We start from the raw sequence: 57,671 nt of genomic DNA, 5'->3' as shown, positions 1-57,671 counted from the left end.
GTTCAGCATTTAAGCCAGTTTGGGCGATTCCTAACGTGAAGACGATTGGGAAGATAATTGATGAGCCGTTAATACCAAACATCCACAAGATATTCCCTAAAGTTACAATAAATAAAAAACCTCCTAAACTGCCAGCAATGTTTGTTGCAGGCGTTAGTAATTGCATTATTGCTTCTGGGAAAATTGTATTTGTTGTCGATAAGACAATTAGATTGGCTCCATAAAAAATAATGATGTTAGTAAGTAGTGGCACCAACATATTGATGAAGGTTGCGACCATTGGTGGGACAGTATCTGGAAGTTTCAGCTTGATATTTTTTATTTCAAAAGTGCGATTCACCTCTACAACAAGCAAACCGATGATAATTGCAACGAAAAGGCCATTCGTACCTAAAAAATCTAGTGAAATCATTCCATCTTTCACAGGAGTGCAAACCGTTAGAAAAATGACTACTGCTATCATTCCGTTCATGGATGCATTGAATTTATATTCATGAGCAAGTGAGAAGGCAATACCAAAAACACTGATCAAACCGATGATACCCATCGTCAAATTATAAGGCGCAGTAATTACATCATAATTTGCTACTGCAAAATATTTCCAACCGGCCATGAATTGCATGAAGTAATTTGCTGTTTCTGGGTTGTAACGGTCAATATTTATAGGTGGATTGGCAAAAATCAGAAAAAAAGAACCGATAACAATAAAAGGCAGACTGAACATCATCCCACTGGATATAGCTTTCAAATGACGTTGATTTCCAATTTTAGCTGCTAATGGACTCAGTATTTCATTAAGCTTTATGACAAGTGCAGAATTTTCCATACTATTTCCTCCTATACTTGCCAAGGGTTGAAAGCAAAAGCACTTGGCACGACACGTTCTGGATCATATTTCTCAATTATTTTTTCATATTGTTCTTTGTAATTATTATCAATATCGGCTTGAGGAATTACTTTACTTGCTTCATATAAAAAATGTTCGGACCCTCGCCCCATTTCTTGCCCACGAGTGGTGTGTTTATCCAAAGCAATATCTGGTATTTCTGGAATATAGCCCATAGCGAAGCTCTTTATAACGATATTTTTGAGTAAATCGGATGAACGATCCTTTTCAGAATCACATAAGTAACGTATTGCATGGAAGAAATACATTGCACGGTCTGATTCATTATACTGGAATTCTCTACGCATCATGTTCAAATTATTAATCATGATGGCAGCTAAAGGATTACCCATTCCTACATCTTCTACACTAATTGCCAATAAGCGTCGCCATAATTTTTCTTCAAATTGTGGCGAGGTAATGTACATTTCATATGCAAACTCGCAAGCATCTTTTTCCTTTCCACGGCGAATCGATTTCTGTAGTGCAGAAATAACTTCATCTCCTCGCAGCCCGTTACGTGTGGTCATCTTTGCCCATGGATCTTGAATGAATTTACTTTCTGTCATGATATAATACTCCTAACTAAAAATTTGAGGTGGATCTTATGGATATTGAAATGCTTATTGACAAATATCAGTTGAACAATTCAGAAGCTGACGTCTTAAGATTTATGTGGAAAAATCGTCAGTCATTAAAAAACTTAGGTATTCGAGATGTTGCCAAAGTTTCTTATGTTTCTACTGCTACAATTATACAAATGGCTAAAAAAATTGGCTTTACAGGATATAGTGAATTAGTCTTTTCGTTAGGCAATCAACGGCACAGTATGACCTTGCCTAAAATCTTTTCAGACAAAGAAAAAGAGACATTTATTCGTCTGATGTCTGATTACCGAGATAGACGAATGATGATCCTTGGATCAGGATTTTCTCAAAATATAGCAAATTATTTTTCTGAAGCTCTTAATCTACATGGTTTTCGTGCGACTGCCAATAGTCATCTTGAATTCTTGAGAGAAAATGTTCAAAGCGATATCCTGCTTTTTATTATCTCAAATTCAGGGGATACGGTTCGTTTAGCTGAATTAGCTAAAGTTGCGAACGACCATCATATTGATTTGATTGCTTTTGTTGGTGAAAAGAATTCAAAGATAGGCAACTTGGCGACGTTAACAATCAGTACAGAAACATATACACCAAAAAGAATATCAGATTATCAACCCAATCTTTTTTTTGGAACAACATTAAATCAATTTGAAATCTTACTGAGTGAAGCATTATTAGCTATTTTTAGCTAGAAGAAAGATGTGGCCACTGTTTCTTCATTCATTAGTATAAATGGTTTCAAAACGAATGTAAGTGTTCTCTCGATATTAAAAACATGTTTTGAAATTTAAAAACTTGTTTAAAAATCATACTCTCAACTTTTAAATCAGCAAAGCTTCATTTTATTGTTCTCGCTAGTTTTAATCATTATTCGTATTTTAATTATAAGATTGGTGAAGTAGTTTGAAATAAAATAAGAGATTTTTATGTTAAAAAAGGAACCCTAAGTGCTATGTAAGTGAAATAAAAATATTTCTATACATTTTTTGTTCTAACTGTTCATTAAAATATTTATAAAAGAGCGATTGTTTTCTCTTTTTTGAATAAAAGAGAATCAATATAATTGATTGAGCAATTCTTGTCACTCTCAATAATTATTCAAAAAAATAAATTCACCCTTGATACCGGTTTCGTAGTATGCTAAACTGTGTCCATAAGTGATAGGGTGCTACTATTAAATTAGGCACGACCGAAGAAAGGGTTCTTTCTTTGGTCGTTTTTTATTGTTTGAAAACAACTCGATAGTTTCAGAAAAATAGTTCTTCTAATTTTGAAGAACTATGCGGAAAGGGGGCCAATCAATGTTTGTGGTAAAAAAACTGAATCATAATGCCGTTTTGATTGATGATGAAGGAGTAGAAAAAATAGCAATGGGGAAAGGTCTTGGGTTTTCAGCGGTAGTCAATCAGCCATTTGATCCAGTGTTTGCAGATAAAATTTTCACATTGGATTCAAAAGAAAAAACAAAGCGATTTAGTGAGATCGCTGCACAAATCCCGATAGAATTTATTGAGTTTACTGAAGAAATGATTCAACTGATTTCCACTAGGATCAGCTCTCCATTAGATTCCAATATCTATATTACATTGACAGATCATATGTATTTTGCCGTTCAAAGAAAAAGAGAAGACAGTCATGTAACTGCCATTATGCTGCCAGAAATGAAACTTCTTTATCCAACCGAATATGATACAGCTGTCGAGGTAGTTGAACGGATCAATCGCCAGTACCAAACGGAATTGGGTGCAAATGAGGTCGGATTTATCACGATGCACATTATAAATGCGGAATTAGGTGAGCTCAATAGCTTGAACAGTTTGAAAATATTAGAAATGACGACAACGATCTTGAGCTATTTAGAAAAATCTTATTTGGAAAACTTTGATAAAGAATCACTGATGTATCATCGCTTGATGATCCATATCAAGTTCTTGGTCAAGCGTTTGATTTATAACGAAGCCTCTCCAGAAGAAAATTTTGGCTTTTTTACGAAAACTTTTAAGAGCAGCAAAGCATACCAAGCAGCTTTAAAAATCAAGGAGATCATAGAAAATCAGTTTCAGCTGGCGGTTCAAGAGAATGAAGTTATTTATTTAGCCATTCATTTAGCACGAATCTATTAAATAAGTGAATCCGGGCGTAACTAGTTGGTAGGCGCAACCGAATGAAACATAGCAAACAAGCTATGCTCATTTGGTTGCGCTTTTTTAGCGGAAAAAGAAAGGAAGAATGAAATGGGAAAAGTAATTTTTAATTCGGATGATTTTGGTTACAGCTATGGTGTTAATTATGGCATTTTAGATGCCTACCAGCGAGGGATCCTCACCTCGACAACATTGATGGCAAACATGCCTGGTTTTGAACATGCAGTGAAACTAAAAAAGGAGGTGCCGGGTCTAGGAGTAGGGGTTCATTTGACCCTAACATGCGGAAAACCACTTTTGGAAAACGTTGATAGTCTAACAGAAGGTGGGCGATTTAGACCGTTGAAGTTTTATCAGCAACCATTTGCTATTGACCAAGATCAGCTCTATCAAGAATGGAATGCTCAGATTCAAAAAGTATATCGAGCGGGGATCTTGCCTACGCACTTAGACAGTCATCACCATACGCATTCTTTTGGCAGTAATCAGGAAGTAGTGATTGCTTTAGCCCAAAAATATGATTTACCCGTCAGAGGAAACTTTGAGAGAAGTGAAGAAGTACGGCATGTCGATTATTTTGAGCCGTATTTTGACGACGTGGGAGAAAAAGAGGTGAAGAAAAGACAAATCAGTATGTCTATTGAAGACTATTTGAAGGATTTGTATAAGAAGCTTCAAAAAGACCAAACGATCGAAGTCATGTGCCACACCGCTTATTTGGATCAGGAGTTATTAGAGGGATCGAGCTTCATTTATCCTCGCATGAAGCAGGTTGAATTTTTGATTCATTCGCCGTTTGCCCAGAAAGTAAAGAAAGATCCGTTGATTGAATTAACTACGTATAAAACAATTTAATATAGGAGGAATGTAATAATGACGAATTTTAAAGCAAATGTACAAAAGTTGGGGCGGGCAATGTTGTTGCCAGTTGCAGCAATGCCTCTAGCAGGATTGATCATGCGGCTATCAGCTGACGACATGTTGAATATTCCCGTTTTGGGAGCGGCCGGCAATGCAGTTTTCGGCAATTTGGATATCTTGTTTGCGATTGGGGTCGCAATTGGTTTTGCTAAAACCAAAGACAAAGGAATACCAGCACTTACTGGTTTCTTAGCAATAGCTACCTTGAAAAAAGGGTTGGAGATTATGAATCCAGCAGTAAGTATGGGGATTTTTGGGGGCATCATTTCCGGACTGATTGCCGCTTGGACTTATAACCGTTTTAAGGAACAAAAATTACCGATGGTTTTCTCTTATTTTGCGGGTGAAAAATTTCCTTTGACGATGGTCATGATTTTACAGACGATCTCAGCGGTTGTTTTCGGTTTGGTTTGGCCGATCATACAGATGGGTATCGACAATTTTGCCAAAATGCTGGTTGACATGGGGGCACTCGGTGTTGGGATTTTTATGTTTTTAAATCGATTGTTGATTCCCTTTGGCTTGCATCACGTTTTGAACACCTATGTATATTACGATTTAGGAAGCTATACTTCGCCTAGCGGGGAAGTTTTCCGAGGAGAAATGACACGCTTTATTAATGGCGATCCGCAGGCAGGATTGTTTTTATCAGGTTTTTTTGTGGTGATGATGTTTGGAATACCAGCTATCTGCTTAGCGATTTACAAAGCAGCGTATAAAGAAAACAAAGAGATGGTTAAAGGAATCATGGGAAGCGGTGCTGCCACCTCGTTTATTGCCAATATTACAGAGCCTGTTGAGTTCAGCTTTATGTTTCTCTCCCCCATGCTGTATGTGATCCATGCCTTTTTCGCTGGGCTAGCAGGGATCGTCTGTTATTTGTTTAATATACGAATTGGTTTCACTTTCGGAGCATGTATTGTAGATTATCTTATCAATTTCCGAATCGCGACAAATGCTATTCTGATCCTTCCAATCGGGCTCGTCTTTTTCGCCTTGTATTACTTTACCTTTTATTATTTGATTAAAGCGAGAAATATCCAGACATTGGGTCGAGAAACTGCGACAAAATTTGGGGAAGAAATATCCCCAGAGGAAACAGAGTTGGGATTGGCGAGCAAAAATTATGAATACATGGCAAAAAAAATGCTCCAAGCGTTTGGCGGAAAAACCAATATTTTGGATGCATACAGCTGCAACACACGCTTGCGTGTTGAAGTTGCTGATTCTTCAGTGGTAGAGGAACAAAGAATCAAGCAATTAGGCGTGAGCGGGATTATCAAGCCAACTGAAAAAAACTATCAAGTGATCATTGGGTTAGAAGTGACATATGTAATGGCTGAATTTGATAAATTATTGGAACAATAGAAAGGAAGAAAATAGGATGAAAAAACAAATCATTACCATCGCTGGAGGCGGAAGTACTTATACACCAGGAATTGTTCAGGCTATTTTAAATAATGCACAACGTTTACCGTTAGCTGAAATCCGTTTGTATGATATTGATGCAGAACGAAATGCAGATATGTACTTGATTATTCAGTTTATGCTGAAAAAAGAGGGCTTTTCAGATGTTCAGATCATTTCAACAGAAGATTCTAAGCATGCGTTTACTGGCTGTGACTTTGTATTCTCACAGATTCGTGTTGGCGGAATGAAAATGAGAGAAAAAGACGAAAAAATCCCCTTGAATCATGGGCTAGTTGGACAAGAAACTTGTGGATTAGGCGGTTTTGCGTACGGCATGCGTTCAATGAAAGGATTGCTAGAGATCGTCGGTTATGTGCAAGACTATGCACCTGAAGCATGGATCTTGAATTATACAAATCCAGAATCAATCGTCTCTGAAGCGGTTCGCAGAACATACCCAAATGCGAAAATGATCAATGCATGCGACATGACCATCTCGATCGAAGAAACGATTGCCGTCAACTATGGCTACAACCGTGAAAATTGGATACCGACATATTATGGGTTAAATCATTTTGGTTGGTATACCTCTATCTATGATAAAGAGCTAAAACGAGAAATCATGCCGGAAATTATTGAAAAGCTGACAACACAAGAAATGCAAGTTGCTGACTTTAATGCAGGAGATAAAACTTGGCAAGAAGCGTTTCAAATGATGTCAGTCATCACGAGAAATTTTCCAAACAATATCCCTAACAATTACTTAGAGTATTATTTGTATCCAGATATGGTTGTAGAGCACACAGACAAAAAATATACGAGAGCAAATATGGTGATGGATGGCCGTGAGAAAAATACCAAAGAAATGGCAGATAAAATCCGACGCGGAGAGAAAGAAGATGTCTTAAATTTTAACTTTGGTGAGCATGGGCAATACATTGTGGATATGGCGACATCTTTATTAAATGATGAACGGCGCCGATTTATGCTGATCGTGCCCAATCAAGGAGCGATTCCTAATCTGCGTTCGGATGCCGTAGTTGAGGTGCCTGCTTACGTGGGAGCAACGGGAGTGGAGCCGATTGCACTGAGAGAACCGATTTGTGATTTTCACAAGGGATTAATGGAGGCGCAAGTGGCTGCTGAAAAGCTCCTTGTTGATGCTTACTTTGAAGGGTCTTATCAAAAAGCATTGCAGGCATTCACATTGAATCAGACTGTTCCGAATGCGCGAGTGGCTAAAAAAATCTTAGATGAAATGATTGAGGCAAATAAAGAATATTGGCCTGAATTAAAGTAGAGGTGATAGAACGTGCTCTTTTTTAAAGAAAAAAAAGTGTTGAGAGCTGTGGCAAAAGGCCAAATTATTCCTTTGGCAGCTGTAAAAGACCAGGTGTTTTCCTCGAAAATGATGGGGGAGGGCTATGCAATCATCGGTCATGACGGTCATGTCCATTCTCCCGTTGAAGGAATGATCGAAAATATTTTTCCAACGTATCATGCAATAACAATTGGCAGTAAATCAGGAGAGAAAGTTTTGATCCATATGGGGATTGATACGGTTGAACTAAAAGGGGCACCTTTTTCTATTCACGTCACCACCGGTCAGAAAGTGGATTGTGGTACTTTATTAGCTGAGATGGATTTGCAACAACTGGTTGAAGCAAAAAAAGATGCAACTATCATCGTTGTTTCACCTGATCTTTCGAAAGGAAAACTGCTGAAAACAAATCAACAAGTATCGATACAAGACGATTGCTATCAATTTTAAAAACGCAAGAAAAGGCTGAGTTTTTCGCTCAGTCTTTTCTTAAGCGTATATTATAGGAGAAATGATGATATTCTTTTATTTTTTACCAGCGATAGGCTGGGGTGTCATGCCGCTTATTGCGAAGCTGACTCGAGCCAAACCAATTAATCAGTTAGTTGGAACGACAACTGCTGCTGTGTCAGTCAGCTTGTTATTTACTTTTTTTATAAAACCAGAATTTACAAATATTTCCGTCATGATCGCATTTATTTCTGGATGTTTTTGGGCGATTGGACAATACTTCCAATTTTACTCGTTTCAATTTTTACCGGTATCAGAAGCGATGCCTATTTCTAATGGTACTCAACTAATAGGGACAACCTTTGTTGCCGCCTTCTTTTTCCAAGAGTGGACAAATGTTTCCATGTGGCTGATTGGCAGTGGAGGAATATTGCTGATTGTACTTGGTATATGGCTGACGTCATGGAAAGAAAAACAGACATTAGAGAATCAAAAGCGGACAAACCGAAAAGCAGTTGCTTTTTTGTTGCTTTCCTCTGCGGCTTTAACCGTATATGTAGTTTTGCCGCAGGCATTTCAAGTAAGCGGCTCAGGTATATTATTTCCGCAAGCAATAGGTATGTGGAGTGCATCAGCTGTTTTTGCTTTTTCTAAACAAAGAGAAATTGATTGGCAGCAAATCAGAAAAAATATTAGTACGGGCATTGCATGGAGTATGGCGAACATTAGTCTATTTTTAATGATTCCAATACTAGGGGTAGCGAAGAGTTTCACTTTTTCACAATTTGCTGTTTTGATTTCCATGTATGGCGGATTGTTGGTTTTCAAGCAGAAGAAAAAGCGTAAAGAATTTCTTTTATTGAGTTTGGGGGGAGCTTGCATAATTGGAGGAATATTGCTGATTGGTTCCATCAAGTGATTTTGAAAAAGGATTGGCGAACAAGATTTTTCAGTGCTCTTCATCCGTCAAATGCTTTAAGAACAAAGATCACAATGCTATACTAGAATCAATAGTATTCGATTCCTTTGTATTGTAAACATGTATTTTATGTGAAAGCATTCTCAATACATCATTATGTATAAATAAAAATCAAGCGAACAACGGAGAAATAATTGATGACCAACCAACTAATCATAGAAGATCATCATTTCAAGAAAGGTGAGCTATCTAGCATAACGACGGCTTATATCGATCAGTACCCAGTCGTTTACATACTCTACAACCGAAATGAAAAGAAAAGGCCTGTTGCGTACATTGGTCAAACGGTTCAAGTGAACAAACGATTGAAGCAGCACTTGAATAACTCTAAGCGCAGAGAAATTAAAGAAGTCTTGCTGATTGGACATGAAAAATTCAATCAATCAGCGACCTACAATATCGAAACCAATTTGATCAATCACTTCATTGGGGATGAGCAGTTTCAGTTACAAAATGTCAGTCAAACAAGACAGGTGCAGATGCATCAGTATTATGAAAAAGAGTATTATGATGAAGTGGTCTTCCAAGAGTTATGGGAAGAATTGCAAAGGCGTCAATTGGCGAAGCACTCAATCGATACGATTCGCAACAAAGATGTATATAAATTATCCCCTTTTAAAGAACTGACGCCAGAACAGTTAGATATAAAACTTGAAATCATTGAGTACTGTAAACAAGCGATTCAGCAGGATGAGACACAAAAAGTCTTGATGATCGAAGGAGAAGCTGGAACGGGAAAGAGCGTCCTTTTGGCATCTCTCTATAACACCCTTCAAGACTATACAAAGTCAGAGCCTGTATTAAAAGGCACCGATAACTATTTGTTGGTCAACCATTCAGAAATGTTAAAAACCTATCATACAATGGCAGAAAGTTTGCCAAATTTAAAAAAGAATCATATGTTAAAGCCAACTTCCTTTATTAATAAAACAGATAATCAGAAGTTGCACCCAGACATCGTTATTGTGGATGAGGCCCATTTGCTTTTAACGAAGAAAGACAGCTATAACAGTTTTCACTATGAAAACCAACTAGAAGAGATTATCAAGCGAGCAAAAATCACGATTTGTATCTTTGATCCGAAGCAAGTATTGAAAATCAAAAGTTATTGGGATCAGGACAAATTGGATCAGTTTCAGAAAAGGTACAATGCTTCTCGCTTTCAGCTAAAAGATCAATTAAGAATGAAAAGTAGTCCACAAATTATTCAATGGATCGATGATATCGTAGAAAAACGTGTAACACCGATTCCAGAATCAACAGCATCTTTTGAGCTTCAGATTATGGAAACCCATGATGCGTTGAAGAATAAAATCTTTTCTCTCGATAAAAAGGAAGGTCTGTCACGGATCATCTCAACATTCGATTATGTTCATAAAAAAGACGGAGCTTCTTATCTTGTAGATCCTGGTGGGATCAACCTGCCATGGAATACGACCGACACGAAGCGAACATGGGCGGAGCGACCAGATACGATCAGTGAAGTCGGATCAATCTACACCGTTCAAGGGTTTGATTTAAACAATGTAGGAGTCGTCATTGGCCCTTCTGTTGATTACGATCCAGAGACCGACCGGCTTGTCATCGATATCGATAAATATGAGGACAAAGGGGCGTTTACGGGACGTGACGATATGAACCAAGAATTGACGAAGAAAGCCAAAGAAACGATCATCCTTAATTCATTGAATGTATTAATGAAACGAGCAATCAAAGGGCTTTACATCTATGCAATCAATCCCAATCTGCGCCAAAAACTCTTAACCCTACAAAACGAAAGGAGCCAGTCCTACCATGCAAAACCACCCCTCTTCAATGGAACGGATCAATAAATTCCGAGATGATCGCAATTGGCGACAATTCCATAATGAAAAAGATCTAGCTATTTCTATCTCCATCGAAGCCGCCGAATTGTTGGAGATTTTTCAATGGAAAACACCTGAAGAAGCCACTCAAGATTTCGAACATCTAAAAGAAGAAATTGCCGATGTTCTGATTTATTCCTATATGCTGGCAGACAATTTGGGTCTTGATATTGATGAGATCATCAAAGAAAAGCTGGAAAAAAACAACATGAAGTATCCGGTGAAAGAAAGTAAAGATTCGAAAAAGAAGTATAATGAATTGTAACAAAAAAGAAGCAAGGACGCTGCAAGTTCTTGCTTCTTTTTTTGATGGAATAGGAGCAACAACGGCTTTCTGAATTCATCAGTGATTGGTTACGAACGTCAAAAATCTGTCATAATTGAGAAAGTTGAAGATAACTTCAAATTGGTTACAATTTTTCGGAAATTTGAAGTTAACTTCAAATAAGCGCAATTTTTTATAAAAATGAAGTTAGACCCACTGTTTGCTCGAGCAAAAACAAGAGTATCCTATCCGAAAATGAAGGCAGGGTCATCGGGAAAAAATCGGCAACAATGAAGGTCATTTTCTATCAAAAAGATTTCTCCCCAAAAACCTAAAAAACCTATTGCCCCCCGAGCCCACTTACTGTATAGTAAACAAGAATATTTCATGAAAATAACCAAAAATAACTAATTAAAAAAACTTTGTTATTGAAAATTGCGATTAAACGATGCCGCAAACGGAATGTAAGAAGGAGAAAACAATGACGTATCTAACAAACAATCTTGTGAATTGCATGATCACTTTAGGGTTTATCTTCATCCATCTATCTTCAAATGTTATCTCATCCAGAAAACTAAACGTGCAATACATGAGCTCCTTTGCCGCTGGTGTAGGGATCTCCTATGCGATCGTTCATCTATTGCCCCATTTGGCTTATTTTCAAACGGTGTTGATCGATGAATTTGGCTGGGATTCGGGGATTTTTTATAGTCATGGGGTCTATGGCATCGTTTTGTTTGGCTTAGTCTTCAGTTACGTGATCTACAAAATCGATGAGCGGACGTTTATGGTGTTAGAAAAGAAAGACATCACCAGTGCCAAAAACGCCTTTTTTTGGTCGGATATCGCTTTTCATGTGATTTACAATATTATGATCGGCTATATCGTGATTGCCAATACGCTATCAGAGCGTTTTTACATTTTGACCTACTTTATTGCCTTTGGTTTGCACTTTCTCATGAACGATTGGCTGCTCTATCACCATCATGGTGCCCTCTATAACAAATATGGCCGCTTTGTGCTTTCCTTCAGTATTTTCGCGGGAGCTGCGTTCTCCCTCTTTGTTTCATTGCCCTACTATTTGGTGGTCATTATTGAAGCCTTGATCACCGGCGCTTTGCTGGTGAATATCATCAAATTTGAGTTACCCAATGAAGGAGAAGGCAGTATTCGTGGGCTATTGGTAGGCACGATCTGCTCCGGAATTTTATTTGTATTTGTCTAACGCGAAAAGGAGGACTGAATCATGGATGATTCGGTCCTCCTTTTTTTATAAATACGCAAAGTAATTACTATTTTCTGTTTCAATCGAACAAATCACAATATTTTTTTATTTTTTTGACCATTATTTACAATTTTGTTGCAATGTTCGCTTGCTTTTCCCAAAAACATTCTATAAAATGTAAGCGAATAGAAACCAAAAAAATAGGCACCTCGTATCTCTGCGCCAACAGATTTACGAGGCCCTGATCAGTCAGACCCCTAAGCAGGATGACCAATCAAGTTGCCATAGTTGATCGCCAAAGGCATCAACGTGTTTATTGTACCCGATTTCCTTGTCGATTTCTAGTAGATTTAGGCAGGTTTTTGGGCAAAAACCGTGGGATGCTGGACGCTTATTTTGCTATGCCAAAGGCATTGGACAATCTTGTCCAATGCCTTTTTTGTCGTTTGAAACGGTTCATGCGCAGGATCGTTTGCGGCAAATAACAGGTGTGAAGATCAGTTGAGGACAGTTGCATGGAAAATAGGCAGTCATAGTTGAGAAATCCAATGCCATGCGTTCTTACTGTGTTCATAGAAATAGCGTTCTGGCGATCAGCACTTCAATCCTAGGTTCTTGAAGGTGGCAAGCCTTGGTTTCTATTCACACTTCGAAAAGATACCTGAAAGCAATCTTTCAGCGTTCTTTTAAGGTTAAGGAGGAAGCTTATGAAGGATTCGTTAAAGAAATTTATGGAAGAAAAAATGCTGCCATGGGGAATGAAAATTGGCGGTGAAAAGCATCTGGTTGCCATCCGTGATGGACTTGTCACCACGATGCCTTTGATTATTATCGGTTCCATTTTTGTTATTTTATCTAACGTTCCATGGGAAGGCTTTAACCTATTTGTTACTAGTATTTTTGGCGGGGAATGGCGCAGCAAATTAGACTTTGTCGTTCAAGTGACCTTTGGTGTGATGGCGCTGTTCAATTCCTTTGCTATTGCGTATAGTTTAGCAACCACTTACCGCGTCAGCGGTTTATCTGCCGGCGTATTGGCAGCCTCGGTTTTTCTTTTAGTCACTCCGATTGAAGATGGCGGCATTCAAATGTCTTATCTTGGTAGCCGCGGGCTGATCGTAGCAATCATCACTAGTCTAATCACGGCGGAGATTTTCCGATTATTCGTACAAAAGAATATCGTGATTCGCATGCCAGAAAACGTTCCCCCGGCGGTCAGTCGCTCCCTTATTGCATTGATCCCCTCATTCTTTTGCCTCTCGCTTTTCTGGGTGATTCGTTTATTAGTGGAATCATTCGGCAATACGAATGTTCATGATCTGCTGTACAGTCTTGTGGGACAACCATTGTCGATCATTGGCGGAGGCTTTATAGGCGGACTGTTTGCCATCATGTTTACGTCATTGTTTTGGTCAGTGGGTATCCACGGTTGGGACTTGGTCTTGAGCGTCTTGCAGCCGACATGGATTCAAATGATCGATGAGAATCGAATCGCTTTTCAAAACGGCGAAACGATTCCGCATATCATCAATTATACCTTTATGAATACCTTTGTCTGGATTGGCGGTAGTGGGGTGATTTTGGGCTTGGCGATCTTGCTCTTAGTCAGAAGTAAAAGCAAGTATTTAAAAGAGTTGGGGAAACTCGGATTTCCATCAACGGTTTTCAATGTCAATGAACCCATCATGTTTGGGTTGCCCGTTGTCATGAATCCATTGATTTTGTTCCCATATATTCTGACGCCGGTCGTTTGCTATATCATCTCTTATACGACAGTTGCCATGGGGATCGTCCAACCTGCCGTCGTTTTGGTGCCCTGGTCGATGCCGCCAATCATCGGCGGTTATCTAGCCACAGGCGGACATATTTCGGGGGCAATCTTACAACTGGTGAATCTGACGGTTTCTATCGCCATCTATTATCCATTCTTCAAAATGCTGGATAATCGGACATTAGCCAGTGAACTCGGTTCAGAAAGTGGGGCGTAAAATGAAGACAAAACGATTATTGAATTGCACGGCAGCTGATTTTAAATTATTTGATAAAGACCAGCTATTAGAAAGTATCCGAGGAAGTGCGGGGCGGACGATCGTAGCAGAAAATGATGTCCAAATCGATCCGATGTCTAGAGGAATCACCAATGCTGAATTCGTCGCTGCATTTGGGGCGGATTTGATTTTGCTGAACCTATTTGATTGCGAAAACGGCGCTATCAAAGGATTACCGACAACGGATGACCCCATTCGCTTTTTGCAATGCTTAACGGGGCGGCCTATTGGGGTCAATCTTGAGCCTGTCGACGATTGTGCGGAGCAGATGGAACAGTTGACAACTATCGCCACAGGGCGTTTGGCAACAAAGAAAAACATGGCTCGCGCAGAAGCACTTGGATTTGATTTTATCTGTCTGACAGGAAATCCTTCCACTGGCGTTTCAAATAAAGAAATCACAGCGGCAATCAAACAAGCAAGAGCCATTTTCTCTGGGGTCATTATTGCTGGAAAAATGCACGGAGCTGGTGTCAATGAACCCGTGTTAGATGAAGAAATTGCGTCTGCGTTCATTCAAGCTGGAGCCGATGTTATTCTTGTACCCATTGCGGGCACGATTCCTGGTCTGAGTGAACAACACATGAGTGATCTAGTGGCCTTTATCCACCAAAAAGGAAAGTTGGTCATGGGCACCATTGGCACTACACAAGAAGGTGCAGATACAGGCACGATCCGTGTCTTGGCATTGACTAGCAAACGTGCCGGTTGCGACCTTCATCATATCGGAGATGCTGGTTTTTCTGGGACCGCTGATCCCGAGAACATCTTGCAACTATCCATCGCCATCAGAGGCAAGCGCCATACCTATCACCGAATGGCCGTCTCAGTGAATAGGTAGGTGGAACAAATGGGCACATGCCTATGAAAGGCAAGAAGTGTTAGAAGAATTTTTCGTTGAATGTTGAATAATGAAGCAAAACCGGAACAGAGAGTGAACTCTTTGTTTCGGTTTTTTTATAGTGAGTAGCATTGAAGTGTGGATAAAGTGTTTTTATAATAAATCTATCGGAGGTGCATATGTTTAAGATAGGTGAATTTTCAAAGCTCTCTCAAGTGAGTATCAGAATGTTACGTTACTATGATGAGATGGGCCTATTAAAGCCCGATAGGATTGATACGTTTACTGGTTATCGACTATATTCGGCTGCTCAATTTCGATTTATCACGACAAAGAGTTTAAAGAAAAAAATGTCGATGTTGAATTGTGTGTGCAAGTGAAAGCAGGCCTGCAGGTAGATTCCAAAGTATTTTCCATCTACGAAACGGAGGCAGTGCCAATTATGGCGTGCACGATGGTGTACGGTGCATTCTCCAACATAGCCAACGTCTATTTGTCCTTGGCTGAGTGGCTACAAGAACATCCTTATTACCAAATGGACGGACCAGACAGGCAAATCGTGCATCGCGGTCCTTGGAATGAGCAGGAAGAACGTAATTATTTGACTGAAATACAAATACCGCTCATAAAACGTTGAGTAACAGATTTTTTCTGTTTTTTCTTGACTCTCACACTGTGTCAGGCACTATTCTGAGAGCACAAAGAGAAAATGGAGGAAAGAAAATGACAGAATATAAACTACAACCGATCGGGATCATTCAAAACAATGAGGACGGATGCTTCCTCAAGCTTAAGAAAGAATATATTCCAGCTTTAGCAGGGATTGAAGAATTTAGTCATCTTCAATTAGTATGGTGGTTCAGTGATTTTGCGGATGCAAAGTATCGAATGATTTTGGATGCTGAGCAACCCTATAAATATGCGCCTGAAAAAATGGGAATATTTGCTACGAGATCACCCATTCGACCAAATCCAATTGCATTAAGTGTTGTTCAAGTGTTATCAGTCGATGTTGAGAAAGGAATTCTTTCTATTCCTTATATTGATGCAAACGACCAAACGCCGCTAATAGATATCAAACCTTACACACCAAGTTTAGATCGAGTAGAAGCGCCTAGAGTTCCTTCATGGTGCCATCATTGGCCGAACAGCTTGGAAGAATCTGCTGATTTTAATTGGGAAAATGAGTTTAATTTTTAGAGGATGAAAAAATAGAGGAATCAATCGGAAGATTATTGGCGCAACAATGAGTAGTTAAGAAATGTCGATGTTCGATTCAAGTAAAGAAAAAAAGTGGTTTGTTTTTAAGGGACATCATCCGCTATAATTGGGGTAAACATTAGGAAGAGCGAAAGGAGTATGCTACATGCTAACAGGCAACAAAGTCACTTTAATCCCTGCGGAAATCAAAGATAAAGAAGCGGTCTATCAATGGTGTTTTCACTCTGAAACCACAAAATATCATTCTGGACCACCTTCTTATCCTAATGCACCGATCACCACTGAAGCAGAGTTTTTTGAGGACTATCAAGAGTATTACTTTACTGGCGCCCAACCGCAAAATGGCAGAGGATTTTTGATTCTACATGCAGGTGAACCGATTGGCTTTATTAGCTACTCCTCATTTCATCTAAAAGACGGCATAGCAGAACTGGATATCTGGTTGAATCGGGAAATTCATTGCGGCAAAGGATTTAGCACCGATGCGATCGTCACCCTCGGTGATCATTTACATGAAACATTCGGCATTCAAAAATTGATGATGCGACCATCGAGAAAAAATATTGCTGCAGTCAAATCTTACGAAAAGGCTGGTTTTACGCAATCTTCCCAAGACCTTGCTGACTATTTGTTGGAAGAGTATCTTGATTTATATGCCGAAGGGGATTATGGGGCAGAAGAAACGGTGACATTGATCAAAACGTTTCCGTCAACTGCATTGAGCTGATCTATAACAGTCGGCTTCAAACGGTTAAAGGTTATTTCATGAAAACAGTCCATTTCACTTTGCAAGCAAGGGGAAATAGACTGTTTTTTTACCTTTTAGCAATTTAAGGTCATTCAAAATACTCGTTCTTCGCTCTGTCTTCTAACTTCGTTCGCACGCTAAATTCCTTTCTATGCAACAGTTATCGAAAAAATCGCATAAGCCCCCACCATTGCTATTCCAACATTTAGAACAAAACATAAAATAAACATAGTTTTTTTTCAAAATTCCGAGAAACAGCGAGAATGTTTGTGCTATAATGGTCGCTCACTGAAAAAATTCAACAGAATCTGGGAGGGTATAGCATGCAGGAATACATTACGATCCACAACGCCAGGCAGAACAATTTGAAGGGCTTTGACTTGAAGATTCCCAAAAGAAAAATCACGATTTTCACGGGTGTCTCTGGTTCAGGCAAGTCATCGATCGTCTTTGACACGATCGCACAAGAAGCTGGGCGACAGCTGAATGAGAACTTTTCGAAATTTGTCCGCAACTTTTTGCCAAAATATAGCCAGCCCGATGCGGATGCCATCGACAATCTTTCGATGGCGGTAGTAGTTGATCAAAGCCGTTTAGGCGGCAATTCCCGCTCCACATTAGGGACGATCACGGATATCAATCCCTTGCTCCGCTTGCTTTTTTCTCGTCTTGGTCAACCGTATTTAGGTCCTGCATGGAATTTCTCCTTCAATGATCCTCATGGGATGTGTCCCACTTGCGAAGGGATTGGGCGCATCGTCGGCTTAGATTTAGAAAAGGCACTGGATCTTGAAAAGTCCTTAAACGAAGGGGCGATCCTGCTTCCTGGCTATAAAGTCGGCTCTTGGCTGCTGAAGTCTTTCACCAATACGGGCTTTTTTGACAATGACAAGCCATTGAAAGAATATAGCGAAGAAGAAATGAACCGCTTTTTGTACGCCCAAGGAGAAAAAATCGATTCCTTGTATATGGAAGGGATGAGTTCCACCTATGAAGGCTTAGTCGCTCGTTTTAATCGCTCCAATATCAAAGGTGGCAATGAAAGATCCGCTGCTACCCAGAAGAAAATCGCTTCTTTCATGAATGAGCAGAAGTGTCCTGACTGTCAGGGAAAACGATTCAATCCACAAGTACTCGCGTGCAAAATCGCGGGCTATTCGATTGCGGACTTTTTGGCGATGCAAGTGGATGAACTATTGACGGTTCTTCAAGAAATCTCGGAGGAGAGTGTCCAACCACTGCTTCAAAACATCCAAGCGAGAATCACTGATCTAATCAATATCGGATTGGATTATGTTTCCTTAGACCGTGAAACAACGACCCTTTCTGGTGGGGAAAGTCAGCGGGTAAAAATGGTCAAACACTTGTCTTCTAGCTTGAACGATGTGATCTACATTTTTGATGAACCGAGTATTGGGCTGCATCCAAGGGATGTCCATCGATTGAATGAATTGTTAGTCAAACTACGGGACAAAGGGAACACTGTCATCGTAGTGGAGCATGATCCAGACGTCATTAAAGCAGCTGACCATATTATCGATGTTGGTCCTAAAGCTGGAAAAAATGGCGGCTATATTACCTACGAAGGAACCTTTGAAGGATTGCTGCGCTCAGATACACTGACTGGCAAAGCATTTGGACAGATGGTGGACTTTAAAGAAGCACCTCGCCAGAGTCATCAGGTTATCGAAACGAAAAAATCGACGCTGCATAACTTGAAAAATACAGCACTGCGGGTGCCATTAGGAGTATTTACAGTGGTGACCGGTGTCGCTGGTTCTGGAAAAAGCAGTTTGGTAAATGGGGTTTTTGCTAAAGAATACCCCGAAGCCATTACGATCGATCAATCAGCGGTGGCGGGAAATATCCGCTCCAATCCAGCGACCTATTCTGGGATCATGAATGACATTCGGAAGTTATTTTCCCAAGAAAACAAGGTCTCAGCAGGTCTTTTTTCCTACAATTCCGAAGGCGCCTGTGAAACGTGTAAGGGCCACGGGACCATCAAGATGGAGCTGTCCTTTATGGATTCCGTTGAGGTTTTGTGTCAGGCCTGCGGCGGCAAACGGTTTAAAGAAGAAGTCTACCAGTATCGCTTGAAAGGCAAGTCGATCGATGAAGTCCTTGCCATGAGCATCACAGAAGCGGTGGAATTCTTTGAGGAAAAAGCGATTCAAAGAAAACTAAAACAGATTTTGGCTGTGGGACTAGGATACATGACCCTTGGACAGCCATTGAATACTTTGTCTGGTGGTGAATGCCAGCGACTGAAGTTAGCAAAAGAATTAAGCAAAAAAGGCAATATCTACATTATGGATGAACCAACAACCGGATTGCACATGGCAGACATCAAGAGCATTTTGGCGATCATCGAACGACTAGTGGAAAAAGGCAACACGGTGATCGTGATCGAGCACAACCTTGAGGTCATGAAAGCAGCGGATTGGCTGATCGATGTCGGTGTTGATGGCGGGATTCGCGGTGGCGAAGTGTTGTACGAAGGGATTCCAGAAAAACTGATCGAGTGCCAGTCCTCGATTACTGCCCAGTATTTATTTTAATTTGAAAACCAAAAAAAGCCGCAAGCAGCTCTTTCATCGAGCGCTGCTTGCGGCTTTTTTTCTTTTTCCTCCAGCAAAAAAGAATATGATAAGTCTAAAAAGTGAATTTCTCCTCGTTATTTTTTTCATTTTTAGTAGGTTTTTTGATTAAAAATATATAAATTTGAGTATATAATTACCAAATAGTGTGCTATTTATGTAATAGTATAGAAAAGAATTTCTTGAAAAAAGGAGTGGGATGAATGAGAGAGTTGCAATTGGCCTTCATCAGCAACCGTACGACTGCGCGCTTGTTTCGGCTGCTGAGTACGATTGAGCGAGACCGTGTGTTCACGATTGGCGACTTAGCAGAGCGCAATCAGGTGACGCAACGAACGATTGCCAATGATATCAAATACATGAAAGAATATTTTGGGGACAGTATTGCCCTCGTTTCGGGCAATAGCGGGTTTGTTTTCGAAGAGAAAAAGCCAGCAGACTATCAAAAAAGAAAGCAAAGCTTGTTAAAAAATGAATGCTTATTTGAAATTATCGGGAATATTTTCCATGGCAAACTATCTAAGGTGGATGAGCTGGCACATCATTATCATTTTTCAGAGAGTACGTTTCGGCGTCTACTCAATCAGCGAAACCCTATTTTAAAAAGCTATGGCTTGCAGTGGGCATCTAATCCCTTAACGATTGAAGGAAGTGAAGCCAACTTGCGTAAGTTTTTCAAAGATTTTTATTACGAAGGTGTGGAAACGATCTATACGTTGGTTCCAGATCAAGCCTTTCATGACTTGATCTTAGGTCAATTGGAGGACAAGTTCGGCTATTATGAAATCGGATCTGGGGCGACTCCCGCAGCGTTTTACTACACATTTTATATTGCCATCAAGCGTGCGAGCCTCGGCTATCGTATCACTATGCCGAAAGAACTGGTTAGACAGGCGTATAAAGGGAACAGTTTTTCCAAGCTCTACGCACTGAAGGAAGGCATTGAAAAAATCTATCAGGTTCAGCTGCCCAAAGAAGAATTCGCTTGGATCTACTTAGTCACCTTGTGCAAGCGAACCTTGGATCAAGAAGAACGAGAGGAAAAGTTTTACCAACAATTTCATCAAGGCGAAGCCATCACAACTGTGACGGACTTGTTTCTTAAAAACCATGAGGTGCCCCAAGCACAAGCCAAAACGGTTGCGACATTTTTACGTTCTTTCTTTTTATCGAGAAAAATTAACCATGCGATTGCGCCGGTTTTGAACAAGGAAATGGATGATATCAAAGAGGTGATCATGCGTTCCAACAGTGAGAGTTACCAAAAGAACTTACAATTTCTTAAGGAGCAGAGCAAAAAACTCTCTTTGTCTACTGCTTACTTAGAAGACATCTGTGTCAGTTTAACGATTTATAGCGAGCTGATTTTCGATTATTATGCACCAGCAAAAACCATTTATTTCCTCTTAGAAGGGGATCATTTTGTGTGCCAGCATATCCAAACAAGAGCGATCCAGCGATTTGGCAGCAAGCATAAATTGACGTTTGTTCAACTGCAATATTTAACAAAACATACGCTTAATGCTGCCCATATCGATTTGATCGTGACCAATTACAATCGCTACCTCGTTGATTATAAAGTCAAAACAGATTACTTATTGTTGAAATCTCTCCCGGATGATCGCGATTGGGAACACCTCGAAAGGAAAATAAACCCCTATCAAAAACCGCTCTTTTAAACCAATTGCTGTGCTGTTCACGCGTTTAAATAGGTATGTTATTTATTCATCTATTTCAGGTGTTTATGAAAATAATGATTTTCCTTTGAGAAACGACCACGCTATTCTTAGTTTTGTAAGCAACACGCGTGTCATACTTACAAATAGTTTGTCCCAATAACCTTCGTTTTTGAGAATCCAGAACTCATATGTAGTTATTATTTTATGAAAACTTAATCTAACAACTTTCTCCAGACATTTGATTCATCAAAATGTCTTTTTTTGTCGTTCCCTCAAAAACGAAGAATATTGAGACAGCTTTGCGTGAAAAAGCAAGGAGCTATTCCCTAGCTTTCAGCTTTCTTAACGCAACAAAGACTTGAAGAAAGGAGGATATGATGAAATTACTTACATTGTTTTCTGCCGTATTACTACTGAGCAGCACGGGCGTCAACACGACGATGGCGTTCCAGCAAGTTGCTTATGCAGAAACAGAGTCACTTTCTGAAGGGACGCAACAATCTTCTGGGGAGGAAACCAATAATTCTGCTGATCAATCGGAAACGCAAGAGTCAACCGAGCAAAGCAGCGAGGAACAAACAACCTCATCGGAAGCCACCGATGATTCAACGACCGCTAGCCAAGAAGAAGTAGAAGAAACTGAAGCACTGCCCGAAGCAGAAACGCCAGACAGCTCAGAAGATGAAGAGGAGCCTGAATCTGAAAACGAGCAAGTCGAAGGGTTCGATGCAGATGCTGCAACCATCCAACTGACTGTAGCAAGTGAGGCGCAATTGCGGGCAATTTTACTTGGGGAATCCTTCACCGATGAAGAGGGCACGGAGTATCGTTACGAAGAAATCGCCAATGAGCAATCGCTAGTGCTTACTTTTGCCAGCAACTTGGCATTAACTGAGCCAATCAGTGGGATCCAACGGACGAATGTTACTTTTCGTAGTCAAGAGATGCCTGTGATCGTTTCACAGACGGCAGCCGAGAACCTGATGCAGTTTGTGGCACCCGTTCAACTGACTTGGCAAGGGGTGCAGCAACAAGGCATCCAGTCAGCGCAAGGGCTGGCTCAAACAACTGGGGCATCAACGATCACTTTTGAAGATACCCAACTGGAGCTGACCACTACCGCAGGTCGCGTGGTGAATAACAACCAAGCACATCTTCATTTCAAAGGAACCAATGTGGTGACGACAGCGACGTCTTCCATTCCAACCTTATTCACGGCGGAAAGGCTTTTGGTTGAAGGACAATTGACGATCAATCATCGCTCCTCAAATGCCACACCGATTTTTGAAATGAACCAAGTAGCAGTCGCTAGCCAAGCTGAAATTTCTGTCACTCGCAGTACCAACAGCAATACTGGCACCGTCTTTCACATGACGGGTACCGCAGCAAGCCTTGATTTTGGTCAAGGAAGTGTGACGACGATTCGCCAATCTGGTGCGATGGTCTCCTTGCCAAATGCCAATCAAGATAGCCGATTGACGTTAGTCACAGGGGCAACTCTGGATGTTGGTACAGGACAAGGACTTTCCGGGAACTCTACCAGTACGTTAGGAGAGATACGGTTACAAGCAGGTAGTCAGTTAAAGCTATCTGAATACGGGACGGTCAGCGGGACGCCTGCCATCAATGTCGGACGCCGCTTCGTCGTTGAAAATAGTACCGCAGACCAACCTACCATTATTGAAGGAACGCGGACGGGCACAACGACCGGGGCATTTATTCAACTTCGAAGTGCGAATTCTGCCATTGATTTGGGGGAGCACACACAAACCAAGATCTCGCAGCATGGATCGATGTTTACAGGCGTGGCGAGTTCCACGATCGTGATCCAAGACCACGTGAAAATGAACAATCAGCATAGCAACGGGTTTAATGGCAACATAGCCGTCGACAGTATTTCGATTGGTGATCAGGTGGAAATTGCCATCAGTGAACCTAGTAATGCCACTGTTGGTCAAGCGTATCGTACCTTTTTCGCAACGTCTTCGGTTCAAGTCGGCAGTCATACAACAATTGACGTACCGAGAACGCGAACGACCTCTTCAGCAAGTACATCGAATGTCGTCATCGGTTTAGCATCGAGCAACGGAAAAATCACCATTGGTGACTATTCAGAAATAGCTGTGAATCAGCGTGGGGCGTTTGTCAACGCAAGCTTGGCTCAGGTAACTTTAGGAAAATACGCGAAACTTACTGGTGTGTTAGGTCATGGCTTCACCGCTGGAACGATGGTCGATCAATTTGAGTTGCTTGAAGGGGCTGAAATCACGATTACTGAGCATTCAACGAGTGCATCAGTCAATGCATTTTCCGTGCAACGACGCTTCTTTCTAGGAGAAAAAGCGACGATCAATTATTCTCGCACGTCATCAGCCGCCAATCCTTTCATTGCATTGGGTTCAACGTCGACAGCTTCTCAATTTTTATCAGAAGCAAATGCAACCATCACCCTTAATCAAGTAGGACCATTGGTTACTGGTCGCAGCACAACAGATATCTATATAGGTGAAGCAAATACGATCAGCCTACAAACCGCACAAGGCTTTACCGGCGGTACCTCATCTGCTGCTTCTTCAACCATTCGCAGGTTGCATGTGGGCGATCACTCTGAGATCACCGTTTCTGGACGAAGCAATGCAAATGTTGATTTTTTCCGCTTTAGAGAAGAAATCAAACTCGGACGTGAAGCGAAAGTAACGGTCAATCATACTACGCGACAAGCAGCACGAGCGGTCTTTCGTTTAACCTTGGCGAACTCGAAATTTACGATGGAAGAAGCAAGTAAAGTCGAAGTTGATACGGGGGGACGATTTTTACAAGGAGTCGGAACGACGGATCTGCTATTTGGCGAAAATTCCTATACGAGAATCAACGCAGCGAGGGGAATGACAGGAAACACCACTGTTCGTTCCGTTACGCTGGGACAACATGCTGAAGTTCATTTGACAGAGCCAACAACGACGGCGATTCAAAATTCAGCAACAAGTCAAAACTACTCCAGAATCCAAGTGTCGCAAAGAGTGGAATTGCAAGACAATGCCACCATGACGTCAAGAAGAGATCGAACGACTTCAGATTCCCGCTTTATATGGTTGACGGCTAGTAATTCATTTGTTCGGATTGGCAAAGGAGCTACCCTTGACGTGGATCAATCTGGAGGAATCTTTAGAGTCACGACTTCCTCTAATTTCATTCTCAATGATGACGCGACCTTTAAAGGAGTTGCGAGAGGGCTAAATACGCAAGGAGGCGGAAACTGGTCATCTAGTCACTCGAATTCGTTCGCAAACATTACCGTTGGTAAACGAGCGGAATTTTCCCTTACTGATAACCGAACAGGCATGGGGACATCAGCAGAATTTATCAATCGACCACTAGTCAATGTGCGTAATTCATTTTCGGCAGAAGAAGACGCTACGGTTGCATTAGAAACCATAAGAAATAAATCTGAAGTTCTTTATTTCAGACTAGCCAATGCACGATTGAATATAAACAATGTGAATTTGTTTGAAATTAGTCACCCTACGACAAGAACTGGTCAAGCCAATGCGCAATTGCAGCGTTTGATTCGCTCCGCACAAAATACGGTTGCGAATGGTTTGCGAATCAATGTGGCGAGTCAAAAACTAGCAGTTTGGGAAAATGCTTCTTTAGAGGCACCAACGGAAGAATTTATCAATATTTCAGGAACGATGCGAATCAATCGAAATGGTGGCAATACCTTCCCCTATGGAGGCACAGGAAATGGCGAAGCACGTTCCAGATTGCTGAGTGGCGAACAATTCGATGGTTCCTTAGAAAGTCTTGAAACACAAACAGATATTTATCAAGTGATTGCGAAAAATAATTACAATAAAATTCGTTTTTCAGAACCAGAAGGCCTCGTTGCCCGAATTGATGCATTGAGTGATCAGTCGACTGAAATCACTGGTTCTATGTACGAGGATACCGATATCACAGTGATCTCCTATACCAATACTGACGGAGAACTCGTCGAATTAGACAAAAAATCTGAACGAATCGAATGGGGCGACTATCGTGATGAAAATCAGCTGTATCGCTATTTCCGTATTCCACTAAGAGAAAATGAACGATTGGAAACCGAGACAGAAGTGTCGATTTTCTTATCAAAACCGTCGATTGAGACCTATGTCGATGTGACCGCTCGTCAAACCGTGATTAAAGGTGTGAACTTTGAAGCATACAATATCACCTTAGATCGCTATAAAATTAATGAATTAAGCACGCAAGAAGAATTAGATGCTTTGATCCTTCAAGAAAGTCGTGCGCAAGCCGCAAACGTCTTGACGGAAGCGGATATGACGGAAGACTTTCGCATCGTAAAAACGGATCTTACACGAGAAGTGGACGAAGACGGCAGCTACTTCGCTGTTCTTGAGGTGGGGAATAAAGCGTACCAGCTGACAGTCGGTATCGATGTGACATCGAAACTGGAGCATATGCGGGTGACGATCCCAACCAAAATGGTCTTCGAATCCTTGTACAACACAGCGGAATCGAATCGTAATTTTGAAAGCCAAGCGTATGAGATCCGCAATCAATCACCACTTGCCGTGGATACCTACGTCAATCAACTGGCGATCGATGACAGTGCCAGTATTGTCTTATTAGAAGCGGTAGAAGATCCTCTCGACTATGCCGAAAGTGAAAGCGAAGAAGAAGACCCAACCCTGACCTATGACGATATCTCAACCCCGCTGTTGCGATTGAATCTAAAAACGGAAGAAACACAGATCCAACTCTATGAAGCGATGGAGGAACAACACCTGGTTCGCCTAGAAGAAAGAAGCCGCGTGCCGATTTCCTTAACGGGGGACTTCTATGGAGATTATCCCCAATGGATCGTTGATACAGAAGCCGATCAGGGTGGGTATTATGAAGACTTGCTTGTACCGAAGTATCGCATCGTCTTACGCTTTGTCCCACGAGACTAAAAAAGATCGTACCAAATGTGAAGGAGGTGAATCCATTGGAGCAAACGAATCAAACCGAAACGAAGGATCGACGGAAATGGATCTTGTGGTTGTTGCTATTGCTAGTACTTATCGGTGGGATCGGGTACTACTTTTACCAATCAAAAGCAGCAGTCCCTTTGATCAGTGCCGACCTGTTGCCAGAATCTGGCGATGCCACCGATCAGCGGGTTTCTGAACGAGCGCAGGAGATTGCGGATGCGAATTATTTCACGCTGCAAATCAATCCAGAAGCCATTTTTGAAGATGGTCAAAGCACGGGATCCATCGAGATCGTCAATCCAGGCACCAATGTGTACCCAATCGCCGTGGATATCTCTTTACTGTCGAGCGGGGAAGTCATCTATTCTTCCGGTGCGATCTATCCAAATCAATTTGTTGAAAATGTCGCCTTGGCGACACCGTTGGCCAAAGGGGAATATCCCGCAAAAGCCACGATCAATATTTACGACCCTGAAAGCAAAGAAAAACAAGGGGTCACTGAAGCTGAATTAACGATTATCGTTAAGAATTAAAAAAAGGAAAAGTGAGGAAATAAAAATGAAAAAATTTGTAGCAGCCATTCTAAGTACAGCAACGATCGCAGGAGTAATCGCAAGCGGCACCACCGCTTTTGCGACACAAACCATTGACGGACGTGAAGGCGATACGTCAGGAGATGTCCAAGTAAACGGGATCATCGGTGAATTCGATAATACAACACCTGGACCAAATCCCGATGATTTGAACCAATGGATCAATGTGACGATTCCAACGACTGCTTTGTTCTATACGACAGAAGAGTCAAGCCACAAAGAGATCGTTTCACCTAGCTACACTGTGACAAATAACTCAGCAGTTGGTGTGATCGCTTCTGTTGCGGGTGTCGATACACCATTGAATATGGATGAAGTAGACTTGTTAAACGTAAATGGTATCGAGTTGTTTGAAAACGGCACACCAACCGTAGCAGAAACAGAATTATTTACCCTTGAAGGCAACCAAGGTACGAATGTAGGAACATTTGCGTTCACTGGTGAAGCAACACCGACCGATGCATCAGAAGAATCAAATCCAAGTTTCAAATTGGTTTTGAGCTTTGCGCCGGATGTAGAGGAAGACTAAGAATTGAAATCCCAGTAAAGAAGGGATCTATCGTATGAAAAAACGAAAACGAATCGTTCTTTTCGTCGCTGTGTTACTGACTTTGACTGTCTGGGATCTATCGAAAACCAGCGTCGCAGAGGCGACGACAGGGCAAGTCTCTGTGACCGGTCGAATCGGTGAAACGGTGACGCAAGAGGAAGAAGCAGACGATGACAATAAGAAAACGATCGTAGCAGATGGTTCTCAAATCGGACAAGGAAAATTACCACAAACAGGTTCATCAAACACAAGCAGTTTGATCATTCTTGGGTATACACTCCTAGTACTGTTTGTCGTCGCAGTAACAAGAAAAAAGAAACACGGTGAAAGCGTCGCTCCTTAACTATAGGCATCGCTAGAAGCGTAAAGGAGAAACTGTGGGGAAAACTTGCAGTTTCTCTTTTTTTGATGAAAGATTTAACAAAAAATGACCAAAAGAAGAAACAGTACTTAGTGATACCACAAACGCTGCATAAGTGAGGTCAGTGATAGTTTTGAAAGAAGGATACAGAAGATGAAAATCAAGAAAGAAGCGTTTGAAAGAACCATCCTAAATAGTGAATACATCGGGTACTATACCCATCTGCTGAGTGCAGATAGTTGCCCGTATCACCAAGGAAAGCAACTCGATACCATGCGTTACTTACTAGAAAACGATCGTATAGAAGAAATAAAAGCCAATGCTCGCTATTTATTTCCTTTACGTAAATATAAATTACCCAGCAACCTGCAAAAAGAGTATCAATTATTGGAAGAATGTGTCTCCTTTATCTCAAGCTTAAACACCCATCTGCTGATTCCTCAAGCAGCCATTGAGCAAAGTCTGTCAATCAAGGCAGAAAATGGAGCAAAAGATCAAAAAGAGCATTACAAGCAGCTGGTCAGAGGATTGCTGGATATTCTGCATTGACACCTGTACCTGGGTGCTTTTTCAGCAGCTAGAAAAAATAGTGAATGAATAACTAGAAGAACAAGCTGAGCTTTAGGAAGAAAATAACGGGGCTTGTTCCCCTCAAAGAAAGGAGTAAAAAAGCATGACGGTATTTACTTCAAAAACAGAATACCTTGATGGATTTCAAAAGAAATTTGCGGAGTCACACCGCGCCAATGGCGCTTTAGCGGCGTATGTTGAAAAGCAATTGGCCCTCCTTGATGAATTGGTAGCAGCCATTTCACCAGAAACATTTTGGACGATCACCCCAGATATTCTGGGCATCGACGCCAAGCTGGTCTTAGTCACAGAAATGATGCGATTCGACGATTTTTCCGATAATGAGATCATTCGAATCGTTGAAAATGATTACCGCTTTTATCTAAAAGAACTGTGTGGTTACAATCTAGGAACAAAAGCGAAACATTCTCTGGTTTTCAATGTGAGATAAATCAAAGAGGGGAATGGTAGGAATCACTTCTAGCAAGATGAGTAGATAAGAAGTGATGACTATTTTTAATACTTTTGCAATTAGGGAAGGTGAGCGATTGAAATAGAAGGGGTGTATCGAAAAAAAAGTGAATAGACAAAAAGCATTCAGGAATTGACTTCTTGAATGCTTTTTGTCTATTCACCTATCAAAAAAAGGTCTTTTCTTTGATTTCTACTTTCTCTCATGTGAAATCACCGTTAAAACGATGCCGAATCAGCAAAAATTCTGCAAATAAAATTATTTGTGTTATATTTGAAGGGCATCTGTTCATTTTTTTAATAATCGTTTATTTTTGATCGCGTATAGTGAGAAAAATAAACGACGCGGTGGCTATTTTTTTCGCTTTAATTGATCAGCTGGGGCAGGTTTGTCCAAATAAAACCCTTGTTGAAGAAAAATCTCTTCTTCAAGCAGGTACTCATGGATATCCGAGGTTTCGACCCCTTCGACAATAAATTGGATTTTACGATTGCTGGCGATATTTCGCCAGAAGTCGATCAAAAAGAAAATCTCTTTTTGGGACAGGACTCGCAACGAGATAGGCGAAAACTTGATCACATCGATTTTATCCAGCATCGGTGCAATATTTGTCAGTGAATGAATGCCTGTCCCTACATCATCCAATGCGACAGAGAAGCGCATCTTTTTTATTTGGTTGATTTTGTTCATAAGAAAGGACTTGGGATCACAAGCGATAGAAGGTTCTGTATCGTCTTCGGTGATCTCAATCAAAATACGATCATGGTAGGGAGCTAAATCAGCTAACATCAAAAAGGTTTCTGGGTAGCTGAGTTGTTGCGGGTGGATATTGAGACTGATTTTTGTTTCTTCGTTCGGATGAAGCAAGCTGAAAATTTCATTTCGATACCACTGCAGTAAACGAGTATGTATTTTTTTGTATTTGATCACTTGCTGGAAGAAGGAAAGGGGAAACCTATTTCTTTCGGTACTTCTCAATAATAATTCGTAGCCAATCACTTTCTGACTATCTGCTTTCATTTGAAAGATAGGCTGGGCATCAAAATATAATTGGGGAAATATCGATAAGAGTTCTTGTTCTATTTTCTCAGACATTGGTTTCTGCTCCTTTCTGGGTCGCTTTATTTTTGGTTTCATGAAGTGCAGGAAAAAAAGCTTATTTCGTGCGCTGCATCGTTAAAGAATCGAGCCTTTCAAAATCATGGGCGAACGATTTTAAAGAAAAATCTATGAAAGAAAGAAGGAGTAGTGTGTTTGTCCATCTGATTTATGCTGCGATCTATTCTGTTTTAGTCGTGAGCTTGCTCATTTCGTATGATTTGTTTATCAAGAACTTCAAAGAATTGAATTTACGCCTGTCGTTTAAAATTCTTATTGGTATTGTTTTGTTTATTTCGCAAGTCTACTTTATTATATCATTTTCTTTGAACAGTATCGGTTATGTTGCGTATGAATATACGATTCCAATCTTTATTTATTATTTTGGCATTCTCAAAGAAAAAATTTATCTGGTTGGGTTAGTACCCGTCATTTTGCTGACCTTTTTTGCATTGATCAATAAATTTGAATGGGAAGCCATGCTCTTTATTATCGGATTAAATTACATCATTTTAATCGTTACGGGCTTATTAAAGAAAAGATTTTATGGACAACCAAATCACACGGCATTTTACCTATTTTCGATTTTCGATTTTCGTTACAGTTGTCTCGCCGATGCTCAACGCCTTGCTTTTTTATCGCCGCGAAATTAGCGTTTGGGATGTGGTGTCTTTAGGCATTGGATCTGTGGGGATCGTTTCTTTATGGAAGTATTATTTGCAGAATCAAAAAAATTTCCTGGAAAAAATCAACACAAAAATCATTGAACGCAATTATGATGAGTTGACCAAGGTGAAAAATTTCCGCAGTCTGAACGAGGATATTTCAAAGCTGGCGCTACCTGAGAAGGACCAGCTCGTCGTGGTGATGATGGATTTAGATCATTTTAAGCGCATCAATGATCACCATGGACATCAAATCGGCAATCAAGCCCTATCCTTCTTTTCGGAAAAACTGATGACGTTTCTCTACCAGAAAAGTCCTTCCCATTTAGTCGAAGTTTATCGATATGGCGGCGAAGAATTTTTAGTCCTATTTAAAGAGAATACTTCTGATGTTGTGAAAAAAATTATCGAAGAATTCCATTTGTTTTTAAGCAATGAACAGTTGAAATTAGAAACCGCCCAACTGACCCTTTACTTTTCGGCAGGGATTTCAGAAGCAGCCTCTGCGTTAGACATTTCAGAAACCTTTTACCAAGCAGATCAAGCATTGTACGAAGCCAAAAGGAAGGGCAGAAACCGCACGATTATTTTTTCTTGAGACGTTTGCTTTTCTAAAGAAGGTTTCGCAGTCTTTTCTCAAGTAGATCAGGTGTTGTAAAAAAGCAAAAGGAAAGACAAGGTCGTATGATTTTTTTAGACGAATATTTTTCAGAAGAAGTTTTAATAGAAAGACAAGGTTCGCAGGCTTCTTTGTCCAGCGTCGTAGCTTTTTCAAAAGGAAGAGAGGAAGCAATCTGGTAAGTATAACGGTTTACCGATTATCTTGAGAGGTTAATTGAAGGGAAAAAACAAGTAGAGTGCTTTTTAAGAAGTGGGAAGAAACCACTTCTTTTTTTGCACCAAGCATTGGGCAGTCGCGCTTGGCAGCATCGACTTGGTTTTCTGGCGTGTTTACAGTCTTTAAAAGCAATGGTATATTTATTTGATAAGTAAATAAAATTATTTTGTACCTGTGCGTAACGATTACTGACTAAGGAGACTTCCCTATGAAACCAATTCGACGAATACTGTACCAAAGTGTTTTGTACGTAGCTATTCCTTTGATCGTGAGTCTACTGATTGGCTACCTAGCCAAATGCTCACTCCTGATTCCTGCCTCCATTATTTATGGCGTTCTGTTGGTGTTTATGATCCCTTCCGACAGCTTTTTATCAAGCAGCGTGGACTACCAAACGAAACGTATGAATCCAAGTTTTCGTCCTCCGCCATTACAGAGAAGGATTGAAGGTGCGCCAGAGATGATCAATTTCCTCTTCGTTTTAACGGCACTGGTTTTGTGTTTGCTGCTCTTGTTGGTTGGGTAAAGGGAATTCATAGAAATCATGTACTAAGAAGAATGACAAAAAGAAAAGGAGAACAGCGATGAAATTACTCAAACAAATTAATTTGATGGATGATCAAAAAACAATAAAGAGATTGAATCTCGCGGCGATCCCTAGTTTTATTTTTTTCTATGTGTTCTTTACACTCTTTGTCTTAGGTGGTCATGGGTCAAATGCTGAAACTTCGTTTATTTTCGATCTTTTGCTCTTAATGGTTGCTTATTTTATTCTCATCATTATTCATGAATTGATCCATGGTGCCTTCTTCAAGCTTTTTGACCCTAAAGGGAAGGTAAAGTTTGGGTTCAAAAATGGGGTAGCGTATGCCACGAGTCCCCATTCCTTTTATTCAAAAGGGAAATTTGCCATCATTTTATTGGCGCCATTCCTTGGCATTTCTGTGGGTCTCTTTCTATTTTATTTATTTGGCTGGTTGACGGCATCTCTTTTCACCTTGATTGCTGCCGCACATGCCGCTTCTTGTGTGGGAGACTTTTACTTTCTTTTTCTGATTGTTAAAGCACCAGCGAACAGTTGTGTAGAAGATACTGAAGTGGGGTTGAATATTTATCAAGGAGAGTAGTTTATTTTTTTAATTGATCTTGGCAAAATCAAAGAGCAAGAAAATGTATGCTAGAAAATCTCTTACAAAAAAACAAACACCTCAAAAGTGTTTGTTTTTTTATAGGACTGTTTATAAAAAACGTATATAGCAAGAAGACTGTTCGGCTGACAAAAAGAAAACTTGTTTTAAACGACCGTTTTCACTAGCGCTTTACCGATACAACGGTAAGCTGCCAGCGACTTTATTGATACTCTTTTTCTTGCCTTTTAAACAAAGACCAAAATAAGCCAGTGTTTCTGTGGGAATTGTCTCAAGCGTCTGACGGTATTGCTCGTAAGAATTGGTGGTCTGAGCAACGTCGGAAAAATCAATGATGGTTACTTCTGGATCTTCTTGCTGACTGATCGATTCACGAATGGTCTGCAACTGTTCCTTGTTCGTTTTTAAGATAGGAATGGGAAAGTTGACAATGCCAAGGTGTTTTCTGCCTGTGGAATCGTAAATATCCTCTCCGATTCCTTCGGGAAACAATTTGCCTAAGGTTGCGCCTAAAATTGCTGCAGTATTTGCAACTAAGCCAATCGGTAATTGTTCATCGATAATCATGACACATTTTTCTTGGTTATTCATACGTTCTCACTCCATCTTCTTGGTAAATTGTTTGGTAAGCTTTCGGGGTGACCCCAATCAAGCTTTTAAAGATACGGGTAAAATGACTTTGGTCACTAAAACCTGTCAGAAAAGCGACTTCTGCAATTGCTTCTTGTGCTTCTAGTCTTTTCTTGGCAGCACTGATGCGCACCGTACTTAAATATTGAAACGGCGACAGCCCATACGCTTTGGTAAACTGCCGAATCAAGACGTACTGATTCATTCCAAGAACGTCACTTAATTCACTCAAGGACAATTTTTCGGCATAATGTTGATCGATATAGGCTTTTGCCGTTGCGGCTTTATTTGACACCGGGTCCGTTTGTTCGTGGGTGAAATCCGCATACTGAACAAGCAGGTCGTGAAGCAGACAAGTAAAGCGTTCTTGCTTTTCAAACTCATCACCGCGATCCGACAGCAGCAGCTGATGAACTGCATGAAATTCCTCTTTTTCTTTCACTTGGCGAATGACCGGTTCAGGAAAGTGGGGCGTCAATTGAGTGTTAAAAATTTTTTGTACTTGTACCGCCATGTTCTCCGGGGTTAAGTGGATATTACGGTAAACCAGCTTCTCCTCCGTGAGTTGCTGGCAGCGGTGGGCAGCCTTTGGCGGAATCAAAATCAAGTCGCCTGCTTCAACGATATAGCAGGTATTTTGACAGGTGAATTGACGCGTCCCAGCTTCCATCAAGCCAATCACATAATATTCGTGCCAATGGTTAGGAAACTCCTGCTGGATGCCGTTAAATAATAAAGCTTCTACACCAAGGGTGCTATCTTGAATGATTTTTCGTTCATTTCTCATCTGCATTCTCCTTTTTGTTACTATAACAAAAGTGGTTTTTGGTGAATAGAATGATATTGACTTTTGACTATTTTTCTTGATGGAAGACACTTGGTTGGGACTGAGAAAAGGGGCTGGAGAAGGTCGGAAAAGAGTGGATCAGGCTTGAAGAGAGAACAGCGGGTTATTTTGACGAATTTATGGAATGAATCACAGCAGATGGACCATGCGCCGTGAAAAAAATAATGATAAATCCTTGGCATTTGAAAGTTTTATTGATGGAAGTATGGTACCATTTGACTGCAGTAAAGTTTGTGACGGTGGCTATCTTTGAAAGGTGGTGGTGCTTATGAATGTAAGTACTAACTCTTCAGAAAGGAGAAGCCTTTTTGTCCACAGCGGAAGCAATCGGGCTAATGATCAGTTTTGGTACATTTACCGCCATGCTGATCTTTGGTATCCTAGCCGCAGTGAAAAATGACAAAAAAAAATAACCGTCAACTTTAACAGGGAAACGGTTATCTTTTAAGTTAAAAAACCTGTCGCCGTCTTAAATGGCGCTGCAGAGGGGTTGTGGCAACAACTCCTCTTTACATAGTTAGTATAGCAAGAAGAGAGTGATTTTTCAACTTTTAACAAGGATATTCTCAAACAAAATCGATAAGCGACATAGGCAAAACCTTATTCTCAATTGAAATAAGGTGTTCGATGTAGTCATATTGGAAAAGTGTTCGAACATCTAAAAACGAATGCAATGTTTAAGGAAAAGGGAAGCATTATTATCGAAACTAGCGGCTAATAAGTTCCAGATAAATTCTGGTACATTTATTGCCATACTGCTCTTTCGTATCCTAGCCACAGTGAAAAATGACAAAAAAATAACCGTCGACTTTAGTAGGGAAACGGTTATTTTTTTACTAATAAAACCTGTCGCCTTCTTAAAAGGTGCGAAAGAGGAGTTGTGGCAACAGGTTTCTTCTATACAGATCACTATCGATCATATTCGTGAATGCTAATCTACCAGTCGCTCGAGATCGTAGGAAAAACCGTTTTGCTTACTTAGTTCCTTGTAAAACAAGCCGCTTTTCTTTATTGTACGTTTCTGTGTGGCTAAATCTAAAGAAACTAAGCCGTAGCGGTTTTTATATGCATTGATCCATGACCAACAATCAATGAATGTCCATAGATGGTATCCTTTTATATTACAGCCATCTTGAATTGCTTTCCATAAATAGGCGAGATGGTCTTGGATAAATTCAATGCGATAGTCATCAATCACCTGTCCATTTTCATCCATGAACCGTTCTTCATTAGCAACACCCATACCGTTTTCTGAGATAAAGGATTCAATATTTCCGTAGTTATTTTTGATGTCCATACATAAATCATAAATTCCTTTTTCATAGATTTCCCATCCACGATATTCATTCATTCGACGGCCAGGCATAATATGCGGTTCAAAGAACCATTCTGGTAAGAATGGACTTTCTAGATTAACGGCAGAAGTTCTTGCTTTGACACGGCGTGGTTCATAGTAGTTTAGACCAAGTATCTGTGCGGTATTCTCTTCAATAATTTTTAGGTCTGTGTCATTGAAATCAACGGGTAATTGGTCATATTCCTCCAGCAACGAGACTAGTTTTTCTGGAAATACTCCTTTGACCATGGGATCTAAGAAACTACGAGTATAAAAAAGATCCGCAATTTCTGCTGCTTTTTTATCTGCTGAATTTTGGCTTCTTGGGAAAGTCGGACTCAAATTGAGAATTACTCCGATTTTGCTAGATAGCTGGTATTTTTTAAAAGTTTGAATGGCTTTTGCATGGGCTAATATGGTAAAGAACGCTGCTTGAGCACCACGCTTAAAATCAATGAGATTTGGATAGTGAAAATCTTCTAAATAAGAGCCCAAGATTGGCCCCAATGGTTCGTTAAAGGTGAACCAATGATAAACTAAGTCGCCAAACGCTAGAAAACAGGTATCAGCAAAATTTACATAAGCATCAACAACTTCACGTGATTCCCATCCCCCTTTATCTTGTAATTTTGCGGGCATATCAAAATGATAGAGATTCGCAAAAACTTTGATATTATTATTTTTCATTTCGGTAAAAAGATCTCGATAATAGGCTATCGCTTTCTCGTTTGGTTTACCAACCCCATCATTTGGAAACATTCGTGCCCATGAGATAGACACACGAAATGAATTGTGCCCCGTTTGTTTCATCAATTGAATATCTTCGTGGTAACGATGGATATGGTCTGTCGTAATACTAGGTCCAATTCGTTTATAAAAGCGATGAGGTTCTTCGTGAAACCACCGATCCCATACGGTCTCTGCTTTTCCTGTTTCTCCACGCCCTTCAGATTGTTCTGCTGACCAAGCGGAGCCCCACCAAAAGTCATCTGGAAATGTTAACTGAGTTTGTCTTGACATTATCGTTTCCTCCTGTTCGTTTTTAATAGTGTAACATTGCTTTTAGTATAAATAAATACTTTTTATTAAAAATATATATCTTTTCATGATAGGTATGTTTTTAGCTGTAAAAAGATAATTTTTTATGTTAAAGTATAAGTAATAGAGATGAGTATGAGGGAGTAAGTTATGAAGAAACAGCCAAAATATATGGAGGTTTATACGGAGGTAAAGAAAAAAATTGCCAATGGAACCTATCAAATCGGCGAAAAATTACCTACAGGCGATGAACTTGCGCATGAGTATCAAACAAGTAAGCTCACTGTGAAGAAAGGTATTGATATGCTAGTATCAGAGGGAGTTTTACGAACACGTAGTGGATTCGGAACGGAAGTTCTGCGCAGACCAATTGATAATTCGAAAGTGTTTGGACCAAATGAAGGTCTTTTTGATTTAGTAGGGGAAGAACATGTGACTTCTGAAATCCATACGTTCTCAATTGAGTTGCCATCGAATGAAGTGGCAGAAATTTTAGAAATAAATCAAAAAGAGTATGTCTATAATATTATTAGAAGTCGTTTTATTGATGAACAACCGTATTCTATTGAGCAAACGTTTATGCCACTTTCTGTTATACCGGGGTTAGAACCAAAGCATTTGAAACGTTCTGTATATGGCTACATTACAAATGAGCTTGGTCTAGAGATTAAATCTTCCCATATTTGGATCAAAGGTGATGTGGCAAATGACTTCGATGCGGAAATTCTTTCTGTAAAACCAGGCGAGTTTATGATAGAGGTAGACAAAGTGGTGTCATTGTCATCTGGTGTACCGTTTGAATATTCTCTTTCGAGACATTTATACAAAGATTTTATTTTTGAAGCAGTTTTTGTTGAGAAGTGAAGACCAACGAATTTCGTTGGTCTTTTTTTGACTTTTAAAAAAAGTATATAATTTTAAATAAAGATATTTACTTTTTTAAAAAGCTGGTGTATGATCATCCCATAAGCAATCGCTTACAACTAAAAAAGGAGACTGATCGGGATTATGAGTAAAAAAGATGCTATTTTTGAAAAGTTCGGAATAATAGCCACAAGGCTAGGGAACCAGATTCATCTTCGAACACTAAGGGATGCTTTCGCCACTTTTATGCCTTTTATGATGTTGGCGGGATTTGTTACATTGATCAACTATGTTATTTTAGAGCCAACAGGATTTATGGGAAATATCATTGATCCAGCAACATTAACGACGATTCAAGAAATCGGGACTTCCATCAGTAATGGAACGCTAAGTATAACGACGCTATTAGTTGTTGCGGCAGTTTCTTATCATATGTGTGTTAGCAGAAATTATACAAATCATATTGCTGCTGTTCTAGTCGCTATTTCAACGTTTATTGTTCTCACCCCTATGATGACGATGTTTACACCAGAAGGAAGTCAAGAAGCGTTGGAGGTAGGTGGGGTTATTCCTGTCACTCATACTGGTGCGTCAGGAATGTTCGTTGGAATTTTTGTGGGCTTAGCTGCTACGGAACTCTTTATTAAGTTATCAAATAACAAAAAGTTACAAATTCAGTTGTCAGGAAATATCCCACCAGCTGTGTTGAAGTCATTTAACGTCCTTATTCCAATCATGATTACCGTGACTACCTTCGCAATTGGTTTATTTGCTGTCAATCAATTATTCAATATGGATGTTAATTCGTTGATTACTACTCTAATCACTGGACCTTTAAGTAGGGTAACGACAGGCTTACCAGGGTTCCTCTTAATTACCTCAATTGCAAATCTATTTTTCGGGTTTGGAATTCATCAAGCAGTGATATCAGGTTCACTTCTCGATCCGTTCTTAATTCAAAATATGCAAGAGAATATGGCTGCTTATGCGAATAGGGAAGATATTCCACATATCATAAACATGGCATTTAAAGATACGTTTGCTGTTATGGGAGGATCAGGAAATACTATTGCTTTGCTAATTGCTATTTTTATCTTTAGTCGTCGTAAAGACTACAAAGACTTTGCAAAATTATCCGTAACTCCTGCACTATTTAATATCAGTGAACCGATCATTTTTGGTTTACCAATTGTTTTCAATATTAGTTTGATTATTCCATTTGTATTGGCGCCGATTTTTTCCCTAACAGTTGCATATTTTGCCACAGCTGTTGGTTTAATCAATCATGTTGTCGTGCAGATACCTTGGACCACTCCTCCTGTCATATCTGGATTTTTAGCAACTGGTGGCGATTGGCGAGCATCAGTCTTGCAAATTGCGATCATTGCTGTGAGTGTTTTTATCTATTTACCATTTTTACGTATCGATGAAAAAGTTACCTCAACAATAGGGAATGAAGAGGCAAATGATTGAGAAGAGGAAACTTCACAAGATTTTTTGAAGTCTTCTCAAACCAAAGGTAAGAGAAACAAATAAATTGAACAAATCTATATATCAAAAAGAGACCACATAGATACATGTGAGTCTCTTTTTTTTGTGGGAATATCGATCGGTGAACTTGTGAATAGAGGGAAAGAATTACCTGAAGAATTTTTTTATAAATCTATTGAGTTTCCATTCTATTTCTCACGGTTTTCGCTAACTTTTCAATAATGTACATTGCCGGTATCTGTGTTGTAATATCAGCTTCATTAATTTTTTCTAGCGAAATATTATAGGTTATTGCAATATCAGCTAATTTAGAAAGTGTTGAATTAGAGCTGCTGGTAATTCCTATTACTGAGCTTTCTGATAGATTCAAATGATTTAAATATTGAATGATTTCTGTGGTCTCGCCCGAAACGGATAAAGCGACGATACACATTTTTTTTGCTAACTCAGTGGATAGGTAATTAATAGGGTAATTACTAGGATCTTCAATGCGAATCGCCATGTTAAATAGTGACGAGAAATAAAGAGAACCATATTCAGCAACAACATTTGAGGAGCCTACGCCAATAAAAATAATCAGCTCTTTTTCCATCAATAAGTGAACTGCCTCATCAAATTTATCTTCAAAGAATTTGTCTTGTGTCCGTGCTAAAAAATTCAAGAGTTCACTCTCAAAATCAAGTGTTTTTACCTCTTTTTCTTCTTTAAGAGATTCGAGATACGCACTGAGGTAAATTTTAAATTCAGAAAAACCGGTACAGCGAAATTTTTTACAAAAGCGTAGTACGCTGGCAGTACTCGTATGACTTTTCTCAGCTAATTCACGAATACTCATGGAAGCAACTGCATTTACGTCTGAAATTATTGCTTTATATACTTCAATATCCGTTTCATTTAAGTCTGGTTGATAGTCAAGAAACAACATAGTAATCCCCTCCTGTTACAAATTGTAACAGGATTGTAACCGGTGTCAATCGTTTGCTTTTGTAACCGTTTACTTAAAGGCGGTATTTATGGAGATAAAAATAATCTATACTGACCATGTAGTTAAGTTAAAGGAGTGTTTCAGGATGGATAAAGGAATAAAAATTGCAACAATTGGCGGTGGATCAAGTTATACACCAGAATTAATAGAAGGATTTATTAAACGATATGCTGAATTACCGATTTCAGAATTATGGCTTGTGGATATTGAACAAGGAAGAGAGAAATTAGAAATTGTTGGGGAACTTGCTAAACGTATGGTAAAAAAAGCGGAACTTCCAATGAAAATTTATATGACTCTTGATCGTGAAGCGGCATTAAAGGATGCGGACTTCGTTACGACCCAATTTCGTGTAGGTCTTTTGGAAGCGCGAGCGAAAGACGAGAGAATCCCTTTAACATATGACACGATTGGACAAGAAACGAATGGTCCAGGAGGGCTTTTTAAAGGATTACGCACGATTCCCGTTATCTTAGAAATAGTGAAAGACATGGAGCGTCTTTGCCCAGAAGCATGGCTGATCAACTTTACTAATCCAGCTGGCATGGTGACAGAAGCTGTCTTACGCCATAGCAATATGCGTAGAGTAGTAGGTTTGTGTAATGGACCAATTGGAATAGAACGTGGCATTGCAGAAACATTAAAAGTACCCAAAGAAGAATTATATGTTGAATTTACTGGACTAAATCATATGGTTTTTGCGAAAAAGATTTATCATAAAGGGATTGATGTGACCCAAAAAGTACTTACATTGATGACGCAAGATGCTGGTGATGCAGTTGGTCTGAAAAACATTGCTGATTTAGAATGGGAACCAGATTTTTTCCGAACACTTAACATGATTCCCATCGGCTATTTAAGGTATTACTATCAAACAGCCACTATGTTGTCTGAGCAAAAACAATCAGCAGAAAAAGAAGGAACTCGTGCAGAAGTTGTGCAGAAAATCGAACATGAATTGTTTGAACTTTATAAAGATGAACATCTAGCAATCAAACCACCTCAATTATCAGAACGTGGGGGCGCTTATTATAGTGAAGCAGCATGTAATTTAATTAATTCCATCTATAATGACAAACGTGATATTCAAACGGTCAATACAAGAAATAATGGAGCCATCAGTGATATCGATTGTGATTCAGCGGTTGAAGTAAATTGTTTGATTACAAAACAAGGACCGATCCCTTTGACTACAGGTGAATTACCTATTCCTATCAAAGGGCTAGTTCAACAAATTAAGTCTTTTGAACGTATAGCGGCCCAAGCAGCTGTTACGGGAGACTATAACACTGCTTTATTAGCGATGACGATCAATCCCTTAGTTCCAAGTGATAGGACAGCAAAGCAACTACTTGATGAAATGCTTTTGGCACACAAAAAATATCTGCCGAATTTTTTTAAAGGAGAATGACAATGAATATAAAATACTATGTTGAGGCAAATTACCAGGAAGTCAGTAAGATCTGTGCAAAACTCATTTTAGATGTCTTGAAAGAAAAGCCAAATGGGTTATATTGCTTTGCAGGTGGTGATACACCCGTAGGAACGCTTAACATCATTGCAGAAGCAGCAATCAATAAAGAAATAGATTTATCCCAGGCAAAGTTTATTGAACTAGATGAATGGGTTGGAATCGATCCGAAAAATGAAGGCAGTTGTATATCCTATTTGAAAAGAAACTTATTCAATCGGGTTCCTATTGACCTAAAGCAACTTCACACATTTGATCCTTTAGCCAATGATTTAAATGAGGAATGCAAAAAAGCTGATAAATTTATCGAGGAGAATGGAGGATTAACACTGAGTTTGCTTGGGGTTGGAGTAAATGGTCACTTAGGTTTTAATGAGCCTGGTTCGTCCTTCGAAGATAAAGCTCATATAGTGAACTTAGACGAATCAACCCAAAGTGTTGGGAAAAAATATTTTTCAGACGAGAAAGTTGATCGTACGAAAGGAATTACGTTAGGGATAGGACAATTATTACAATCTGGAACAATGATCGTACAAGCTAGTGGAGCAAAAAAGAAATCTGCGATACAACAATTTCTAAGCGGTACGATTACAAAAGAGTGTCCTGTTACTTCTCTATGGTTGCACAAAGATCCTGTGTTGGTGGTTGATAAGGAAGTCGTGAACTAAAAGGAGGAAAAAAGATGCAGGTCATTGAGAACAAGGTATTGCCTATATTGCTGAAAATAGGCAATAGTAAACACTTAGTTGCTATAAGAAATGGGATTTCCATGACGATTCCTTTTACTATTGTTGGAAGTATCTTCCTAATCATTGGTAACTTTCCAATACAGTCATGGATGGATTTTGTGTCAAATTGGGGGCCGCAGTTGAATGCACCAGTCAATGTTACGTTCGGAATCCTTGGACTGATATCTGCAATTGGCATAGGCTATCATTTAGGAAAAGAGTTTGGTGTTGATGCTATTTCTAATTCGATGCTCACAACTATCGGCTTTCTTCTAGCAACATTAAACGATGACTGGACGATAAATTTGGCTAATTTTGGTGCTAGTGGTATGTTTACCGCGATCATTGTTGGGGTATTTGTCACTCATGCTTTTAAATGGTTTGTCACTCATAATATTGTAATAAAAATGCCAGAAGGTGTGCCGCCCACTGTAGCAACTTCTTTTGCAACGTTAATCCCAGGAGCATTTATTCTGACCGTTATATGGATCGTCAGAACTTTATTAGGGGTTGATATCAATGAAATCATTACTATTGTTTTCCAACCTTTAATGCAAGGGATGGGAACACTCCCAGGCATGCTGCTATACACACTTCTCGTTTGTTTGCTATGGATATGTGGAATCCACGGAGACAATGTTTTGTCTGGAATTGCGACCCCTGTTTTCCTAAGTTATCTTGCTGATAATACGGCAGCTTTTCAAAGTGGTGTAGAAGTTCCTCATGTTTTTGCCGATGGATTTTGGATTGTCTTTATGTGTTTAGGCGGAACTGGAGCAACACTAGGTCTAGTGTTAAATATGCTCCATTCCAGAAGTAAGATGTATAAGTCGATTGGACGATTATCATTGCCGTCAGCTATTTTTTGTATCAATGAACCGGTTATTTTTGGTTTGCCTATTGTGATGAATCCTGTAATGCTTATTCCCTTTATAGCAACGCCTATGGTCCTATGTATCGGTACGTATATCCTAATGAATATTGGTATAGTAGGACCGATTGTTATTCAAGTTCCATGGACTATTCCTCCTATTATTGGTCCTTATTTAGCTACTAATGGTAGTATTGGAGCAGCTGTTTGGTCTGTTGTATCAATTGCTATCTCATATTTTATTTATATGCCATTTTTCAAAATATTGGAAAAGCAGCAAGTAAAAAACGAAGCCGCAAAGACACAGGAAACGGAAACAACGATTCCTGTTAGTATAAGTGAGTAGATAGAAAAAGCTTATTTTCCATCATTCATTAAGATAAGTCTTTTAGGTATCAGAAAATAACTTTAAAAAAGTATATTGGAAAAATGACGATTGCTTTTAATGATTCTGATAGTTTCAATAATAAAACAACAAATAGCATCAGTATCTAAGCGAATCAGTAAATGATTCGCTTTTTTTTAATGTTGTATTTTTTATCCATTTGTTTCTATCAACAAAACCTTCTCGGATACTATATTGGATGTTATGGTAATCCTTGAAATCTCCTCTTCGGTCCATCGTTTAAAAAAAACGGAGTTTCAGTTGTACCGAGAAATGATGGCGATTTCATTTTGTGCAAGCTATAGTTTAGGTGGGGGTAGCAAATATGATTCATTTCAAATTGACGTATCTGTTTTCAGAACCAAATGTTGAGGCGTTTCTTGATTTGACGAAGTGGAGGGATGAGGAATTTTTGGCGGAGATTGCCAAAATCAATCAAATCACTGAACAGCGGTTGAATCAACGAATCATGATTCATGAGGGAGAAGTTTTGATTCCTTCACTGATTCAACGAAAATGGCCGGAAATTCTTTTCGATATCCAGAAGAATGCGTTGTTTTTTTCGGAAGAAGAGCGGCGGTCCATGATTTATCTTCTGACTTTTTCAGCAGTGAAAGATTTATCTGTCTATCAGTTTCAAGAGCTGTTCTATGTCAGTAAAAATACGATTTTGAAGGATGTAAAGGGGATCAGAGAGGAACTTGCAGCTTTCAAGATTCAACTATTGTACTCTCGAAAATATGGCTTTTATCTAGAGGGAGAGGAATATCAGATTCGCGCTCTTGCCTTTCGAAAGGTCAGCACGTTATCCAATACGAAAAACGGGAACTTGCTCTTATTTGAGGGAATCTATGAGCAGGATAAAACGATCTATGTTCAAATCAGAGATCGTTTGTCCGCAACACTGACTGATTTCAATCTGGTGATCGTTCCGAGTCGCTTCGAAGAAATGCTTTATTTTCTTAATTATCTATCCTTTCGGATGGCAGAAACGGCTGTTTCTTTAGCGGAGACAGAAATACCGCTGCTCCAGTCGCTGCATGTCCATCAAGTCAGTCAGCAGTTTTTAGCAGAATTTCCTGACATCAAAGATCGGAAAACAGAAGAACTTTATGTAACGATCCTGTTGAAAACGATTCTGCAAGGAGATATCGAAGATACTTCATTAGAGTTTTTATTGGAATGTGCCAGTAAGATCATTCATGAAATGGAACGGCTGGCAGCTATCGAGTTTGTGGACTATCGCACCCTTTTGATGAACACATTCTATCATCTTGTCCCAGCGTATTTTCGAATCCGCTACGGTTTTCCACTGGAGAATGTACTGATTGAAGAAATCAAGCTGCAATACAATGAGTTGTTTGAACTGACGAGACGAGCACTGGGTTCTTTAGAAGACCTAGTCGGCACGATCCCTGATGAAGAAATCGGTTATTTTACGATTTTGTTTGGTGGAGAAATCAGTAAACAAAAGGCCAAACGTGATTACTTCCAACTGAATGCATTAGTCGTTTGTCCCAGTGGCATCAGTTCATCCTTGATTTTGGAATCAGAGTTAAAGGAACTGTTTCCCCAGATCCATTTTTTGCCGGCTCGTTCGATCGAAGAGTACGAAAATGTTCGGTTTAATAAAGAGATTGATCTGATTTTTTCCAGTGCGCCGATCAAAACCAAACGACCCTGTTATGTGATCAATCCGATTATGACACCCATTGAGAAGGATGAACTGGTTAAAAACGTACAAGCGGCATTTTTCCCTTCAAAAACTGGCTTGCATTCCATTGACGATGTGTTAGAAGTGATTTTGCCCTATGTTGATTTAAAAGCAGGAATCAGTAAGCAAAAGCTGAGAAAAATTTTGCAAAGAAAAATCAATCGAGAATTGAATAGAAGGGAAGACCAACGTCCGATGTTATCAGATTTATTAACAGCAGAAACCATCCAATTTACCAAGGTGCCGCTGACTTGGCAAGAAGCCATTCGAGCAGCTGCTGCGCCATTAAAAAAGACCAATAAAATTGAGGAACAGTATATTACCGCCATGATCAATAAAGTGGTGGATCACGGTCCCTTTATCCATATTGGAAAAGGCATCGCTTTGCCTCATGCACGTCCAGAAGATGGGGTCAATGCCATCGGGATGTCGTTATTAAAAGTCAGAGAACCAGTGCTTTTGAATGATGATCCGCAACACCCCATTCACGTGTTTATATGTTTGGCGGCGGTTGACAATGAACTCCATCTAAAAGCGTTAGCGAGTTTAACTAAAATTTTGTCGAATAATGAAAAACTAACTGCGTTACTTTCCGCAACCAATGCGGATCAAATAATTGAAGTGATTAGAGAAGGAGAAGATGAAAAATGAAATTTGCAGCAGTGTGTGGGTCAGGATTAGGATCAAGTTTTATGGTGGAGATGAATATCAATTCTGTTTTAAATGAACTGGGTGTCTCAGGCGTGGAAGTGTCCCATTATGATTTAGGAAGTGCTGCACCCGATATGGCGGATGTTTTCTTTGTTGGCGGCGATTTAGCCGATAGTGCGCAGCATCTAGGTGAGATCGTAGTGTTAGACAGTATTATCGATCTCGATGAATTGAAGCAAAAGGTTCAAGCCGTTTGTCAGGAAAAAGGATTACTATAAAAAGGAGTAGACAGTCATGAACGAATTTTTAGATATTCTTGTTGATATCGCGAGTACCCCAGCGATCTTAGTTGCGCTGATCGCCGTTTTGGGGAATGTGCTGCAAAAAAAAGACATTGCCACGATCGTCAAAGGGGGGATCAAAACCTTTGTTGGGTTTCTCGTGGTCACTGCCGGGGCTGGGGTGATCGAAAGCTCTCTGGCGCCATTTGGGGAGATGTTCCAAGCAGCCTTTAACATGCAAGGGGTCGTACCGAATAACGAAGCGATCGTTGCGTTAGCGTTGACGACTTACGGCACCTATACCGCACTTATTATGTTAGCAGGAATGGCCTTCAATATTTTGATTGCCCGTATCACTCGCTTTAAATACATTTATTTGACTGGGCATGCCACGTTGTATATGGCGTGCATGATTGCGGTGATTTTGAGCGTTACTGGAATGAACACCTATAATCTAGTTTTATTTGGCGGCTTAGCGTTAGGGATCTGTAACACGATTTTTCCAGCGATCGCACAGCCGTTTACCCGAGAAATTACCAAAAATGATTCCGTCGCATTAGGGCATACGGGAAACTTCGGCTATGCATTGAGCGGGTTGATTGGGAAATACGTTGGCAATAAGGAAAAATCTACCGAAGACATCAATTTTCCGAAAGGCCTGTCTTTCTTGCGGGATTCTACTGTTAGTATCACGATTACGATGGCGGTTGTATACGTGATCGTAGCAATTTTTGCTGGGAGTGAATTTATTACGGAAAATCTTAGCAATGGCACGAACTCGATCATTTATTCGTTGCAGCAAGCAGGTTCGTTTGCCGCTGGTGTCTTTGTGATTTTAGCTGGTGTCCGTCTGATTTTGGCAGAAATCGTACCAGCCTTTAAAGGGATTTCTGAAAAGCTTGTTCCTAATGCGATTCCTGCATTGGATTGTCCAATCGTCTTTCCTTATGCGCCAAATGCTGTTCTGATTGGTTTTCTAACCAGTTTTGTCGGAGGGATCGTTAGTTTGATCATCATGGTCTTCACAGGAACAACCGTTATTATTCCAGGTGTCGTGCCCCATTTCTTCTGCGGCGCAACAGCAGGTGTTTACGGCAATGCAACGGGTGGTGTGCGAGGCGCTGTCATTGGTTCCTTTATTCATGGGATCATTATCAGCTTCATGCCGATCTTGTTGATGCCAGTCATGGGGGATCTTGGGTTCCAAGGATCAACTTTCTCTGATACCGACTATGGGGTTGCAGGGATCTTCCTAGGAAACCTAGCCAATATGGGCGGTCAAATCGCCATCTTCTCAGGGATAATTGCGGTAGTCGCGGTCTTGATCGGATTGACGATTTTCAAGAAAAACAGTCGGGCAAAATCTGTTTCTGAATAAATAGAGGATGGAGGGATAAATAGTGGCAATCAGTGAACAAAAATACCACGAGCTTGAAGAATTAGCGGCAAAGATTCGTTTAGATACCCTTTGCAGCATCAAGAAAATGGGACAAGGCCATCTGGGCGGCTCCTTTTCAATTGTTGAATTATTGGCCGTTTTGTACGGCAAACAGCTGCGAATCAATCCACAAGATCCACAGTGGGCGGATCGTGACCGACTCGTCTTGTCAAAAGGGCATGCTGGCGCCGCCCTGTATAGTGCATTAGCAAATACGGGCTATTTTGATCGGTCGTGGTTATGGACGATCAATGAGGGCGGCACGAGACTGCCTTCCCATCCGGATCGCTGGAAAACGCCGGGGGTTGATGCCACCACAGGTTCACTGGGGCAGGGAACTTCCATGGCTGCTGGGATCGCGACAGGCCTGCGCTTGGCAGGCAAGGACAATTTTGTTTATTTGATCGTTGGAGATGGTGAACTAAATGAAGGACAGTGCTGGGAAGCCTTCCAATACATTGCCCACTTTAAACTGAATCACTGTATCGTCATTATTGATGACAACAAAAAACAGCTAGATGGGCCAACCAAAGACATTCTTGATCCCTTTGATATCCAGCAGAAGATGACTGCTTTTGGCTTTTATACAGAAAAAGTTCCAGGGGCAGACATGCAAGCCATTGATGAGGCAATCGAGCGCTGCAAAGCAATCGAAGACCAAGCGGTTTGCATTGTCTTGGACAGCGTGAAAGGACAAGGCGTTCCTTTCTTTGAAGAACTAGATGCCAATCACTCCGTGAAGTTTACCACGGATGAGATCAATCAAGCGGCAGAAGCGGCAATCAAAGAATTGACCATAAAAATCGAAGGAGGACGCTAAGGCATGTTTACATTAAGCAAAACCACTGCTGCTGGTAAAGAGCTGCGAACTTGTGTCGTTGACACATTGGTGGAACTCATGGATGAAAATAACCAGCTAGTTGCGTTAGATGCCGACCTTGGTTCTGCCAGCGGCTGGACCACGATTGCCAACAAACATCCCCAACTCTTTATCAACATGGGGATCGCGGAAGCCAATATGGTTGGTGTCGCGGCTGGCTTGAGTTTAACTGGTTATACACCTTTTATCCACACCTTTGGGCCATTTGCAACGCGTCGGGTATTCGATCAGCTGTTTATTTCTGGCGGCTATGGCGACAATATGATCAATATTTACGGTTCTGATCCAGGGTTTGCAGTCGGGCACAACGGCGGCACCCATACGACATGGGAAGATGTGGCATTGATGCGAATGATTCCCCAGTCGATCGTCTGCGATGCAGCGGATGAAGTCCAAATGGCGTGGATCATAAACACTTTTAGCCAATTATCAGGCATTCATTACGTAAGAGGCAATCGGAAAGCGGTTCCGATGATTTATGAAAAAGGCTCGACCTTTGAACTAGGAAAAGGCAATATTTTAAGACCAGGCGATGAACTGTTGTTGATTGCTAGCGGACAATTGGTTTCTGAAACACTGCAAGTGGCAGAAGAATTAGCAGAAAAAGGAATCAGCTGCGAAGTGATCGACATGTTTACCATCAAACCAATCGATAAAGAATTGATCCTCCGCGAAGTTCAGGGGAAACGGCAAGTAATCACCATCGAAAATCATTCTATTACCGGTGGACTAGGAAGTGCCGTCGCCGAAGTGCTTGCTGAAACAGGCAGTGCTGTCCCCTTAAAACGTATTGGTGTCAATGAACGGTTCGGTCAAGTCGGCACACCCGATTTCTTGCAAAAAGAATATGGCTTAGATGCTGCTTCAATAAAGCAGCAAATAGTCGAAGGGAAGGTCAGGGGATAGAAAAAAGAAGCATCAACGAATCAATAGTTGATGTTTCCTTTTCATTCCTTTCAGATCTTGTAAAAAAAGCGTCAAACAGCGTGTCAGTCCTGCTGTTTGACGCTTTTTTATGAACTAAGACAAAAACCAGCGCCGTAAGTTTTCTGCTTCGGTTAATGGAAAATAGAACAGCTTACTTTCGGTGAGAGTATCTTCGGTTTTGATGGTCAGCTGTGACTTGCCAAGCCCTCTTTTGTGCTGCCAATGCGTGGTGGTGACAGTGAAATCTTGGATTTTATTTTTCTTCAGATAAGCGGTCACCTTCGTAAGACCGCGGATCGTTTGGCACAACAATACGTGGTTATCTAAAAATTGATAGCCTTGTATTTTGCCTCGCCAGATGCTTGATAACACGAAGGAGCCAAAGAACACGAAGAAAATCAGCGCTAACCACCAGAAAAAGAAGGCAGAGATTCCTACAGCAAGCAGTCCGATCAGCAGCGGCCAACGGCAGAAGTACCAAAAGTTGGGTCGTGGATTTTTCACTAGAGCGGTTTGTTGAAACGACCATTCGGGTAAAAAGCGGGTCAATGTTTCGGTCAGCTGCGCCTCTTTCAAAATGGGGAACAGATAGACTGTATCATCGCTTTCTGACGAACTGCCAGCAGCCAGCAGTAATTTGACGGAGCTTAGATGAAAGATTCTTCGATAAAGGTTTTGTTCGACACTCAGCCCTTGGATCCTAGCGAGGGGAATCGTTTGGTGTCGTTTAGAAAACAAGCCCTGCGTGATCAGCAGCTGTTGTTGGTTCGTTTCCACCGTAAAGCCATAATAACGGAAAAGATTTCTGGCGATCGCAAGGAAGAAAAACAAAATCAGTAGCCCGAGTAGAATTGCAGCACCTAATAAAAGACCAAGTTGCTGCAATTCCGATGCATAGGCAAAGAGATTGGGAATGTTGTCGATCACGTTGTAGCCGATGACTAGAACCAAGGTGAAAACAGAAAAATCAGTGAGAGAAAACAAGAAAATCTCCTTAAATTTCAAAGTGAATGTTTCTAGCGGCGGCTTGGCTGACTTCTCAGCTGAAAACGCAGCATAATCGTCGGTTGGTTCTTCTCCACTAGTTGTTTGGGCATTCGGCTGTTGTGGTGTCGCAGCCGCCTTTTTTGACGCTTCGATGGAGGCAATGAGAGCCAGCGGCAATGCAGGGAAAAGAATTTCGGCTTCACCACTCGAACTAGCGGTGCTTTCCAACTTCACTTCAGCTAATTTAAATGGACGTAAATAAAAGTAATGATTTTCTTGAATCGTTTGGATGCGTTCAAATGGCAAAATCGTTTGTTTTTGGATAAAGAGTCCTTTGTTGACTAGTACACTCGTTTGATCGATTTGAAAGGTAAAGCGGGCGTAAGACAGTACCGCAAGAAGCAGACAGACCAGTAAAAATAGCAGAATGCCACCCAGAATCATCGGAAAAGAAGGGGCGTCGTTGAATAATTTGAATACAAGCAGAAATGCTAGTACCAGAAAATTTTTGCAATTTTTGAACCAATAAAGACCGATACACAGCAACGGCAGTCGTTGTTTTTCATAGATCATCTTTGACCACCTCGACTAAATTCATGATGGTTTCTCGCAAGCGTTCGGCTTGCGCCACTGGCAAGCCTTCAATGGTGTGGTTGGTCGCAGCCGTATGGATCTGTAAGGAGACTAAAGCGTATTTTCGCAAAAAGATCCCTTGGTCTGTTTCGATGTGCTGGATTCGACGGATCGGAATATACGTGGTGCTGCGAAATAGATAGCCACGTTGAATAGCGATATCCTTTTCTTGGATCTCGTAGCGATGGAATTTGTAACGATAGCTCATCAGCACAAAAGAAAGCAGATGACTGATCAAAGTCAGTGCCAATAGGCTTGACCAAAGGGCGAACACCCAGAAATGAAGCCAGTTTTGCATGGATAAAAACCAAAAAGAAGCAGCGAAAAGTAAACTGAAAATGATCAGTGAAGTAATTGTCCGCAACCGCCAAACACGGATGATGGTCTGAGGCATTTGTTCATTTAATAAGGGATAATTCAAGGGAAACGTCCTTTCTACATAGAAATAACTGGTTTACCCACAAATATAGTGGAGATAGAAGAAAAAAACAAGCTTAGAAATTAAAAATAGTTAATTGTGATTTAAATAGTGTGGCTCTATCGAACAAAAAGAAAAAGCCGCTTTTAGCTAACCAATGAGTATGGGGTTGTTCGTCATGAAAAAAGGCAAGTAGGCTATTGACTCTCCCTCAAGAGGAGACAGTATGCTTTAGTAGAAAGGGGCGATTGCTGTGGAAAAAATGATTGAGGTTGCCGAGCTATCTAAGAAAATCAACGGTAGGAAAATTATTGATCAACTTACCTTCACCGTAAAAAAAGGCGAGGTGTTCGGCTTATTAGGACCAAATGGAGCAGGAAAAACAACAACGATTGAAACAATTTTAGGTATCAAAACACCAGAGGAAGGTTCTGTCAAAATTCTCGGATCAGATCCTCAAAAAAAGCGACGTGAGGTATTTGAAAAAGTGGGGGTACAGCTTCAATCTTCAAGTTATCAGAACAATATTTGCGTCGGAGAATTGTGCAAAGAGATGACGCTCTTGTATCGACAGCCTCAAGACTATCAAGAGCTTTTGCGTTTGTTTCAGCTGGAACCACTCGAATCGCAATTCATCGACAAACTTTCTGGTGGGGAAAAACAAAAGCTTTCAATTGTACTCGCGTTGATCCCGAATCCCGAGGTGATTTTTTTGGATGAATTGACAACGGGACTGGATACAAAAGCACGGAGAAGTGTCTGGCAAACGCTCCTCAAACTAAAAGAAGCACAAATGACGATTCTATTGACGACCCACTATATGGAGGAGGCGGAGATTCTTTGTGATCGGCTATGCATCATCGCTCATGGGCGCAAGGTAGTTGAAGGCAGCACGAAGGAGCTGTTAAAACGAAGCGGTCAGCAAAAACTTGAAGAGGCATATCTTTGGTTTGTAGGGGAGGAGATAGAATGAGCAAAGTAATGAAACTAGCAAAAATTGAAGGAAAGTTAGCGTTGCGAGGAATCGATGGGATCGTCTTTGGTATTGGCATGCCGCTGGTCGTCCTGTTTTTGACCAATATGATCGGTGGAGAGAAAGTGATTGGTGCTACTTCATATACATTTCAAGAGGGCAGTTTTGCTTCGTTGCTGGTGGTGGGGATTTGCGCAACAGCCTTTATGGGGATTCCGTTAACTATCTGTGATTATCGAGACAAAAAGATTTTGAAACACTTTTTTGTTACCCCAGCTTCTCCAGTTCATCTGATTGCGGCTCAAGTGGTAGTAGCTGCAGCGACTGCACTACTCTCAGCGATAGGTGTCGCATTCGTGTCGGTGGTATTTCTCGACTATCAAATGAAAGGCAGCTGGATAGTATTGATAGCTAGCTATTTTTTCGTTATGATTGCCATGTATAGCCTAGGACTATTGATTGCTAGTTTGTGTAAAAATATCAAGATTGCCAATCTCGTATGCACAGTGGTTTATTTTCCCATGTTGTTTCTTTCTGGGGCAGTGATTCCCTTTGAGCTCTTTCCAGAAGGTGTGCAAAAAGTCGCTAATGTTCTGCCATTGACACAAGGCGTTAAATTGTTAAAGAGTGTGAGTCTCGATCAACCAATCGGTGACCCTCGATTCATTCTTTTTCTATTGACAGTGGTGACGATCATAGGATTTGGTTTGGCAGTTAAGCTTTTCCGTTGGGAATAACAGGAAACGGAGGAAAGAGTTATGACACAAGAATGTGAAAAAACACCAGATAAGCTGTATCGAATCGGCATGTTTTCTAAAATGAATCAAGTGACGATAAAAACACTGCGTTATTATGATGAGGTGGGGCTGCTTAAGCCCCATTTTATCGATCCAGATAATGGGTATCGCTATTATATCTCTAGTCAGTTGGCACCATTGCATCGGCTATTAGCTTTACGCAGAATGGGGTATAACATCGATGAAATCAAACAAGTGCAAGCAGGAGAAAGCGAAAGGCGAATTCTGCATCGCAAGAGACAGCAACTGATGAGAGAGATCACGGAACGGATGGCGATGCTCACGCAGATCGAAGGGTATTTGCAACAGGAAGAAGCCAATTACCAAATGATCGTGAAACGTTTGCCAGCAGTTATCGTCGCTTCAATGAGAATGGTCGTGCCAAACTTCGATCGGTTGTTTTCTATGATCCCAGAAATGGGGCTGCAGATGGAAACAGCTGGTTGCGTCTGCGCATTGCCCGAATATTGTTTTACTATCTATCATGACAACGAGTACAAAGAAGAAAACATTGATGTGGAAGTTTGCGAAGCGGTCACAGAAATGAAAGATAATCAAGGAAATTTGACCTTCAAGCAGATAGAAGAAGTACCAGAGGCAGTTTGCACGGTCCATAAAGGAGCCTACACTGAGTTTCCGAAAGCCTATGCTGCGGTGATCCAGTTTGCTGAAAATAACGGCTATCGAATCACAGGGCCTTTTCGTGAAAGCTATATTGATGGCATTTGGAATAAAGAAAGTGAAGAGGAATGGCTGACTGAGATCCAGCTTCCTGTTGAAAAAATCAGCAGGTGAAGGGAAGTAAACATTCAGCGTTTTTGCAAAATTTCTCCCCCGTAAGGTGTGAATTTCGGCAAGACCATCGTTTAATCGAGTGTCTACAGTCAATTCCCATTGACAAATCGACTGGCGCCTTCTAAAGTAAAAGCAGAAAAACAAGAGAAAAAGGTGATGACTCCGGCCTATCTGCTGTTATTCCTTCGTTAACAGGGGTAGGACTGGAAAAGAGTAAATAAAATCAATTTCATAGGCAAAAAATTGACTGCTTGCAGTTTTATTTGAAGTGCCTATCATTGATTTTATTTTACTCTTCGCTTTTTGATCTTCATCGCTTGAAGATTGACCGCAGAGTAAAATCTGCGGTCTTTTTTGTTTTTCAATTATTTTGAAAGGGGAAATTAAAATGTACCAAGAACTGAGAAAGGCAATCGAGCGGCCACCGCTCTATAAAAAAATGGCAGGGGCGTTTTGGGATGATGCGTATATTTCCAAGCAAATGTTAAAGGCTCATTTGGATCCTGATTTTGAGGGAGCGAGTAGAAAGGCTGACTTTATCGACGAATCCGTTCGCTGGATCAGTCGCATTGTTCCACCAGAAAAACAGACGCAACTTCTTGATATCGGCTGCGGACCAGGGATCTATGCGGAAAAATTTGCAGCGCTAGGCTATCAAGTGACAGGCGTTGATTACTCCAGAAGGTCCATCGCCTATGCGAGAGATTCTGCGAGTAAGCAGCAATTAAACATTACCTATCTATTTGATAATTATTTGGAGATGGCATTGCCTCAGCAGTTTGACTTTATTACCTTGATTTATTGCGATTATGGTGCCTTAAATCCAGAGGAACGAAAACTGCTGCTAAAAAATGTGCTGGCGCATCTAAAACCGGGTGGCAAATTTTTGTTCGATGTATTTACGATTGCCCAGTTTTTAACGCTTGATGAAGAGCAGACCTGGGAAAGTCACGAATCAGAAGGGTTTTGGCGGGGGGAGCCCCATCTTGTGCTGAATCAACGATGGAAATATCCTGATCACGTCTTGTTGGAGCAAACAATGATTTTAGCAGAAACTGAGCTCACCAATTATTATTTATGGACGACCTATTTTACAAAAGATGCATTGCTGAGGGAAGTTCAGGCTGCAGGCTTTGATATCTGTGAGGTATTTGGCGATGTCAAAGGCAGTCCTTATAGCGAAGAAGGTTCAACAATGACGATACTACTGAAAAAACCATGCACTCATTGAAAGAGTGGTTTTTATGTAAATAGAAGCAAAAAGAAACGACGATTTTCTGTCGTTTCTTTTTGTTTGGCGCAGGTCTGGTCGATTGATTCCTAGGTACGAATGATGTGGCTCTTTTCGTACTACTCAGCGAAACGTCGAACCATCGTAATATCTGTTTCCAAATAGCCCATTTTTTTGTATAGCTGATACGCAGACTGATTATGGGCAAAAACGTGCAAGCCGATTTCAATGATGCCTTGCTGGATCGCCCACTTTTCTAAAGCCTGTAACGCTTTGGTGCCATAGCCTTTTCCTCGCTGGTCTTCCTCGATGATAAAGTCATAGATGAAGGCTTTCTGGGCAGCTGTGTTGACCCAAATCACCCCGATCGGTTCACTAAAATCAGCTGCAAATAAAGAAAACAAGTGATTGTTTTCGGTGGCAGTCCCTTGAGGAAGTAAAGAAGCAAAGCTTTCTTTGGCTAGGGCGAGGGCCTCGTCTTTGGCCCATGTGCCTGCTTGGACTTTGTCATTGGCGTATTCGAAAACTGCATTGGTTAAGTAGGCAGCATAGTCGCTGTCTTTCATTGGGATTAAGTTCATCTATTTCTCCTTTTGTCCTTTTCGGCTCTTCTTAACCTACAGAATGATTGTAGGCAATGAGAAACAAGGACATTTGATATGAAACGGTTTGTTTCCCCTTCAGTTGAGGCGCTCTGGCAGCGGGTCTCGTCGTTGAAACAAAAACAGGTCATCCGGTGCAAACTGGTGTCGTGCATCGCAAGTATAGCCTCGTAGCCAGTCAACCCCATCGATGCGGCGAACGTAGAATCCTTTGGGGAAATCGTCGGTTTTTTCCAAAGGCACAGAAGCGATCGTGATTGCGGCAGCTGGCGCTTTTCCTTGGGATTTCAGTCCGGTACTATTTGCCAGTTGGCGATAGCTAAGACGAAAGTGTAAGGCCATTTCCAAGGTACAACAAGTCAATCCATAAGAAGGCGCAGCTGCAAAAATCTCCGTCAAAGAGCCGCCTTGGGGGAGTCCCAGTTCTTTAAGGGGAACAATCACACAAGCAGCACGCTGTTTATCGGCACTGAGGGAGAGCTGGGGATGGCGCAAGAGCTGGTTAGCATACGCATTTAAGTGAATCTGATTTTCTTCCAACTGCTGGCAAAGGCGGTTTAGCGAAACCCCGCCATAGTCTACGATCACTTCCTTCAAATCAAACACTCCTTTCAATAGGGAACCTTTTCTTAAAAAAATCAATTCGCACCCTCGTTCTCGGACAAATTGGCATAAATCACAGCAACTTCTTCTTGGTAACGATTCTTTAGTCGAGGGGGACTTAAAATGCGTAGGCTTTTTCCAAAAGAGAACAAATAGGGCACTACCCAGCTTTCCTCGGGCAAATCAACGGTAACCACAGCAGTGCCTTCCTCCGTCAAAGTAATATCCTGATGATCGAACTCATCATATACCCGATAAAGAACGTCGGCTTGAAAGAATAGACGCGCAGGATAGGTGTCAACAGTCAACTCAATGGCAGAATCAGGTGCAGTGACTGGGAAAAAATGCTGGTCAGTGACGTGGACCTGACTCATGCGGCTGATTTTAAATGTCCGAAAGGCATTCTTTTGCTGGTCGAAGGCTTGCAGATACCAAGCTTGCGAGCGAAAAAGCAGTTTATAAGGCTGGCAGATGCGTTTTTGCAGTCCCTGTTTACTGATATAGTCAAAGGTGATCACGTGGTTTGTTAAAATACTCTTTTTTAATAAATCAAACGTGTCGTTGCCGTTTTCCCGCCGATGCCAAGTGGAAAAATCCACTTCTAGCCAATCAGCATCGGGCTGCTTAAACAAGGATTGCAGTTTTGCCAGCGATTGCCCACTGATCTGTGGCGTCAGCTGGCGAATCCCTTTCAACGCCAAAAGCAGGTTTTTCCGTTCTTCCTCTGATAATAACACTTTATCCAACACAAAACTGCTTAACAAATAAACGCCGCCATTTCGACCCGTTTCGGTATAGATGGGCACGCCAATACTGCTTAAGGTATTGATATCTCTGGTGATGGTGCGAGTCGAGACTTCAAATTGTTTGGCTAATTCAGAAGTGGTTGCTTTTTCATGATTCAACAGGTGGTAGATAAGGCCGAATAGGCGTGTCGTGCTCACTTGGTTTACTCCTTTTATAAAAAGATGATAAAACACTGACACAAGATGTCTAGGTTTCTATCGTATCATAAAGACAAAGAAGGAGGAACTCCAATGAAATTTTCGATAATGGCAACGGAAAGAACCAATAATTTTACTGATCCAGCGATTCAAGCAAAAATCACTGGCTTATGGGAGAAAAACAGCGAGACGGTCAAGAAAGCCGCAGAAAAAGGAACGGTCATCGCTTGCGTTTACCACGAGTATGAGTCAAACTATCAAGGAGACTATGCCGTTTCGCTTTGTTTCGAAGAAACGGAGCAAGCAGACTTTGATACAGAAAAATATACTTGGAAAAAGTATCCGATCGATCGGCGCGATGCGCAGGGCATTTTGACTACTTGGCGTCAAATCTGGTCTGAGGAAGAAAACCAGCAGCTGCAGCGCAGGTATTCCTTTGATTTTGAACAGTATGCGCCAGACGGCGAAGTAACGATTTTTATCGCCATTGCTGAAAGCGACAAAGAGCAGCTATTTTCCTGAATAGGAGGACAAACAATGAGACAATATGAAAGCAAAGCAGCGCTGATCCAAGAGATTACAGAACGTTACCAAAAATTTCGCCAAGAATTTGATGAAATTCCTGAAGCCCTGCGAAATCAACGGATAGCAAGTGTCGACAAGACCCCT

At 40.7% G+C, this 57,671-nt stretch carries 56 protein-coding genes and 1 pseudogene (2 of these 57 running past the window's edge); 45 read left to right on the top strand and 12 right to left on the bottom strand.

Annotated elements, in window-relative coordinates:
- Both Q1X33_RS13470 and Q1X33_RS13465 read right to left on the bottom strand, forming a co-directional pair.
- Positions 1-826, bottom strand: partial view of a PTS sugar transporter subunit IIC gene (locus Q1X33_RS13470; RefSeq protein ID WP_005227456.1) — the 5' portion only. 485 nt of this gene lie to the left of the window's left edge; the window shows 826 of its 1,311 coding nt (coding positions 1-826); it begins with the start codon at positions 824-826; the stop codon falls past the left edge of the window.
- Positions 827-837: 11 nt separating this feature from the next.
- Entirely contained in the window at positions 838-1,455 is a 618-nt protein-coding gene (locus Q1X33_RS13465; RefSeq protein ID WP_005227458.1) for a hypothetical protein, read from the bottom strand.
- Between the two features lie 38 nt (positions 1,456-1,493).
- Between Q1X33_RS13465 and Q1X33_RS13460 the strand changes: the two genes are divergently transcribed.
- From Q1X33_RS13460 to Q1X33_RS13345, 24 genes are all read left to right on the top strand, one after another.
- A complete protein-coding gene (locus tag Q1X33_RS13460; RefSeq protein ID WP_005227461.1) occupies positions 1,494-2,186 on the top strand; it encodes a MurR/RpiR family transcriptional regulator in 693 nt (230 codons plus the stop codon).
- Between the two features lie 609 nt (positions 2,187-2,795).
- Positions 2,796-3,617: a PRD domain-containing protein gene (locus Q1X33_RS13455; RefSeq protein ID WP_034868804.1), complete on the top strand. Its 822-nt coding sequence runs from the start codon at positions 2,796-2,798 to the stop codon at positions 3,615-3,617.
- Positions 3,618-3,728: 111 nt separating this feature from the next.
- Positions 3,729-4,493, top strand: coding sequence for a carbohydrate deacetylase (locus tag Q1X33_RS13450; RefSeq protein ID WP_270788065.1), 765 nt, complete (start codon positions 3,729-3,731; stop codon positions 4,491-4,493).
- An 18-nt stretch (positions 4,494-4,511) separates the two neighbouring features.
- Positions 4,512-5,927, top strand: a complete 1,416-nt coding sequence (locus Q1X33_RS13445) for a PTS transporter subunit EIIC (RefSeq protein ID WP_005227467.1) — start codon at positions 4,512-4,514, stop codon at positions 5,925-5,927.
- A gap of 16 nt (positions 5,928-5,943) precedes the next feature.
- Entirely contained in the window at positions 5,944-7,269 is a 1,326-nt protein-coding gene (locus tag Q1X33_RS13440) for a maltose-6'-phosphate glucosidase (protein WP_005227470.1), read from the top strand.
- A 12-nt stretch (positions 7,270-7,281) separates the two neighbouring features.
- Positions 7,282-7,740, top strand: coding sequence for a PTS glucose transporter subunit IIA (locus Q1X33_RS13435; protein ID WP_005227471.1), 459 nt, complete (start codon positions 7,282-7,284; stop codon positions 7,738-7,740).
- A gap of 61 nt (positions 7,741-7,801) precedes the next feature.
- On the top strand, positions 7,802-8,659 hold the full coding sequence (locus Q1X33_RS13430; RefSeq protein WP_034870226.1) for a GRP family sugar transporter: 858 nt from the start codon (positions 7,802-7,804) through the stop codon (positions 8,657-8,659).
- 197 nt (positions 8,660-8,856) lie between these two features.
- Positions 8,857-10,551: a DUF2075 domain-containing protein gene (locus Q1X33_RS13425; RefSeq protein ID WP_005227475.1), complete on the top strand. Its 1,695-nt coding sequence runs from the start codon at positions 8,857-8,859 to the stop codon at positions 10,549-10,551.
- The gene (locus Q1X33_RS13420) at positions 10,514-10,849 is read left to right on the top strand and encodes a nucleotide pyrophosphohydrolase (RefSeq protein WP_005227477.1); all 336 of its coding nucleotides are present in this window, start codon (positions 10,514-10,516) and stop codon (positions 10,847-10,849) included. Before Q1X33_RS13425 ends, Q1X33_RS13420 begins: the two co-directional genes overlap by 38 nt.
- A gap of 481 nt (positions 10,850-11,330) precedes the next feature.
- A complete protein-coding gene (locus Q1X33_RS13415; protein WP_005227479.1) occupies positions 11,331-12,074 on the top strand; it encodes a hypothetical protein in 744 nt (247 codons plus the stop codon).
- 707 nt (positions 12,075-12,781) lie between these two features.
- Positions 12,782-14,062 (top strand): PTS cellobiose transporter subunit IIC, encoded by a 1,281-nt coding sequence (celB, locus tag Q1X33_RS13410; RefSeq protein WP_005227480.1) that lies wholly within the window; start codon positions 12,782-12,784, stop codon positions 14,060-14,062.
- Position 14,063: 1 nt separating this feature from the next.
- The gene (locus Q1X33_RS13405) at positions 14,064-14,963 is read left to right on the top strand and encodes a haloacid dehalogenase-like hydrolase (protein ID WP_301969722.1); all 900 of its coding nucleotides are present in this window, start codon (positions 14,064-14,066) and stop codon (positions 14,961-14,963) included.
- Positions 14,964-15,142: 179 nt separating this feature from the next.
- The gene (locus tag Q1X33_RS13400; protein ID WP_367652794.1) at positions 15,143-15,343 is read left to right on the top strand and encodes a MerR family DNA-binding transcriptional regulator; all 201 of its coding nucleotides are present in this window, start codon (positions 15,143-15,145) and stop codon (positions 15,341-15,343) included.
- A complete protein-coding gene (locus Q1X33_RS13395; RefSeq protein ID WP_367652793.1) occupies positions 15,328-15,600 on the top strand; it encodes a GyrI-like domain-containing protein in 273 nt (90 codons plus the stop codon). The genes Q1X33_RS13400 and Q1X33_RS13395 overlap by 16 nt, the downstream gene beginning before the upstream one ends.
- Before the next feature lie 86 nt (positions 15,601-15,686).
- Positions 15,687-16,163: an SAM-dependent methyltransferase gene (locus tag Q1X33_RS13390; RefSeq protein ID WP_005227486.1), complete on the top strand. Its 477-nt coding sequence runs from the start codon at positions 15,687-15,689 to the stop codon at positions 16,161-16,163.
- 166 nt (positions 16,164-16,329) lie between these two features.
- A complete protein-coding gene (locus tag Q1X33_RS13385; RefSeq protein ID WP_005227488.1) occupies positions 16,330-16,911 on the top strand; it encodes a GNAT family N-acetyltransferase in 582 nt (193 codons plus the stop codon).
- A gap of 344 nt (positions 16,912-17,255) precedes the next feature.
- Positions 17,256-19,493, top strand: coding sequence for an excinuclease ABC subunit UvrA (locus Q1X33_RS13380; RefSeq protein WP_270788068.1), 2,238 nt, complete (start codon positions 17,256-17,258; stop codon positions 19,491-19,493).
- Positions 19,494-19,735: 242 nt separating this feature from the next.
- A complete protein-coding gene (locus Q1X33_RS13375; RefSeq protein ID WP_005227492.1) occupies positions 19,736-21,211 on the top strand; it encodes a helix-turn-helix domain-containing protein in 1,476 nt (491 codons plus the stop codon).
- 374 nt (positions 21,212-21,585) lie between these two features.
- Entirely contained in the window at positions 21,586-26,166 is a 4,581-nt protein-coding gene (locus tag Q1X33_RS13370) for a hypothetical protein (protein ID WP_005227494.1), read from the top strand.
- 35 nt (positions 26,167-26,201) lie between these two features.
- Positions 26,202-26,720 (top strand): hypothetical protein, encoded by a 519-nt coding sequence (locus Q1X33_RS13365; RefSeq protein WP_034868793.1) that lies wholly within the window; start codon positions 26,202-26,204, stop codon positions 26,718-26,720.
- Between the two features lie 25 nt (positions 26,721-26,745).
- Entirely contained in the window at positions 26,746-27,309 is a 564-nt protein-coding gene (locus Q1X33_RS13360; RefSeq protein ID WP_005227498.1) for a hypothetical protein, read from the top strand.
- A 34-nt stretch (positions 27,310-27,343) separates the two neighbouring features.
- Entirely contained in the window at positions 27,344-27,673 is a 330-nt protein-coding gene (locus tag Q1X33_RS13355; RefSeq protein WP_005227500.1) for an LPXTG cell wall anchor domain-containing protein, read from the top strand.
- Positions 27,674-27,844: 171 nt separating this feature from the next.
- Positions 27,845-28,240 (top strand): hypothetical protein, encoded by a 396-nt coding sequence (locus Q1X33_RS13350; protein ID WP_005227502.1) that lies wholly within the window; start codon positions 27,845-27,847, stop codon positions 28,238-28,240.
- Positions 28,241-28,364: 124 nt separating this feature from the next.
- Entirely contained in the window at positions 28,365-28,712 is a 348-nt protein-coding gene (locus Q1X33_RS13345) for a hypothetical protein (RefSeq protein WP_005227504.1), read from the top strand.
- A gap of 372 nt (positions 28,713-29,084) precedes the next feature.
- On the opposite strand, the gene Q1X33_RS13340 is transcribed toward Q1X33_RS13345, so the two are convergent.
- On the bottom strand, positions 29,085-29,828 hold the full coding sequence (locus tag Q1X33_RS13340) for an EAL domain-containing protein (RefSeq protein ID WP_301969719.1): 744 nt from the start codon (positions 29,826-29,828) through the stop codon (positions 29,085-29,087).
- 134 nt (positions 29,829-29,962) lie between these two features.
- On the opposite strand from Q1X33_RS13340, the gene Q1X33_RS13335 reads away from it, so the two are divergent.
- From Q1X33_RS13335 to Q1X33_RS13320, 4 genes are all read left to right on the top strand, one after another.
- Positions 29,963-30,484 carry a hypothetical protein gene (locus Q1X33_RS13335; RefSeq protein ID WP_005227506.1) on the top strand — a complete coding sequence of 174 codons (522 nt, stop codon included), beginning with the start codon at positions 29,963-29,965 and terminating at the stop codon, positions 30,482-30,484.
- A gap of 64 nt (positions 30,485-30,548) precedes the next feature.
- The gene (locus tag Q1X33_RS13330) at positions 30,549-31,094 is read left to right on the top strand and encodes a GGDEF domain-containing protein (RefSeq protein ID WP_241761014.1); all 546 of its coding nucleotides are present in this window, start codon (positions 30,549-30,551) and stop codon (positions 31,092-31,094) included.
- A gap of 448 nt (positions 31,095-31,542) precedes the next feature.
- Positions 31,543-31,860, top strand: a complete 318-nt coding sequence (locus Q1X33_RS13325) for a hypothetical protein (RefSeq protein ID WP_034868787.1) — start codon at positions 31,543-31,545, stop codon at positions 31,858-31,860.
- 58 nt (positions 31,861-31,918) lie between these two features.
- Entirely contained in the window at positions 31,919-32,461 is a 543-nt protein-coding gene (locus Q1X33_RS13320) for a DUF3267 domain-containing protein (protein WP_005231440.1), read from the top strand.
- A 192-nt stretch (positions 32,462-32,653) separates the two neighbouring features.
- Here the strand turns inward: Q1X33_RS13320 and Q1X33_RS13315 are convergent, their stop codons facing one another.
- On the bottom strand, positions 32,654-33,073 hold the full coding sequence (locus tag Q1X33_RS13315) for a DUF2000 domain-containing protein (protein WP_005227512.1): 420 nt from the start codon (positions 33,071-33,073) through the stop codon (positions 32,654-32,656).
- Positions 33,066-33,899 carry an AraC family transcriptional regulator gene (locus tag Q1X33_RS13310; protein ID WP_005227514.1) on the bottom strand — a complete coding sequence of 278 codons (834 nt, stop codon included), beginning with the start codon at positions 33,897-33,899 and terminating at the stop codon, positions 33,066-33,068. The genes Q1X33_RS13315 and Q1X33_RS13310 overlap by 8 nt, the downstream gene beginning before the upstream one ends.
- Positions 33,900-34,227: 328 nt before the next feature.
- On the opposite strand from Q1X33_RS13310, the pseudogene Q1X33_RS13305 reads away from it, so the two are divergent.
- Positions 34,228-34,372, top strand: a pseudogene (locus Q1X33_RS13305) (putative holin-like toxin).
- 518 nt (positions 34,373-34,890) lie between these two features.
- On the opposite strand, the gene Q1X33_RS13300 reads toward Q1X33_RS13305, so the two are convergent.
- On the bottom strand, positions 34,891-36,315 hold the full coding sequence (locus tag Q1X33_RS13300; protein WP_074536600.1) for a glycoside hydrolase family 1 protein: 1,425 nt from the start codon (positions 36,313-36,315) through the stop codon (positions 34,891-34,893).
- A 168-nt stretch (positions 36,316-36,483) separates the two neighbouring features.
- Here Q1X33_RS13300 and Q1X33_RS13295 point away from each other — a divergent pair, with 168 nt between their 5' ends.
- The gene (locus Q1X33_RS13295; protein WP_005227520.1) at positions 36,484-37,197 is read left to right on the top strand and encodes a GntR family transcriptional regulator; all 714 of its coding nucleotides are present in this window, start codon (positions 36,484-36,486) and stop codon (positions 37,195-37,197) included.
- Positions 37,198-37,341: 144 nt separating this feature from the next.
- Positions 37,342-38,670, top strand: coding sequence for a PTS sugar transporter subunit IIC (locus tag Q1X33_RS13290; protein WP_301969718.1), 1,329 nt, complete (start codon positions 37,342-37,344; stop codon positions 38,668-38,670).
- Positions 38,671-38,860: 190 nt separating this feature from the next.
- On the opposite strand, the gene Q1X33_RS13285 is transcribed toward Q1X33_RS13290, so the two are convergent.
- Positions 38,861-39,613, bottom strand: a complete 753-nt coding sequence (locus Q1X33_RS13285; RefSeq protein WP_005227526.1) for a MurR/RpiR family transcriptional regulator — start codon at positions 39,611-39,613, stop codon at positions 38,861-38,863.
- Between the two features lie 145 nt (positions 39,614-39,758).
- Here Q1X33_RS13285 and Q1X33_RS13280 point away from each other — a divergent pair, with 145 nt between their 5' ends.
- From Q1X33_RS13280 to Q1X33_RS13245, 8 genes are all read left to right on the top strand, one after another.
- Positions 39,759-41,084, top strand: coding sequence for a 6-phospho-beta-glucosidase (locus Q1X33_RS13280; RefSeq protein WP_005227528.1), 1,326 nt, complete (start codon positions 39,759-39,761; stop codon positions 41,082-41,084).
- 2 nt (positions 41,085-41,086) lie between these two features.
- A complete protein-coding gene (locus Q1X33_RS13275; protein ID WP_005227530.1) occupies positions 41,087-41,812 on the top strand; it encodes a glucosamine-6-phosphate deaminase in 726 nt (241 codons plus the stop codon).
- Between the two features lie 14 nt (positions 41,813-41,826).
- Complete coding sequence (locus Q1X33_RS13270; protein ID WP_005227532.1) at positions 41,827-43,089, top strand: PTS sugar transporter subunit IIC; 1,263 nt, start codon at positions 41,827-41,829, stop codon at positions 43,087-43,089.
- Between the two features lie 364 nt (positions 43,090-43,453).
- Complete coding sequence (locus Q1X33_RS13265) at positions 43,454-45,493, top strand: BglG family transcription antiterminator (RefSeq protein WP_301969717.1); 2,040 nt, start codon at positions 43,454-43,456, stop codon at positions 45,491-45,493.
- Positions 45,490-45,771 carry a PTS sugar transporter subunit IIB gene (locus Q1X33_RS13260; RefSeq protein WP_005227537.1) on the top strand — a complete coding sequence of 94 codons (282 nt, stop codon included), beginning with the start codon at positions 45,490-45,492 and terminating at the stop codon, positions 45,769-45,771. The genes Q1X33_RS13265 and Q1X33_RS13260 overlap by 4 nt, the downstream gene beginning before the upstream one ends.
- A 16-nt stretch (positions 45,772-45,787) precedes the next feature.
- The gene (locus Q1X33_RS13255) at positions 45,788-47,152 is read left to right on the top strand and encodes a PTS ascorbate transporter subunit IIC (protein WP_005227539.1); all 1,365 of its coding nucleotides are present in this window, start codon (positions 45,788-45,790) and stop codon (positions 47,150-47,152) included.
- A gap of 22 nt (positions 47,153-47,174) precedes the next feature.
- Positions 47,175-48,032 (top strand): transketolase, encoded by an 858-nt coding sequence (locus Q1X33_RS13250; protein WP_005231438.1) that lies wholly within the window; start codon positions 47,175-47,177, stop codon positions 48,030-48,032.
- 3 nt (positions 48,033-48,035) lie between these two features.
- A complete protein-coding gene (locus Q1X33_RS13245; RefSeq protein ID WP_301969716.1) occupies positions 48,036-48,998 on the top strand; it encodes a transketolase family protein in 963 nt (320 codons plus the stop codon).
- A 114-nt stretch (positions 48,999-49,112) separates the two neighbouring features.
- On the opposite strand, the gene Q1X33_RS13240 is transcribed toward Q1X33_RS13245, so the two are convergent.
- Positions 49,113-50,579 (bottom strand): PH domain-containing protein, encoded by a 1,467-nt coding sequence (locus Q1X33_RS13240; protein ID WP_005227543.1) that lies wholly within the window; start codon positions 50,577-50,579, stop codon positions 49,113-49,115.
- The gene (locus tag Q1X33_RS13235; protein ID WP_005227545.1) at positions 50,569-51,060 is read right to left on the bottom strand and encodes a PH domain-containing protein; all 492 of its coding nucleotides are present in this window, start codon (positions 51,058-51,060) and stop codon (positions 50,569-50,571) included. The genes Q1X33_RS13240 and Q1X33_RS13235 overlap by 11 nt, the downstream gene beginning before the upstream one ends.
- Before the next feature lie 259 nt (positions 51,061-51,319).
- On the opposite strand from Q1X33_RS13235, the gene Q1X33_RS13230 reads away from it, so the two are divergent.
- The 4 genes from Q1X33_RS13230 to Q1X33_RS13215 all read left to right on the top strand — a co-directional run bounded on the left by Q1X33_RS13230 (position 51,320) and on the right by Q1X33_RS13215 (position 54,853).
- Positions 51,320-52,030, top strand: coding sequence for an ABC transporter ATP-binding protein (locus Q1X33_RS13230; protein WP_171805169.1), 711 nt, complete (start codon positions 51,320-51,322; stop codon positions 52,028-52,030).
- Positions 52,027-52,767: an ABC transporter permease gene (locus Q1X33_RS13225; RefSeq protein WP_016609706.1), complete on the top strand. Its 741-nt coding sequence runs from the start codon at positions 52,027-52,029 to the stop codon at positions 52,765-52,767. Before Q1X33_RS13230 ends, Q1X33_RS13225 begins: the two co-directional genes overlap by 4 nt.
- Before the next feature lie 21 nt (positions 52,768-52,788).
- The gene (locus tag Q1X33_RS13220) at positions 52,789-53,622 is read left to right on the top strand and encodes a MerR family transcriptional regulator (RefSeq protein ID WP_034868784.1); all 834 of its coding nucleotides are present in this window, start codon (positions 52,789-52,791) and stop codon (positions 53,620-53,622) included.
- A gap of 388 nt (positions 53,623-54,010) precedes the next feature.
- Entirely contained in the window at positions 54,011-54,853 is an 843-nt protein-coding gene (locus Q1X33_RS13215; protein WP_034868782.1) for a bifunctional 2-polyprenyl-6-hydroxyphenol methylase/3-demethylubiquinol 3-O-methyltransferase UbiG, read from the top strand.
- A gap of 119 nt (positions 54,854-54,972) precedes the next feature.
- Here Q1X33_RS13215 and Q1X33_RS13210 read toward each other — a convergent pair whose 3' ends face one another.
- From Q1X33_RS13210 to Q1X33_RS13200, 3 genes are all read right to left on the bottom strand, one after another.
- Positions 54,973-55,434, bottom strand: coding sequence for a GNAT family N-acetyltransferase (locus Q1X33_RS13210; RefSeq protein WP_034868779.1), 462 nt, complete (start codon positions 55,432-55,434; stop codon positions 54,973-54,975).
- Positions 55,435-55,533: 99 nt separating this feature from the next.
- Positions 55,534-56,052 carry a helicase gene (locus Q1X33_RS13205; RefSeq protein ID WP_309420117.1) on the bottom strand — a complete coding sequence of 173 codons (519 nt, stop codon included), beginning with the start codon at positions 56,050-56,052 and terminating at the stop codon, positions 55,534-55,536.
- Positions 56,053-56,093: 41 nt separating this feature from the next.
- Complete coding sequence (locus Q1X33_RS13200; protein ID WP_005227558.1) at positions 56,094-57,002, bottom strand: YafY family protein; 909 nt, start codon at positions 57,000-57,002, stop codon at positions 56,094-56,096.
- Between the two features lie 93 nt (positions 57,003-57,095).
- Here Q1X33_RS13200 and Q1X33_RS13195 point away from each other — a divergent pair, with 93 nt between their 5' ends.
- Both Q1X33_RS13195 and Q1X33_RS13190 read left to right on the top strand, forming a co-directional pair.
- A complete protein-coding gene (locus Q1X33_RS13195; RefSeq protein WP_034868777.1) occupies positions 57,096-57,524 on the top strand; it encodes an effector binding domain-containing protein in 429 nt (142 codons plus the stop codon).
- Between the two features lie 15 nt (positions 57,525-57,539).
- Positions 57,540-57,671, top strand: partial view of a ClbS/DfsB family four-helix bundle protein gene (locus Q1X33_RS13190; protein WP_005227560.1) — the 5' portion only. 381 nt of this gene lie beyond the right edge of the window; only the first 132 of its 513 coding nucleotides appear in the window; its start codon is at positions 57,540-57,542; its stop codon lies beyond the right edge, outside the window.

The sequence above is a fragment of the Enterococcus sp. B2E4 genome, assembly GCF_030499455.1.
Taxonomy (GTDB): domain Bacteria; phylum Bacillota; class Bacilli; order Lactobacillales; family Enterococcaceae; genus Enterococcus_D; species Enterococcus_D casseliflavus.
Note: the sequence above shows the minus strand (reverse complement) of the source record. Positions and strands in the feature narration are given on the sequence as shown.

Bases quoted from the DNA above. Each gene is read 5' to 3' on its own strand.
- Q1X33_RS13465 (WP_005227458.1), bottom strand. From the start codon at position 1,455: ATGACAGAAAGTAAATTCATTCAAGATCCATGGGCAAAGATGACCACA.
- Q1X33_RS13460 (WP_005227461.1), top strand. From the start codon at position 1,494: ATGGATATTGAAATGCTTATTGACAAATATCAGTTGAACAATTCAGAA.
- Q1X33_RS13455 (WP_034868804.1), top strand. From the start codon at position 2,796: ATGTTTGTGGTAAAAAAACTGAATCATAATGCCGTTTTGATTGATGAT.
- Q1X33_RS13450 (WP_270788065.1), top strand. From the start codon at position 3,729: ATGGGAAAAGTAATTTTTAATTCGGATGATTTTGGTTACAGCTATGGT.
- Q1X33_RS13445 (WP_005227467.1), top strand. From the start codon at position 4,512: ATGACGAATTTTAAAGCAAATGTACAAAAGTTGGGGCGGGCAATGTTG.
- Q1X33_RS13440 (WP_005227470.1), top strand. From the start codon at position 5,944: ATGAAAAAACAAATCATTACCATCGCTGGAGGCGGAAGTACTTATACA.
- Q1X33_RS13430 (WP_034870226.1), top strand. From the start codon at position 7,802: ATGATGATATTCTTTTATTTTTTACCAGCGATAGGCTGGGGTGTCATG.
- Q1X33_RS13425 (WP_005227475.1), top strand. From the start codon at position 8,857: ATGACCAACCAACTAATCATAGAAGATCATCATTTCAAGAAAGGTGAG.
- Q1X33_RS13420 (WP_005227477.1), top strand. From the start codon at position 10,514: ATGCAAAACCACCCCTCTTCAATGGAACGGATCAATAAATTCCGAGAT.
- Q1X33_RS13415 (WP_005227479.1), top strand. From the start codon at position 11,331: ATGACGTATCTAACAAACAATCTTGTGAATTGCATGATCACTTTAGGG.
- celB (WP_005227480.1), top strand. From the start codon at position 12,782: ATGAAGGATTCGTTAAAGAAATTTATGGAAGAAAAAATGCTGCCATGG.
- Q1X33_RS13405 (WP_301969722.1), top strand. From the start codon at position 14,064: ATGAAGACAAAACGATTATTGAATTGCACGGCAGCTGATTTTAAATTA.
- Q1X33_RS13400 (WP_367652794.1), top strand. From the start codon at position 15,143: ATGTTTAAGATAGGTGAATTTTCAAAGCTCTCTCAAGTGAGTATCAGA.
- Q1X33_RS13390 (WP_005227486.1), top strand. From the start codon at position 15,687: ATGACAGAATATAAACTACAACCGATCGGGATCATTCAAAACAATGAG.
- Q1X33_RS13385 (WP_005227488.1), top strand. From the start codon at position 16,330: ATGCTAACAGGCAACAAAGTCACTTTAATCCCTGCGGAAATCAAAGAT.
- Q1X33_RS13380 (WP_270788068.1), top strand. From the start codon at position 17,256: ATGCAGGAATACATTACGATCCACAACGCCAGGCAGAACAATTTGAAG.
- Q1X33_RS13375 (WP_005227492.1), top strand. From the start codon at position 19,736: ATGAGAGAGTTGCAATTGGCCTTCATCAGCAACCGTACGACTGCGCGC.
- Q1X33_RS13370 (WP_005227494.1), top strand. From the start codon at position 21,586: ATGATGAAATTACTTACATTGTTTTCTGCCGTATTACTACTGAGCAGC.
- Q1X33_RS13360 (WP_005227498.1), top strand. From the start codon at position 26,746: ATGAAAAAATTTGTAGCAGCCATTCTAAGTACAGCAACGATCGCAGGA.
- Q1X33_RS13355 (WP_005227500.1), top strand. From the start codon at position 27,344: ATGAAAAAACGAAAACGAATCGTTCTTTTCGTCGCTGTGTTACTGACT.
- Q1X33_RS13350 (WP_005227502.1), top strand. From the start codon at position 27,845: ATGAAAATCAAGAAAGAAGCGTTTGAAAGAACCATCCTAAATAGTGAA.
- Q1X33_RS13345 (WP_005227504.1), top strand. From the start codon at position 28,365: ATGACGGTATTTACTTCAAAAACAGAATACCTTGATGGATTTCAAAAG.
- Q1X33_RS13340 (WP_301969719.1), bottom strand. From the start codon at position 29,828: ATGTCTGAGAAAATAGAACAAGAACTCTTATCGATATTTCCCCAATTA.
- Q1X33_RS13335 (WP_005227506.1), top strand. From the start codon at position 29,963: ATGAAAGAAAGAAGGAGTAGTGTGTTTGTCCATCTGATTTATGCTGCG.
- Q1X33_RS13325 (WP_034868787.1), top strand. From the start codon at position 31,543: ATGAAACCAATTCGACGAATACTGTACCAAAGTGTTTTGTACGTAGCT.
- Q1X33_RS13320 (WP_005231440.1), top strand. From the start codon at position 31,919: ATGAAATTACTCAAACAAATTAATTTGATGGATGATCAAAAAACAATA.
- Q1X33_RS13315 (WP_005227512.1), bottom strand. From the start codon at position 33,073: ATGAATAACCAAGAAAAATGTGTCATGATTATCGATGAACAATTACCG.
- Q1X33_RS13310 (WP_005227514.1), bottom strand. From the start codon at position 33,899: ATGAGAAATGAACGAAAAATCATTCAAGATAGCACCCTTGGTGTAGAA.
- Q1X33_RS13300 (WP_074536600.1), bottom strand. From the start codon at position 36,315: ATGTCAAGACAAACTCAGTTAACATTTCCAGATGACTTTTGGTGGGGC.
- Q1X33_RS13295 (WP_005227520.1), top strand. From the start codon at position 36,484: ATGAAGAAACAGCCAAAATATATGGAGGTTTATACGGAGGTAAAGAAA.
- Q1X33_RS13290 (WP_301969718.1), top strand. From the start codon at position 37,342: ATGAGTAAAAAAGATGCTATTTTTGAAAAGTTCGGAATAATAGCCACA.
- Q1X33_RS13285 (WP_005227526.1), bottom strand. From the start codon at position 39,613: ATGTTGTTTCTTGACTATCAACCAGACTTAAATGAAACGGATATTGAA.
- Q1X33_RS13280 (WP_005227528.1), top strand. From the start codon at position 39,759: ATGGATAAAGGAATAAAAATTGCAACAATTGGCGGTGGATCAAGTTAT.
- Q1X33_RS13275 (WP_005227530.1), top strand. From the start codon at position 41,087: ATGAATATAAAATACTATGTTGAGGCAAATTACCAGGAAGTCAGTAAG.
- Q1X33_RS13270 (WP_005227532.1), top strand. From the start codon at position 41,827: ATGCAGGTCATTGAGAACAAGGTATTGCCTATATTGCTGAAAATAGGC.
- Q1X33_RS13265 (WP_301969717.1), top strand. From the start codon at position 43,454: ATGATTCATTTCAAATTGACGTATCTGTTTTCAGAACCAAATGTTGAG.
- Q1X33_RS13260 (WP_005227537.1), top strand. From the start codon at position 45,490: ATGAAATTTGCAGCAGTGTGTGGGTCAGGATTAGGATCAAGTTTTATG.
- Q1X33_RS13255 (WP_005227539.1), top strand. From the start codon at position 45,788: ATGAACGAATTTTTAGATATTCTTGTTGATATCGCGAGTACCCCAGCG.
- Q1X33_RS13245 (WP_301969716.1), top strand. From the start codon at position 48,036: ATGTTTACATTAAGCAAAACCACTGCTGCTGGTAAAGAGCTGCGAACT.
- Q1X33_RS13240 (WP_005227543.1), bottom strand. From the start codon at position 50,579: ATGATCTATGAAAAACAACGACTGCCGTTGCTGTGTATCGGTCTTTAT.
- Q1X33_RS13230 (WP_171805169.1), top strand. From the start codon at position 51,320: ATGATTGAGGTTGCCGAGCTATCTAAGAAAATCAACGGTAGGAAAATT.
- Q1X33_RS13225 (WP_016609706.1), top strand. From the start codon at position 52,027: ATGAGCAAAGTAATGAAACTAGCAAAAATTGAAGGAAAGTTAGCGTTG.
- Q1X33_RS13220 (WP_034868784.1), top strand. From the start codon at position 52,789: ATGACACAAGAATGTGAAAAAACACCAGATAAGCTGTATCGAATCGGC.
- Q1X33_RS13215 (WP_034868782.1), top strand. From the start codon at position 54,011: ATGTACCAAGAACTGAGAAAGGCAATCGAGCGGCCACCGCTCTATAAA.
- Q1X33_RS13210 (WP_034868779.1), bottom strand. From the start codon at position 55,434: ATGAACTTAATCCCAATGAAAGACAGCGACTATGCTGCCTACTTAACC.
- Q1X33_RS13195 (WP_034868777.1), top strand. From the start codon at position 57,096: ATGAAATTTTCGATAATGGCAACGGAAAGAACCAATAATTTTACTGAT.